General features: G+C 55.2%; 49 protein-coding genes, 3 pseudogenes and 1 riboswitch (1 of these 53 running past the window's edge). Of the genes and pseudogenes, 21 read left to right on the top strand and 31 right to left on the bottom strand.

The window, feature by feature from the left end; all coding sequences use genetic code 11:
* Positions 1-1157 (bottom strand): dihydroxy-acid dehydratase domain-containing protein (locus tag MOY_RS13065; RefSeq protein ID WP_009100517.1); only part of this gene is annotated, 1157 nt, incomplete at its 3' end.
* A gap of 134 nt (positions 1158-1291) precedes the next feature.
* On the opposite strand from MOY_RS13065, the gene recC reads away from it, so the two are divergent.
* The 5 genes from recC to recD are packed head-to-tail and all read left to right on the top strand — an operon-like array spanning position 1292 to position 11624.
* Complete coding sequence (gene recC, locus MOY_RS13060) at positions 1292-4861, top strand: exodeoxyribonuclease V subunit gamma (RefSeq protein ID WP_009100516.1); 3570 nt, start codon at positions 1292-1294, stop codon at positions 4859-4861.
* Between the two features lie 46 nt (positions 4862-4907).
* Positions 4908-5216, top strand: coding sequence for a nucleotidyltransferase domain-containing protein (locus MOY_RS13055; RefSeq protein ID WP_009100515.1), 309 nt, complete (start codon positions 4908-4910; stop codon positions 5214-5216).
* Entirely contained in the window at positions 5213-5740 is a 528-nt protein-coding gene (locus tag MOY_RS13050) for a hypothetical protein (protein ID WP_009100513.1), read from the top strand. The genes MOY_RS13055 and MOY_RS13050 overlap by 4 nt, the downstream gene beginning before the upstream one ends.
* On the top strand, positions 5737-9423 hold the full coding sequence (gene recB, locus MOY_RS13045) for an exodeoxyribonuclease V subunit beta (protein ID WP_009100510.1): 3687 nt from the start codon (positions 5737-5739) through the stop codon (positions 9421-9423). Before MOY_RS13050 ends, recB begins: the two co-directional genes overlap by 4 nt.
* A complete protein-coding gene (recD, locus tag MOY_RS13040; RefSeq protein WP_009100508.1) occupies positions 9420-11624 on the top strand; it encodes an exodeoxyribonuclease V subunit alpha in 2205 nt (734 codons plus the stop codon). Before recB ends, recD begins: the two co-directional genes overlap by 4 nt.
* 8 nt (positions 11625-11632) lie before the next feature.
* Here the strand turns inward: recD and MOY_RS13035 are convergent, their stop codons facing one another.
* From MOY_RS13035 to MOY_RS13015, 5 genes are all read right to left on the bottom strand, one after another.
* A complete protein-coding gene (locus tag MOY_RS13035) occupies positions 11633-12385 on the bottom strand; it encodes an endonuclease/exonuclease/phosphatase family protein (RefSeq protein WP_035540712.1) in 753 nt (250 codons plus the stop codon).
* A gap of 65 nt (positions 12386-12450) precedes the next feature.
* A complete protein-coding gene (locus tag MOY_RS13030) occupies positions 12451-13368 on the bottom strand; it encodes a restriction endonuclease (protein ID WP_009100501.1) in 918 nt (305 codons plus the stop codon).
* A 77-nt stretch (positions 13369-13445) separates the two neighbouring features.
* Positions 13446-13703, bottom strand: a complete 258-nt coding sequence (locus tag MOY_RS13025) for a type II toxin-antitoxin system Phd/YefM family antitoxin (RefSeq protein ID WP_009100500.1) — start codon at positions 13701-13703, stop codon at positions 13446-13448.
* 34 nt (positions 13704-13737) lie between these two features.
* Complete coding sequence (locus MOY_RS13020) at positions 13738-14073, bottom strand: zinc ribbon domain-containing protein YjdM (RefSeq protein WP_009100498.1); 336 nt, start codon at positions 14071-14073, stop codon at positions 13738-13740.
* Positions 14074-14171: 98 nt separating this feature from the next.
* Positions 14172-14738: a pyridoxamine 5'-phosphate oxidase family protein gene (locus tag MOY_RS13015; protein ID WP_009100496.1), complete on the bottom strand. Its 567-nt coding sequence runs from the start codon at positions 14736-14738 to the stop codon at positions 14172-14174.
* A 174-nt stretch (positions 14739-14912) separates the two neighbouring features.
* On the opposite strand from MOY_RS13015, the gene MOY_RS13010 reads away from it, so the two are divergent.
* Positions 14913-15881, top strand: a complete 969-nt coding sequence (locus MOY_RS13010) for a zinc-binding metallopeptidase family protein (protein WP_009100494.1) — start codon at positions 14913-14915, stop codon at positions 15879-15881.
* Between the two features lie 5 nt (positions 15882-15886).
* Here MOY_RS13010 and MOY_RS13005 read toward each other — a convergent pair.
* From MOY_RS13005 to trpB, 6 genes and pseudogenes are all read right to left on the bottom strand, one after another.
* Positions 15887-16779: pseudogene (locus MOY_RS13005) on the bottom strand (dihydrodipicolinate synthase family protein).
* Between the two features lie 21 nt (positions 16780-16800).
* Positions 16801-17121 carry a hypothetical protein gene (locus MOY_RS13000; RefSeq protein WP_009100489.1) on the bottom strand — a complete coding sequence of 107 codons (321 nt, stop codon included), beginning with the start codon at positions 17119-17121 and terminating at the stop codon, positions 16801-16803.
* Positions 17122-17163: 42 nt separating this feature from the next.
* Positions 17164-17448: a type II toxin-antitoxin system RelE family toxin gene (locus MOY_RS12995; protein ID WP_009100486.1), complete on the bottom strand. Its 285-nt coding sequence runs from the start codon at positions 17446-17448 to the stop codon at positions 17164-17166.
* The gene (locus MOY_RS12990; protein WP_009100484.1) at positions 17438-17689 is read right to left on the bottom strand and encodes a type II toxin-antitoxin system Phd/YefM family antitoxin; all 252 of its coding nucleotides are present in this window, start codon (positions 17687-17689) and stop codon (positions 17438-17440) included. The genes MOY_RS12995 and MOY_RS12990 overlap by 11 nt, the downstream gene beginning before the upstream one ends.
* Positions 17690-17801: 112 nt before the next feature.
* A complete protein-coding gene (trpA, locus tag MOY_RS12985; protein ID WP_009100483.1) occupies positions 17802-18620 on the bottom strand; it encodes a tryptophan synthase subunit alpha in 819 nt (272 codons plus the stop codon).
* A gap of 56 nt (positions 18621-18676) precedes the next feature.
* Positions 18677-19894 carry a tryptophan synthase subunit beta gene (gene trpB, locus MOY_RS12980; protein WP_009100481.1) on the bottom strand — a complete coding sequence of 406 codons (1218 nt, stop codon included), beginning with the start codon at positions 19892-19894 and terminating at the stop codon, positions 18677-18679.
* A 123-nt stretch (positions 19895-20017) separates the two neighbouring features.
* On the opposite strand from trpB, the gene MOY_RS12975 reads away from it, so the two are divergent.
* A complete protein-coding gene (locus tag MOY_RS12975; protein ID WP_009100478.1) occupies positions 20018-20911 on the top strand; it encodes a LysR family transcriptional regulator in 894 nt (297 codons plus the stop codon).
* A 26-nt stretch (positions 20912-20937) separates the two neighbouring features.
* Here MOY_RS12975 and MOY_RS12970 read toward each other — a convergent pair whose 3' ends face one another.
* A complete protein-coding gene (locus MOY_RS12970; RefSeq protein WP_009100476.1) occupies positions 20938-21540 on the bottom strand; it encodes a glutathione S-transferase N-terminal domain-containing protein in 603 nt (200 codons plus the stop codon).
* Positions 21541-21610: 70 nt separating this feature from the next.
* Positions 21611-23215 carry a PQQ-dependent sugar dehydrogenase gene (locus MOY_RS12965; protein WP_009100474.1) on the bottom strand — a complete coding sequence of 535 codons (1605 nt, stop codon included), beginning with the start codon at positions 23213-23215 and terminating at the stop codon, positions 21611-21613.
* A gap of 208 nt (positions 23216-23423) precedes the next feature.
* Between MOY_RS12965 and MOY_RS12960 the strand changes: the two genes are divergently transcribed.
* The 5 genes from MOY_RS12960 to MOY_RS12940 all read left to right on the top strand — a co-directional run bounded on the left by MOY_RS12960 (position 23424) and on the right by MOY_RS12940 (position 30055).
* Entirely contained in the window at positions 23424-24359 is a 936-nt protein-coding gene (locus MOY_RS12960) for a glycerophosphodiester phosphodiesterase (protein WP_009100472.1), read from the top strand.
* 379 nt (positions 24360-24738) lie between these two features.
* On the top strand, positions 24739-25149 hold the full coding sequence (locus tag MOY_RS12955; RefSeq protein WP_009100470.1) for a hypothetical protein: 411 nt from the start codon (positions 24739-24741) through the stop codon (positions 25147-25149).
* Positions 25118-26329, top strand: a complete 1212-nt coding sequence (locus tag MOY_RS12950; protein WP_168183931.1) for a hypothetical protein — start codon at positions 25118-25120, stop codon at positions 26327-26329. Before MOY_RS12955 ends, MOY_RS12950 begins: the two co-directional genes overlap by 32 nt.
* A gap of 26 nt (positions 26330-26355) precedes the next feature.
* Positions 26356-29229 (top strand): bifunctional diguanylate cyclase/phosphodiesterase, encoded by a 2874-nt coding sequence (locus MOY_RS12945; protein WP_009100465.1) that lies wholly within the window; start codon positions 26356-26358, stop codon positions 29227-29229.
* Positions 29230-29236: 7 nt separating this feature from the next.
* Positions 29237-30055, top strand: a complete 819-nt coding sequence (locus MOY_RS12940) for a PEP-CTERM/exosortase system-associated acyltransferase (RefSeq protein WP_009100462.1) — start codon at positions 29237-29239, stop codon at positions 30053-30055.
* A 37-nt stretch (positions 30056-30092) separates the two neighbouring features.
* On the opposite strand, the gene MOY_RS12935 is transcribed toward MOY_RS12940, so the two are convergent.
* Together MOY_RS12935 and nfsA are read right to left on the bottom strand one after the other, a co-directional pair.
* A complete protein-coding gene (locus MOY_RS12935) occupies positions 30093-30722 on the bottom strand; it encodes a hypothetical protein (RefSeq protein ID WP_009100459.1) in 630 nt (209 codons plus the stop codon).
* An 82-nt stretch (positions 30723-30804) separates the two neighbouring features.
* Entirely contained in the window at positions 30805-31536 is a 732-nt protein-coding gene (gene nfsA / locus MOY_RS12930) for an oxygen-insensitive NADPH nitroreductase (RefSeq protein ID WP_009100457.1), read from the bottom strand.
* A gap of 258 nt (positions 31537-31794) precedes the next feature.
* Here nfsA and MOY_RS12925 point away from each other — a divergent pair, with 258 nt between their 5' ends.
* Positions 31795-32562: a class I SAM-dependent methyltransferase gene (locus MOY_RS12925; RefSeq protein WP_009100455.1), complete on the top strand. Its 768-nt coding sequence runs from the start codon at positions 31795-31797 to the stop codon at positions 32560-32562.
* Between the two features lie 77 nt (positions 32563-32639).
* Here MOY_RS12925 and MOY_RS12920 read toward each other — a convergent pair whose 3' ends face one another.
* Positions 32640-33701 carry an NAD(P)-dependent alcohol dehydrogenase gene (locus tag MOY_RS12920; RefSeq protein ID WP_009100453.1) on the bottom strand — a complete coding sequence of 354 codons (1062 nt, stop codon included), beginning with the start codon at positions 33699-33701 and terminating at the stop codon, positions 32640-32642.
* A 198-nt stretch (positions 33702-33899) separates the two neighbouring features.
* Here MOY_RS12920 and MOY_RS12915 point away from each other — a divergent pair, with 198 nt between their 5' ends.
* Positions 33900-34793 (top strand): AraC family transcriptional regulator, encoded by an 894-nt coding sequence (locus tag MOY_RS12915; RefSeq protein ID WP_009100451.1) that lies wholly within the window; start codon positions 33900-33902, stop codon positions 34791-34793.
* 19 nt (positions 34794-34812) lie between these two features.
* On the opposite strand, the gene MOY_RS12910 is transcribed toward MOY_RS12915, so the two are convergent.
* Positions 34813-35238, bottom strand: a complete 426-nt coding sequence (locus tag MOY_RS12910) for a VOC family protein (protein WP_009100449.1) — start codon at positions 35236-35238, stop codon at positions 34813-34815.
* A 156-nt stretch (positions 35239-35394) separates the two neighbouring features.
* Between MOY_RS12910 and MOY_RS12905 the strand changes: the two genes are divergently transcribed.
* Both MOY_RS12905 and MOY_RS12900 read left to right on the top strand, forming a co-directional pair.
* Positions 35395-36261, top strand: a complete 867-nt coding sequence (locus MOY_RS12905) for a LysR substrate-binding domain-containing protein (RefSeq protein ID WP_009100447.1) — start codon at positions 35395-35397, stop codon at positions 36259-36261.
* Between the two features lie 46 nt (positions 36262-36307).
* Positions 36308-36520 carry a DUF3820 family protein gene (locus MOY_RS12900; protein WP_009100445.1) on the top strand — a complete coding sequence of 71 codons (213 nt, stop codon included), beginning with the start codon at positions 36308-36310 and terminating at the stop codon, positions 36518-36520.
* Positions 36521-36536: 16 nt separating this feature from the next.
* Here the strand turns inward: MOY_RS12900 and MOY_RS12895 are convergent, their stop codons facing one another.
* Positions 36537-36890, bottom strand: a complete 354-nt coding sequence (locus tag MOY_RS12895; RefSeq protein ID WP_009100443.1) for a hypothetical protein — start codon at positions 36888-36890, stop codon at positions 36537-36539.
* Between the two features lie 108 nt (positions 36891-36998).
* Here MOY_RS12895 and MOY_RS12890 point away from each other — a divergent pair, with 108 nt between their 5' ends.
* Entirely contained in the window at positions 36999-37769 is a 771-nt protein-coding gene (locus MOY_RS12890) for a DUF1499 domain-containing protein (RefSeq protein WP_009100442.1), read from the top strand.
* A 105-nt stretch (positions 37770-37874) separates the two neighbouring features.
* On the opposite strand, the pseudogene MOY_RS12885 reads toward MOY_RS12890, so the two are convergent.
* A pseudogene (locus MOY_RS12885) lies at positions 37875-38402 on the bottom strand (methyl-accepting chemotaxis protein); the annotation flags it as partial.
* Between the two features lie 163 nt (positions 38403-38565).
* Positions 38566-39678, bottom strand: coding sequence for an RNA-guided endonuclease InsQ/TnpB family protein (locus MOY_RS12880; RefSeq protein WP_009100437.1), 1113 nt, complete (start codon positions 39676-39678; stop codon positions 38566-38568).
* A gap of 463 nt (positions 39679-40141) precedes the next feature.
* Between MOY_RS12880 and arfB the strand changes: the two genes are divergently transcribed.
* Both arfB and MOY_RS17015 read left to right on the top strand, forming a co-directional pair.
* Positions 40142-40555: an alternative ribosome rescue aminoacyl-tRNA hydrolase ArfB gene (gene arfB, locus MOY_RS12875; protein ID WP_009100432.1), complete on the top strand. Its 414-nt coding sequence runs from the start codon at positions 40142-40144 to the stop codon at positions 40553-40555.
* 57 nt (positions 40556-40612) lie between these two features.
* Entirely contained in the window at positions 40613-40825 is a 213-nt protein-coding gene (locus tag MOY_RS17015; protein WP_009100430.1) for a DUF1289 domain-containing protein, read from the top strand.
* A 35-nt stretch (positions 40826-40860) separates the two neighbouring features.
* Here the strand turns inward: MOY_RS17015 and MOY_RS12870 are convergent, their stop codons facing one another.
* The 6 genes from MOY_RS12870 to MOY_RS12845 all read right to left on the bottom strand — a co-directional run bounded on the left by MOY_RS12870 (position 40861) and on the right by MOY_RS12845 (position 47165).
* A complete protein-coding gene (locus MOY_RS12870) occupies positions 40861-41913 on the bottom strand; it encodes a proline racemase family protein (RefSeq protein ID WP_009100427.1) in 1053 nt (350 codons plus the stop codon).
* Positions 41910-43091 carry an alcohol dehydrogenase catalytic domain-containing protein gene (locus MOY_RS12865; RefSeq protein ID WP_009100425.1) on the bottom strand — a complete coding sequence of 394 codons (1182 nt, stop codon included), beginning with the start codon at positions 43089-43091 and terminating at the stop codon, positions 41910-41912. The genes MOY_RS12870 and MOY_RS12865 overlap by 4 nt, the downstream gene beginning before the upstream one ends.
* A gap of 135 nt (positions 43092-43226) precedes the next feature.
* Positions 43227-43805: an NnrU family protein gene (locus MOY_RS12860; RefSeq protein WP_009100423.1), complete on the bottom strand. Its 579-nt coding sequence runs from the start codon at positions 43803-43805 to the stop codon at positions 43227-43229.
* A gap of 104 nt (positions 43806-43909) precedes the next feature.
* Complete coding sequence (locus tag MOY_RS12855) at positions 43910-44878, bottom strand: magnesium transporter CorA family protein (protein WP_035540709.1); 969 nt, start codon at positions 44876-44878, stop codon at positions 43910-43912.
* 24 nt (positions 44879-44902) lie between these two features.
* On the bottom strand, positions 44903-46330 hold the full coding sequence (locus MOY_RS12850) for a diguanylate cyclase domain-containing protein (RefSeq protein WP_009100418.1): 1428 nt from the start codon (positions 46328-46330) through the stop codon (positions 44903-44905).
* An 83-nt stretch (positions 46331-46413) separates the two neighbouring features.
* A riboswitch (TPP riboswitch) is annotated at positions 46414-46518 on the bottom strand.
* A 44-nt stretch (positions 46519-46562) separates the two neighbouring features.
* On the bottom strand, positions 46563-47165 hold the full coding sequence (locus tag MOY_RS12845; RefSeq protein WP_009100416.1) for a peroxidase-related enzyme: 603 nt from the start codon (positions 47163-47165) through the stop codon (positions 46563-46565).
* 202 nt (positions 47166-47367) lie between these two features.
* Here MOY_RS12845 and MOY_RS12840 point away from each other — a divergent pair, with 202 nt between their 5' ends.
* Complete coding sequence (locus MOY_RS12840; protein ID WP_009100413.1) at positions 47368-48060, top strand: hypothetical protein; 693 nt, start codon at positions 47368-47370, stop codon at positions 48058-48060.
* Positions 48061-48153: 93 nt separating this feature from the next.
* Here MOY_RS12840 and MOY_RS12835 read toward each other — a convergent pair whose 3' ends face one another.
* Positions 48154-49650 carry a CoA-acylating methylmalonate-semialdehyde dehydrogenase gene (locus MOY_RS12835; RefSeq protein ID WP_009100411.1) on the bottom strand — a complete coding sequence of 499 codons (1497 nt, stop codon included), beginning with the start codon at positions 49648-49650 and terminating at the stop codon, positions 48154-48156.
* A 742-nt stretch (positions 49651-50392) separates the two neighbouring features.
* Between MOY_RS12835 and MOY_RS12830 the strand changes: the two are divergent.
* Positions 50393-50836, top strand: a pseudogene (locus MOY_RS12830) (transglutaminase-like domain-containing protein); the annotation flags it as partial.
* Here MOY_RS12830 and MOY_RS12825 read toward each other — a convergent pair.
* The 3 genes in view from MOY_RS12825 to MOY_RS12815 are tightly spaced (at most 26 nt apart) and all read right to left on the bottom strand, a layout consistent with a single transcriptional unit that may run on beyond the window.
* Positions 50833-52098 carry a TRAP transporter large permease gene (locus MOY_RS12825; protein WP_009100406.1) on the bottom strand — a complete coding sequence of 422 codons (1266 nt, stop codon included), beginning with the start codon at positions 52096-52098 and terminating at the stop codon, positions 50833-50835. The pseudogene MOY_RS12830 and the gene MOY_RS12825 sit on opposite strands and share 4 nt — an antisense overlap.
* Positions 52095-52631, bottom strand: coding sequence for a TRAP transporter small permease (locus tag MOY_RS12820; RefSeq protein WP_009100404.1), 537 nt, complete (start codon positions 52629-52631; stop codon positions 52095-52097). The genes MOY_RS12825 and MOY_RS12820 overlap by 4 nt, the downstream gene beginning before the upstream one ends.
* 26 nt (positions 52632-52657) lie before the next feature.
* On the bottom strand, positions 52658-53212 hold the 3' portion of the coding sequence (locus MOY_RS12815; RefSeq protein WP_009100402.1) for a TRAP transporter substrate-binding protein. 432 nt of this gene lie beyond the right edge of the window; the window shows 555 of its 987 coding nt (coding positions 433-987); its start codon lies beyond the right edge, outside the window; it ends in the stop codon at positions 52658-52660.

The following is a 53212-nucleotide window of genomic DNA, read 5'->3' as shown; positions in this document are numbered from 1 at the left end:
AACAAAATACGCAGATGGCTTTCGCCTTTAAGCGGGTTACCCAGCGGCGCGATGATCTGCTGATCAATGGGATAAGGCTCCACATCGGCTAAGTTCTCTGCCAGCGTTTTACCCGTGACCGTTAGGCAGTCGCCGTTAAGTAGCCCGGCATCCAGCAGGATTTTCATCAGCGGCTGAATACCGCCAATCGCCACCAGCTCGCTCATCATATAGTGGCCACTGGGGCGCAGGTCGGCCAGCACCGGCACGCGCTTACCAATCTCGGTAAAGTCTGACAGGGTCAGCTCAACGTCGATAGTGCGAGCCATGCCAATCAGGTGCAGCACCGCATTGGTCGACCCCCCAAGGGCGATGACCACCGTAATCGCGTTCTCGAACGCTTCGCGGGTCATGATATCGGAGGGTTTGATATTTTGAGCCAGCAGCGCCAGCACGGCCTCACCGGCGGCTTTACAGTCGTCGCGCTTTTCCTGAGAAATGGCGTTCTGCGCTGAACTACCCGGCAGGCTCATGCCCAATGCTTCAATGGCAGACGCCATGGTGTTGGCGGTATACATACCGCCACAGGAACCCGGGCCAGGGATGGCGGTTTCTTCGATGTTTTTAAGCTCAATTAGATCAATATCACCACGAGAATGGGCGCCCATCGCCTCAAACACCGAAACAATATCAGTGTGCCCTTTGCCGGGCATGATGGTGCCGCCATAAACAAACACGCTGGGGCGATTCAGTCGCGCCAAGCCCATCACGCAGCCCGGCATATTTTTATCGCAACCACCTATAGCTACCAGCCCATCAAACCCTTCACAGCCCGCCACGGTTTCAATCGAATCGGCAATCACTTCCCGCGAGACCAGCGAGTACTTCATGCCTTCGGTGCCGTTGGCAATGCCATCAGAAATAGTGATGGTATTAAAAATCACCCCTTTGCCACCCGCCGCGTCGGCACCAGCGCAGGCGAACTCTGCCAGCTCACCAATATGGCTATTACACGGCGTCACCATGCTCCAAGTGGAAGCGATACCCACCTGAGGCTTTTGAAAATCGTCGTCGTTGAAGCCCACGGCGCGCAGCATGGCGCGGCTAGCCGCTTTACCGGGGCCATCCACCACTTGGGCAGAGTGGCGGCGGGTATTATGGTTGGTCGGCTCGGTCATAACGGACTCCTCTCAATGGCATGGCAAAGGGCACAGCTTGGCGATATATCTGACATCCCGCAAGCTGCTTAACTTATGGCACCATAGCGTCACCACCACCCGTGACGCTGATTGCCGTGAAGGAACGCCGCCGTATGCCTGCCAATGCCTTGTTCTCCCCTACTCCGCTCCCTCCTGGCTTTATGGTGGTACATGCTAACCGCTTGGAAGATTTACGCGGTTTGGCGGTGGAGTGGATGCGCCGCCAGCCGTTGGGGCCGCTGGAGAACGAAACCATTCTGGTGCAGAGCAACGGTATTGGGCAGTGGCTGAAGCTGGCGCTGGCGGAAGACCCCAAAAACGGCGGCGCGGGTATTGCGGCGGCACTCGACGTAATGCTGCCCGCGCGGTTTCTATGGCAGGCCTACCGCACGGTGCTCACGCACGTTTCCCAAAACGCCGATGCCGTGCCGGAAACCTCGCCGTTCGATAAATCGCGCTTGGTGTGGCGGCTACTGCGCCTGCTGCCTACCCTGGCCGGGCAGCCGGTGTTCGAGCCGCTGGCGCAGTTTCTAGAAATCGACCGCGACCAGCGCAAGCACTACCAATTGGCCGAACGGCTGGCGGATCTGTTTGACCAGTATCAGGTGTACCGCGCCGACTGGCTGGATGCCTGGGCCAACGGCCACGATGTACTGATTACCGCAAAAGGCGAGCACCGCCCGCTGGAAGAGCACCAGCGCTGGCAGCCCGCGCTATGGCGCATCCTGCGTGACGACGTGGCTGCCACCCAAGGCGATGCCGGGCTGAACAGCAGCCGCGCCCAGGTGCACCAGCGCTTTTTGAAGGCCACCGAGCACTTGGAAGGCCAAGACTGCCCGCCGGGGCTGCCCCGGCGGCTGATTATCTTCGGGATTTCATCGCTGCCCCAGCAAACCCTGGAAGCGCTGGCGGCGCTCTCACGCTGCTGCCAAATCGTGCTGTGCGTGCACAACCCCTGCCAGTTCTACTGGGCGGATATTATCGAACACAAAGACCTGCTGCGCGCCCAGCGCTACCGCCAGCGGCGCAAAACCGGCATGCCCGAAGCGCTGGATGTACTGGGCACCGGCGACGCCGACGATGCCCTGCACCTGCACGCCCAACCGCTGCTGGCCGCCTGGGGCAAGCAGGGCCGCGACTACCTGCGCCTGCTCGATGAGCACGACGACTCTGGCAACTACCAAACCCTATTCGAGCAGCAGGCACTGCGCATCGATATGTTTGAGCCGTTCAGCGGTGAAGATCGCCACTGCCTGCTCAGCCAGCTGCAAGACGACATCCGCGAGCTGCGCCCCGTGGCGGAAACGCAAGGCCACTGGCCTGCACTGCCCGCTTCCGATGACTCCATCGTGTTTCATATCGCCCACGGCCCCCAGCGGGAAGTGGAGATTCTCCACGACCAGCTGCTAGCCGCCTTTAGCGCCGATCCACACCTGCGCCCGCGAGACATCATCGTTATGGTGCCGGATATCGACCGCTACGCGCCGCACATCGAAGCGGTATTTGGCCAGCTGCCCACGGACGACCCACGGCACATTCCCTACACGCTCTCGGACCAAGCCAGTCGCCACCGCCTGCCGCTAATGATTGCGCTGGAAAAGCTGCTGCGGCTGCCGGAGCTGCGCCTGTCGGTGAGCGATTTGCTCGACCTGCTAGAAGTACCCGCCCTGCGCCAGCGCTTCGGCCTAGAAGAACGCGACCTGCCGGTACTAGAGCGCTGGATGGAAGGCGCGGGCATCCGCTGGGGGCTCAACGCCAAGCAGCGCCAAAAGCTGGAACTGCCCGGCGGGCTAAGCCAAAACACCTGGGCCTTCGGCCTGCGCCGCCTGCTGTTGGGCTACACTGTGGGCGACGGCCACGCGTGGCAAGGCATCGAACCGTTTGATGATATTGGCGGGTTGGAAGCGGGCTTAGCGGGGCCCCTGGCCACGCTGCTAGAGAAGCTCGAAGCCACCTGGGAGACCTTCTGCCAACCCACCGATGCCGCCACCTGGGTCGCGCGGCTACGGGAACTGCTGGAGACTTTCTTCCTGACCGACGACGCCCAAGAGAGCGTCATGCTCTCCAAGCTGGAAAGCGGCTTGCAGCAGATGCTGGAAAGCAGCCGGGAAGCCGAACTCAACGACCCGCTGCCGCTCTCTATGGTGCGGGAGCACTGGCTGGCGCAGATTGATGAGCACAACCTTTCCCAACGCTTCTTGGCCGGTGCGGTCAACTTCGCCACGCTGATGCCCATGCGCGCCATCCCCTTCAAGCGGGTGTGCCTGCTGGGCATGAACGACGGCGAGTACCCCCGCTCCCAGCCGCCGCTGGATTTCGACCTGATGGGCAGCGACTACCGCCCCGGCGACCGCTCCCGCCGGGAAGACGACCGCTACCTGTTTTTGGAAGCGCTGCTCTCCGCCCGCGACCAGCTCTACGTGAGTTGGGTCGGCCGCAGCCAGATCGACAATACGCCGCTGCCACCTTCCGTACTGGTGGGCCAACTGCGCGACCACTTAGAAGCCGGCTGGCAAACGGAAGACGGCGCCCCGCTGCTGGAAACACTCACCACCGAGCATCCGCTGCAGCCGTTCAGCCGCGCCTACTTCACTCCCTCAACAAGCCGACTGTTCACCTATGCCCACGAATGGCGGGAAGTACACGCCCCGCGTACGCCCACCGCCGCGAGCCGTACGCTGCCGCCGCCAGAAAACGCCCCCACCACGCTGTCCCTTGGGCAACTGGGCGGCTTTCTGCGCGAGCCGGTGCGCAGCTTCTTCAATACCCGCCTCGGCGTCTATTTCGAGCAGGAGGCGATTGCCGAGCTAGACGCCGAACCCTTCGCCCTGGATGGCCTGCAAAACTGGCAGCTACAAGACCAGCTGATTGCCGCCCAACGCCACGCGGTGGATAACGGCCAGCCGCGTATTGAAGCATTGCACGAAGCATTGGAGCGCTTTCAAGGCCAGGGCGTGCTGGCCATGGGCGCGTTTGGCGAACGCATGCGCGATACCCTCGCCGAACCCATGGAAGCCCTTTTCAACGACTACGAAGAAGCGCTAGCCGCGTGGCCCATCGCCCTTAACGAACCCGAAGCGATTTACCTGGAAAGCCACGAGGGCAGCGTGTTGGAAGACTGGCTAAACGAACTGCGCCAGGATGAAGCAGGCCAACGCTGCCGCCTGCTGCTGCTCAGCAGCAGCTTGATCAAGAACAGCAAATACCAGTGGCACCTGCTGCTGCGCCCCTGGGTAGCGCACTTGGCAGGCAACTTGAGCGGCCCGATGACCACACAGCTGCTCTCCAAAGCGGGGCACGTCACGCTAGAGCCTGTGGATGCCGAAACCGCTCGCCAGCACTTGGAAACCCAGCTCGCCGCCTGGAAAGCCGGGTTAGCAACCCCACTGCCGCTTTCACCCCACGCCGCGTTTGCCTGGTTAACCAAACAAGGCACGCCGGAAATAGCCCAAGAGACCGACCGAGACAGCGACGCCTTTGCTGCCGCCGAAGCCGCTTACGAAGGCGGCTACAAAGTGACCGGGGAAGTAGCGCAAAGCGCCTATCTAGGCCACCAATGGCCCCGCTTCGAGCGGCTGTTTTTTGAGCAGGCCAACGGGCACACCTTTGCCACGCTGGCTGAAGCGCTGTACGCGCCGCTGTTCAAAGCAGTGAAAAAGCCCAATATCAGCAAAACCCAGTAAAGTGCTAACCTTTAAACACAGCACATGTAAGCAAGGAGCAGCCGCCATGCGTCTCACCCAAGCACAGCGCGATACCATTCTGTCAGGCGTTCGCGAGTTCGCCGGGGCCTCAACAGACACATACGTGTTTGGCTCTCGATTAGATGATACAAGGCGAGGCGGCGATGTTGATTTACTGCTGATATCCCCAGCGGCCATACCGCTGCTTGCTTGTGCCGAACTCAAAATGGCGTTGGAAAAGCGTCTCCAGCTACCTGTCGATATCCTGACCTATGTATCGAGTACAAAACCCACCCCCTTCCAAGCAATTGCCTTAGCGCAGGCACGCTCCATTAATAGTGAGAAAGCCGCATGAGTCAGGATATTCTCGGCGATCAACAACGCCACCTTGCGCAACTACTTGAAGCCATTCAGCGCTGCGCCTGGTTTCTACAGCAGTCACGCAACAAAGTTACCTGGCCAATGGATGGCGAGTGGCTAGCGGATCACAAAAAAGATGTAGCACTATTCGAAACACTTGCCGCTATCAATGAGCGGTTTGCCAAGCTGCAAGACTCTTTAGCGTCAGCCATGCGACACAGCGCTTTACTGGCTGGCGAACCCACTGACAGCTTTCTCAAAGTGCTGGCTCTATTTGAAAAGCAAAGGGTGATTGATGACATTAGCGATTGGCAGCGCTGCCGAGCTATTCGCAATATAGCGGCGCATGACTACGCAACGCACTACGCCCAAATAGCAGAACACTTTAATCTACTGAACGAACTCGCCGACATGCTCCTTCTAACGTCACAACGTCTTGTGAACTGGAGCGCAGAGCAACTACAGATTTTGCCCGCAAGTCAGGATTTCTCTACTGAGTTTGACAGTATTTTCATATGAGTCAGCCAACCCCACTCAACCCTCTTAAGCTCCCACTCCACGGCAGCCGTTTGATTGAAGCCAGCGCGGGCACGGGGAAAACTTTCACCATCGCGCTGCTCTACGTGCGCCTGGTGCTGGGCGGGCAGCACAGCAAGGACGACACCGCCTTCGTACGCCCGCTCACCCCGCCGGAAATTCTGGTGGTCACGTTCACCAACGCCGCCACGCAAGAATTGCGTGAACGTATCCGCCACCGGCTGGTAGAAGCGGCGGCGGTGTTTCGTCATCAGGGTGAAGACTCTCTTCTGTTAGCGCTACGCAGCCAATACCCCGAGGCCACCTGGCCCGCCTGCGCCCGCCGCTTAGAGTTAGCCGCCGAGTGGATGGACGAAGCCGCGGTTTCCACCATCCACAGTTGGTGCTACCGCATGCTGCGCGAGCACGCCTTCGATAGCGGCAGCCTGTTCTCGCTCAATTTAGAAAACGACCAGCAAGAGCTAGAGCAAGAGGTAGTGCGCGACTACTGGCGCACCTTCTACTACCCGCTAGACGCCGAGGCGCTGGGCAGCATCACCAGCTACTGGAAATCGCCCGACCAGCTGCACCAAGACGTACGCAAACTGCTCCACGAAAGCGATGCACTGGGCGCCCCACGCCCCGAGCCCACGCACACCTTAAGCACCGCCGCCGCCGAGCGCAGCGCCCTGCTCAGTACCCTGAAAGCCCCCTGGCCCGCCTGGCTGGACGACCTAGTGCCCGCGCTGGAAGACGCCGCCAAACGCAAAGCCTTCAAAGGCCAAAGCTTCAACGCCAAAAGCCGTGCCAACTGGCTAGGCGCCCTGCGGGTGTGGTGCGACAGCGACGCCACCCGCCCTGCGCTCACCCCCGCCGCCTGGAAACGCCTCACCCCAGAGGGCATGGCGGAAATATGGAAAGAGGGCGCGCCCCCTTGCCCCGCCGCCTGGCAAGCGCTGGCCGAGCTGCCCGCCGCACTGAATGCCCTGCCCGAGCCGCGCAACGACCTGCTGATTCACGCCGTGCAGTGGTGCAAAGTGCGCCTGGAGCGGGAGCAAGAGCGCCGCGCCGAAATGGGCCCCAACGATCTGCTCACCCATTTAGACCGCGCCCTGCAAGGCCCCAATAAAGAGGCGCTGGCCGCGCAAATTCTGCGCCAGTTCCCCGTAGCGCTGATCGACGAATTCCAGGACACCGACCCCATCCAGTACCGCATTTTCAACGCGGTGTATGAGGTCGCCAAGCCCCGCCGAGACGCCGCCATGCTTCTGATAGGCGACCCCAAGCAGGCCATTTACGCCTTTCGCGGCGCGGATATCTTCACCTACTTAAAAGCCCGCGAAGACACCGCAGGCCGCCACGTCACCCTGGGCACCAACTACCGCTCCAGCCGCGCCATGGTAAACGCAGTGAACCACTGCTTCCGCTACGCCGATGAGCACCCGGCCGGGGCGTTTCTGTTCCGCGAAGAAGGCGGCGACAACCCGCTGCCGTTTCTGCCGGTAGAGGCCAAAGGCCGCAGTGAGCAGCTTGTACACCAGGGCCAGCCGCTGCCCGCCATGACGCTTTGGCCGCTGGAAGCCGACGAGCCGCTCTCCAAAACCGCCTACCAAACCGAGATGGCCGAACGCTGCGCCTCGTACATGGCGGAACTGCTCAGCGCGGGCCAACAAGGCGAGAGCGGCTTTCAAACCGATGAGACGCTCACCCCGCTCAAGCCATCGGATATGGCGGTACTGGTGAACGGCCTACAGGAAGCCCGCGCCATTCGCCTAGCGCTGGCCAGCCGTGGGGTGAAGAGCGTGTATCTCTCTGACCACGATAAGGTGTTTAGCTCGCCTATGGCCGCCCAGGTAGAGCGCTGGCTGCGCGCCTGCGCCGAGCCGCTGGCCAGCTCCCGCCAGGCCGAAGCACACCTGCGCGCAGCACTGGCCACGCCGGTGCTGGGGCTGAGCTTGGCGGACCTAGACCACCTGCAGCAAAACGAGCTGGCCTGGGAAGAGCGAGTAGAACAGTTCAGCCGCTACCACCGCCTGTGGCAGCGCCAAGGCATGCTGCCGCTGGTGCGCCGCATCATGGTGGATTTTGATATTCCCGCCCGCCTGCTGGCGGAGTTTGAAGAGGGTGAGCGCTTGCTCACCGACCTGCTACACCTGGGCGAACTGCTGCAGCAGGCGAGCGCCGAACTGGACGGCGAACACGCGCTGATTCGCTTTCTGTTTGACGCCATTGCCGACCCGGAAAGCCACGGCGACAGCCACAAGCTGCGCCTGGAGAGCGACGCGGATTTGGTCAAAGTGGTCACCATCCACAAATCCAAAGGGCTGGAGTATCCGCTGGTGTTTCTGCCCTTCATTGCCAACCACCGCCCGGTCAAAGCTGAGGACGTACCGCTGCGCTGGCACGACGGCGAGGGCAACCTACAGCTCAGCCTAGAAGCGGATGACGCGATACTCGCCACCGCCGACCGCGAACGGCTGGGGGAAGACCTGCGCAAACTCTACGTGGCGCTCACCCGCGCCCGCCACGCCACCTGGCTAGGGCTGGCCCCGCTGAAAGCCCTGGAAAACAGCGCACTGGGCTACCTGCTAAAAGGCGGCAGCGCCCTGTCACCGGAGGCGCTCAATAACGCGCTTGATGAACTGGTGGAAGGCAGCGAGATACAGATTCACCAACCCCCCGCGCCCACCGCAGAGCGCGTGGCCCAAGTGGAGCAAAGCAGTGCGCTGGGCCACGCCCGCACGCCCACGCGCCCCGCTAAAGAGCACTGGTGGATTGCCAGCTACTCCGCGCTGCGGCTTTCCGGCACGCTTACCGCTCCGGTGCTGCCACCGCTGGAACCCACCACCGCCCAGGAAGCCACCGCGTTTGAAGTGCTGGATGAACCCCAAGAACTATCTCAAGAACGATCCCAGCTAGAAGCGTTTCACTTACATAAGTTTCCACGCGGCCCCGGCCCCGGCACCTTTCTGCACGGGCTGCTGGAGTGGGCGGGCAAGCAAGGCTTCGATAGTGCCGCCAACGATATGGAAGCACTCAACGATATGCTGTGGCGGCGGGTGCAGCTACGCGGCTGGCAGGCATGGCAAGAACCGCTGGCGGGTTGGCTAAGCGCCCTGCTCACCACGCCGCTACCGCTGGCCGCGCCCACCCCGCAAAGCGTGGCGCTGAATGAGTTAGAAAGCTATCAGGTAGAGCTAGAGTTCTGGTTTGCCGCCAAGCGGGTGAACACACAAGCCATCGATGCGCTGGTGAGCAAGCACTTACTGCCAGGGGTAGAGCGCCCCGCGCTGGATGCCGACACCCTGAACGGCATGCTGAAAGGCTTCATTGACTTGGCCTTCGAGCACCAGGGGCGCTTTTACGTGCTGGACTGGAAATCGAACTACTTGGGCCCCAACGACAGCGCCTACGACCCCGAAGCCCTGCGCCACGCGCTGCTGGCCAAACGCTACGACCTGCAGGCCGCGCTCTACTTACTCGCTATGCACCGGCTGTTAAAAGCGCGCCTGCCAGATTACGACCCGCACCAGCATTTGGGCGGCTCGATGACGGTATTCCTGCGCGGCAGCCGCAGCCCTGGGCGCGGCGTGGTGGGCGAGCCCGCCCCGGTTGAACTCATCGAAGCCCTGGATAGCCTGTTTGCAGGCGAGCCCCACGCCACCCAGCAGGAGGCCACGGCATGAGCCGCCAGCACGACACCCACACCTTCGATATGTTTGGCGATGCGCCCACCGCCAGCGCCCACCCGGCACTCAGCAGCACTCCGGAACTGCTGGCCCTGTGCGAACGCTGGGTAGCACGAGGCTGGCTGCGGGATTTAGACCGCGCCCTGGTGCGCTTTTTAGCCAGCGAAGCCCCAGACGCCCCCACGCTGCTGCTACTGGCCGCCGCGCTGGCCAGCCACCAGCTAGGCCACGGCCACGTATGCCTGGATATTAACGCCACGCTCAACGCGCCGGATTTCGCCCTTTCGCTACCGCCCGAAGGGGACGACCTCACCGACCCGCCGCCGCTGCCCAGCGATGTGCTGGCCACGCTCACGCTCAGCGAATGGCAAGCCGCCCTGCACCACCCGCTGCTCACAAGCAAAGGTCCAGGCAACACGCCGCTAGTCGTAGTGACCACTCACTCAGCCAACGGCGACCCCAGCACACGGCTCTACCTGCGCCGCTACTGGCAGTACGAACAAAGCCTGCACCAACACATCGCCGCACGCCTGGAAGAGATGAATGACGCCAGCGCCTCGGGGTTACTCCCCCAAGCGCTCAACATCCTGTTCAAGCAAGGCAACGGCCTAGACTGGCAAAAAACCGCCTGCGCCCTGGCCGCCCGCAGCCGCTTCGGCATCATTACCGGCGGCCCCGGCACCGGCAAAACCACCACCGTGGTACGCCTGCTCGCCCTGCTGCAAACCCTACAACTGGCCCAGCACCCCAGCCAAGCGCTGCGCATTCGCCTAGCCGCCCCCACCGGCAAAGCCGCCGCCCGCTTGAACGAATCTATCGCTGGGCAGGTGAATGCGTTACCGCTTGATGAGTTGGCAACGCTGTTAAGTGAACACTCACCTTCTGCGGCAGCCAGCGAGATCGCGATTCCTACGGAAGTGACAACACTGCACCGTTTACTCGGCGCACGCCCCGACACCCGCCACTTCCGCCACAGCGCCGCCAACCCGCTAGCGCTGGATGTACTGGTGATCGACGAAGCCTCAATGGTGGATATCGAAATGATGGCCGCCACCCTCAGTGCCCTACCCGCCCACGCCCAGTGCATTCTGCTGGGGGATAAAGACCAGCTCGCCTCGGTAGAGGCAGGCTCGGTACTGGGCGACCTATGCCGCCGCGCCGACGCCGCCCACTACACCCCGGCCACCGCCGAATGGCTGGCACAAGCTACCGGCCAGCCGATGCCCGCAGATTTCATCGACCCCGAAGGCCAACCGCTCGACCAAGCCATTACCATGCTGCGGGTTAGCCACCGCTTTAATGAACACAGCGGCATCGGCCAACTGGCGAAAGCCATTAACCAGCCAAGCCATGCGCAAAGCGAACGGGAAAAACAGCAGGTGGTAAGCGCCGTGCTGCGCCACGGCTACCCGGATGTGCACCACTTGGTAATGAACGACGACGCCGCGCTAGATAAGCTGGTGATTCACGGCAGCCCCAGCGGTTTTGCAAGCAACGGCGAAGGCCGCACCGACCACCAAGGCCAGCCCATCGCCCCGCCCACCGGCTACCGCCACTACCTCAACGTGCTGCACGCACAGCGCCCACGAGGGGAGTCGTTCGAGGAGAACCAAGCCGTTTATAACACCTGGGCGAGTGAGGTACTCAGCGCCTACAGCCACTTCCAACTGCTGTGCGCGCTGCGCAAAGGCCCCTGGGGGGTTGAAGGCTTAAACCAGCGCATCGCCAGCACATTGCGCCGCGAAAAACTGCTGTTAGTCAGCGACTACACCTTGGAGAAAGGCTGGTATGAAGGCCGCCCGGTACTGGTCACCCAAAACGACTACGGCCTGAAACTAATGAACGGCGATATCGGCATCACCCTGGCCGTGCCCGACCCACGCAATCCACAGCAAACGCTATTAAGAGTCGCGTTCCCCAGCAGCGACACCGAAAAGCCCATCCGCTGGGTGCTGCCTTCCCGTCTGCACGCGGTGGAAACCGTGTTTGCGATGACAGTGCACAAATCCCAAGGCTCGGAGTTCTTGCACACCGCCCTACTGCTACCGCCCACGCTAAACCCCATTCTGACCCGCGAGCTGGTGTACACCGGCATCACCCGCGCCCGCGAATGGCTCACGGTGGTGGAAGCCAAACGCGGGGTGTTGAATGAGTCGGTGGTGAGGGAAGTGGTTAGGGTTAGTGGGGTTGGGGGTTAATATCAATGTTAGCTGTTAATATCCAAGGTTAACGGAACATGATCACTTGTTGAGATCCAATCATCATGCTGGCCGATACGCAAAGAACATGTTTCAGTTAAGTCAGAAGAAGTAAAAACATAATCAATGTGATAGGCCTTGCGGCGATTCCGCTGTAAAAAAAACGTTGGGCTGGTCTCCTTGCCTTGTTCTTCTCCGAACAGGCTATGATACTGGCTCTTGAAACCCATCTCGCCGAGTTCAGCAACTACATTTGAGTGATTCCACCATCGATCTGGCTTATCCCAGCGTGCATTGCTATTAAAATCACCGAGAATGATGGTCTTGGGCCCGCTGAGTTCGTTACGGTGAATCTGAAGGTACTTCCAGAATTGGCCCATGTAGCCAAATGCTTCTTCGTTGCGCCCCTTTGTCCAAACGGCAAGCACGATGAAATCTTTATTAATGGTGAAAGGGAGAAAAAGCCTGAGATCTTCCGTGCTCCATCTCAGTGTTGCACTTTTGCTGAACAGCCCAGAGATGGAAAAGCTGCCGCTCCAATTTAACTTTTCAACTTGATGACCGTTTCGCGAAAAAATGCCGATGCCACGATTTTTTGACTCACCCAACCACAAGTAAGAACCAGCCCATTCCCTATATTCAGGGGTCGATAATGCAGGATCTTCACATTCCTGAACCACCAAGACATCAGCTCGCAAACTATCTGCTTCTGCAAGCTTTCGTCTCAGTGCTCCATTACAATTCCAAGTTACGATTTTCATAGAGAGATAGTTGCAGTCAAGGGGGCCAACATACGCTGCGTTTGGCTTTTTTATAAGCTTCTCGGTTAGTCTTCGACAAAAAAATCAGTATCCACTTTCTTAACTTCATATACTGCGGCAGAACTAACGCCCACGCCATGATCAATCATCAGTTGCACGAGATCCGTGCCGTCTAGCAGAACAACTTTGGGATCAATTTGTCCGACGTAATCCAATGCCTCCTTTGAGAATCGACTAGTTGTAATGAAGACTCCTTTCCTAGCCCGCTGACCATGCAAAGCTCCAACAAATTTCTGAATCTCCGGTCGCCCTACCACTGACTCCCAACGTTTTGCCTGGAGATATATAGTTTCCAGTCCAAGACGATCTTCTTTAATGACGCCATCAATACCTTCATCGGCCGTTTTACGGGTAGCTCTGCCTGCTTCTTTTACAGAACCTCCATATCCCATCGAAACGATAAGGTGAACAACGAGTTTTTCGAAAAATTCAGGCGTATTACTCTTTATGAGATGAAGAAGCTCGTTTGCAACTTCGTCTCGTAACTGCTGATAGGCTTGCTCCAATGTTTCTTCAGGAGTTGTAGTCGTTGTCTCACTATCACAACTATGAGTTACTTTTTCAGTTCGATTTTTACTGCTTGCTTGCCTGAACTCCTGAAACTCTTCAAATCGCTGCAGATACTGGATGTCTATCCGCTCTGGGCTTTCTGAAAGAGCTTTTCGGCCGCGATTGGAAATATAAAACTTACCCCGCTTAGGTGATTCCAAGACCCCAGCTTGGGTTAAGTAAACCTTAGCCCAGGCTACACGGTTTGCGAAGGTAGATTGTCGGCCGCTTGGCAGCCTTTCCTCAAGATCTTCTTGGGACAGGCACATCATTTTTGCCAATCTCTCACGAGCTTCTTGCATAGTATGCTCTTCACCATCAGCAGAGATCTTGAGTAATGGCAACATCAGTGATTGAAAATCAGGTACAGCCAAGAACGTCTCCTGTTGTATTAACGGTGGATGCAAGCTCTAAGTGCAACATGTCCAGACCAACAATAGAAGCAGCTATATTAAATTTGACAATTGCGATATTGCTCTATTGAACGGCTTAGATGCGTTGCATTCCTGGGTGAACGAAGCAGATGTACTGTTTCCATGAGGCTATGATGATAAACCAATGACATCAAAACAAAATTGTCGGGCCCCTTGCGGGTGATAATCATTATATCTGCTAGCTCATGGGTACGCAGAGCCACGTTACCTTTCTTGAAGTGCTGGATCTCGTGGATACCATTGAGGATTTCTGCACCCAGGTTTCGATCAGCCATGTTTGACGGCCTCTTGGAACAGTCCTTCGTTAATTCAAGCTTTCTTCACAAATTGCGCGGTCACCATCATGTCGCCTGCGCCGTCTACTTTGCAGTCTAGCTGGTGGTCTTTGCCCTCTTTTAGCCGTTTGATGACGGCTTTGGTGCCGATCTTGAGCACTTGGGAGCTGCCTTTCACCTTGAGGTCTTTGATCAGCGTGACCTTGTCGCCTTCGGCGAGCGGCGTGCCGTTGGCATCCGCCACGTTCACGGCCTCTTCGGCGGCGGCTTCTTCAGGGTTCCATTCGTGGGCGCATTCGGGGCAGATGAACAGGCGTTGATCCTGATAGACAAATTCAGACTGGCAGCGGGGGCATGGCGGGCAAGACATAAGCAGTGGCTTCTATAGTGAATGAGCGGCTGATAATACTCAGCCAGGGCGGCCTTGGCGACTGGGGCGTGGCGGTGGCCGTTTGCGTTGCCAGTGCGTTAGGGAACCACCCACTGCCCTGCCCAGCCGTCTTCACGCGTAAACAGGGCGCGGCGGTGCTGCGGGCCGAGGTGCAGCGCATCAATGGTGTTGACCTGGAGTAACAGCACGGCGAAGGCCTGCTGATCTGGCGTTTTGGTGTACGCCAACGCATCGGTAATTGGCTCGCCAGGGGTAGGGCCACTGCTGTAGGCGCTGCGCGAGTGTTCAGGCACCCGCTGCCAGTGTTCGTGAGCAGTATCTCCCGTTAACACCGTCACGCTTGCCTCAATACGCGTTTGCAGATGGGCGGTGCCATCCCATACATGCAGCGCGGCAACGGGAGTGGTATGTAGTGCCTTTACCTTATCTGAATGAACATCTGTATATAGCGTGAGTGTGGCGGCCTGTTTGTCTGCGCTACGCAGCACCACCGTGCGTGCCTGGGGCATGCCGCTTGGGCTGACGGTTGCCAAGGTAGGGTGCCGAGCAGGTGCGTGGCGGTCGTGTACGCCGCGAATCAAGCGTGCCCACAGGTGGTCGTGAAGCTGTGGCAGCGTTTCGGCCCAAGGGTGGAGAGTTTGCATAACATGTCCCCTTAGCTGTGCATCGATGTTTAGGATAATCAATTTACCATTGCATCACGGCGCGGGTGGCAGTATATGGCTTTAACGCAATAGAGCACGCTATGCAATCGCCGTTGGACGTAACTGGGTCTCGGCTCCTAGACTGTAAGCTCATTTCTTTTGAGTTACCGACCTATGCGTGTCTTTTCTAATCCGGTCGGTGCCGGTTCACTCTGGTTTGATAATTTGGTCACGGCGGATGGTGTGCCGGTGGCTTACGACCCCCAGGCGCGGGCGTTTATTCCCATGCCGCCCTTCTGTGCCAACCGCGAGGTGATTGGCTGTAACTGGATTGCCCCGAAACAGGGCGAGTTCTGCCGCGCCTGCGCGATGACGGCGCTGGCGCCCGACCCTTCCATTGCCGGTGCGATCCCCAACTGGGCGCAAACCGAGGCAGCCAAGCGCTGGGTGATTGACAACCTGGGCCGCTGGAACTGGTTTCGCCCGGAAGACCCCGGCGCACCGCCGGTGTTTCATATGCTGGCGGAAGGCGGCATCCCGGTGCCCATGGGGCATGTGGGCGGCGTGGTAACGATTAGCGTGGCCGAGGCAGATCCGGTGCTGCGCACCACCCGCAAAGAGGCGTTGGATGAGCCTTACCGCACCATGATTGGCCATATGCGCCATGAAATTGCCCACATGCTGTGGTGGCGGCTGAGCCTGCGGGATGACTTTTTGGATGCGTTTCGTGAGATGTTTGGCGATGAGCGAGCGGACTACCCAGCGGCGTTGCAGCGCCATTACCAAGATGGCCCGCCGCCGGACTGGCGCCAGCGTTTCCTCACTACCTACGCATCGGCACACCCGCATGAAGACTTTGCTGAAACCGCATCGCACTTGCTGCACTTAACCGATATTACCGACAGCTTTGTGTCTTCAGGCATGACCTCTCCAGCCTTGCCCAATACCTATAACTGGGATGCCTACGCCGAGCCGGATGCCGAGCGGCTGATTCACATTGCCGCCTCGTTAGTGGCGGGCGTGAACCATGTGAACCGCTCGATGGGGCTGTCGGATCTTTATCCGTTTGTGCTTTCCGATGTCGCGATGAAAAAGCTGGCGTTTGTTCACGACTGGCTGCGGCGCGGCGCACAAGGGCTTTGAGCGATTTAGTGAAGTCCAAGCGCCTCAACTACCGCTGCAACCTTCTGGCGGGCTTCCCCTTGCAGGGTATTCAACGGCTGGGGTAGGCAGGGGCGCTAACGCGACCGGTGAGTTCAGCAATGGTCGCTGCCACCCGCAGGCTGCCGCCATACTCGTTGTACAGCGCCCATAGCCGCGCTAAGGTTTCTGAACGGGCTTGGGCTTGTTCGGCATCGCCCGCTTGGGCGGCGCGGGTGAGCGCCAGCGCAATCTCTGGGTACAACCCGCCAATCACCGAATACCACGCCTCACAGCCCGCCAGCAGGCCCGTGGCGGCGGCGGGGTCGCCGCTGATGCCGATGGTCACATCATTAGGAATCAGCGCCCGCAGCCGCGCCACGCGGGCTTTGGCATCTTCCAAGTCAGTAGACACTGGCGGAATTTTGATCGAGCGCACCTGGGGCAGCTCAGCAATGCGACCATGCATCTCGTCGCTGAACGTAAAGTGGGTGGTGCCCGGGTTGTCGTACACGCACAGCGGCACGCTGATGGCGCGGCTGACGCTGCTGAACAGGTTGAACACGTCGTCATCGGTCAGCTTTTGGTACGAAACAGGCGCTAACAGCAGCCCGCTCGCCCCGGCCTGTTGGGCATGTTCGGCATTGGCCAACACATCGCGGGTGCGCAGCGCACCAATGCCCACCACCACCGGCACCCCCGCCGCACTCTCCACGCTCAGCTTGGCCACCCGCGCCCGCTCTTCCACGCTTAGATAAGCGTAGCTGCCGGTAGAACCCAGCACGCCAATGGAATCCACCTGTGCTTGCGCCAAGCGGGCCACGAGCTGGATAAACTCCTGCTCGTTAATGCCCTGCTCATTCATGGGGGTTAGCGGAAACGCACTCAGGCCGGTAAACATGGCAGTGTCCTTTCAGAAGTTTTATTGACCGAAACTAATCCCCAAACGCAGTGCTTGCAGGCCGTCCAGCTGTACCGTGACCTCATCAGACAACAGCGGGTGGCCTTGCACGCGCACGTTGACCGCTGCCTGGGAGCCACGGTAGCTAAGCGTTACGGCAATATTGGCGCTCTTGCTAACGGGGGCCAGCAGGTCATATTCGACGTTATCCACGCTGACCGATGACAGTCCACGGGCTTCTAACTGCTGCTCGACTTCCTTCTCGATCACCACGCCGTAGTAGAAATGGATGCCTGCGTAGCCGAGTCCCAGCAGTACCAGTAATGAAAAGAGCTTGCCCATTATTTGCCTCTGTTTGTGGTCATTTGCACGATAGGTGATGGATTACATCCGGCGCTTTAGCGACGCGTAGACGTTGCCTTTGTCACGCTTACCCACAGCAATAACGTAGATAAACAGTTCATCATCCACTACTTCATAAACCAGACGATAGCCTACGCTTCGAAGCTTTATTTTGTAGCAGGAATCGAAACCACTGAGTTTATCGGCAGGCACACGTGGAGTTTCTAGCCTTTCAGCTAGCTTCTTTTTGAACTGTTGTTTGACGGGTGGGCTAAGCTTTTCCCACTCTTTCAAGGCCGCGGGCAAAAAGCGTAGCTTATAAGTCATCCAGTGATACCGTGACCGCCTTGTCTTTATCGGCGCGACGCTCCTCCACTAGCTTGGCCAGCTCGTAGTCTTCCAGCATCTCCATCATCGCCTCGTAAGTTTCTACAGGGACTAGGTAAGCGGCGGGCTTGTTGTGATTCAACACAGCAATGGGGGCACCGCTTGCTTGGGTCAGCAGTGCCGAAGGGTTTTTCTTTAGCTCAGAAATACTGACCGAAAAGTTAGCTAATACTTGGTGCATAGAAACCTCCTGAAGCCATAAAAAAGCTCCTTTTCTAGCCCTCATATTAGCTCTTTTTTTGCGACAACTCCAAGCGTTCGCTGTTTACATTCACCGCTCAACGATGCGATGCCTAATGCCTGCACCCTCTCACACTCTCCGCCAGCGCTTTCACCAGCCCATGCACCCGCGCCACGGCCTCTTCGCCGCTGCTGGCGTGTTCGATGCAATCTACCAGCGCAGAGCCCACTACCACGGCGTCGCTAAAGCGGCCAATGGTGGCGGCCTGTTCGGCGGTGCGGATGCCAAAGCCCACGGCGATGGGCAGCGGCGTGTGTTCGCGCAGCTGATTCACGGCGCTTTCCAACCGCTCCGTCGTGGGTGCGCTGCCGCCCGTCACACCCGCCACGGAAACGTAGTAGATAAACCCGGAGGCGTTGGCCAGCACTTTGGGCAGCCGCTTGGCATCGGTGGTGGGCGTGGCGAGACGGATAAAATCAATGCCGTGCTGGGCAGCAGGCTGGCACAGCTCTTCGTCGTGTTCGGGCGGTAGATCCACCACGATCAGCCCGTCTACTCCGGCCTTGGCGGCATCGGTTAAGAAGCGCTCGACGCCGTAGCAGTAAATCGGGTTGTAGTAGCCCATCAGCACAATGGGGGTGGTGCTGTTTTGTTCACGGAACTGGCACACCATTTCCAGGGTTTTGGCTTGGGTTTGGCCGTTTTCCAGCGCTCGCAGGGCGGCTTTTTGAATGGCGGGCCCATCGGCCATGGGGTCGCTGAACGGCATGCCGAGTTCGATGATATCCACACCCGCTTCCGGCAGCCCGTGCAGCAGGCGGCGGGAGGTCTCGGGGTCTGGGTCGCCAGCGGTGAGGTAGCTTACCAGCGCCGGGCGGTTTTGCTGTTTGAGCGCGGCAAAGCACGCTTCAAGACGCGACGTTGTGTTCATGCTGCTCTCCTCCACTAGCCTGTTCTCCTCCACTACATTGCTCTCGCGTAGGGCGCTCATACGTTTTTTACTCCGAACTTATCCCCCAGGTGATGGGCAACGCTCACCATGTCTTTATCGCCACGACCACTGAGGTTGACCACCATCAGATGCTCGCGGGGCAGTGTTGGCGCGCGCTTAGCCACTTCGGCCAGGGCGTGGGCGGTTTCCAGCGCAGGGATGATGCCCTCTTGGCGACAGCAGATTTGGAATGCTTCCAGCGCTTCGTCATCGGTGGCGGAAACGTACTCAACCCGCCCCTGCTCGTGCAACCAGGCGTGCTCGGGGCCAATGCCGGGGTAATCTAGCCCGGCGGAAATCGAGTGGGCGTCGATAATCTGGCCATCTTCGTTTTGCAGCAGGTAAGTACGGTTGCCGTGCAGCACGCCGGGGGTGCCGCCGTTCAGGCTAGCGGCGTGCAGGCCGCTGTTAACGCCTTTACCGCCCGCCTCCACGCCCACCATGTGAACGCTTTCATCATCAATAAACGGGTAGAACAGGCCCATGGCATTAGAGCCACCGCCCACGCAGGCAATCAGCGAATCCGGCAGGCGGCCCTGCTTTTCAAGCATTTGGGTGCGGGTTTCATGGCCAATCACCGCTTGGAAATCGCGCACCATGGCCGGGTACGGGTGCGGGCCTGCCACGGTGCCGATGATGTAAAAGGTGTCGTCGACGTTTGTTACCCAGTCGCGCAGCGCTTCGTTCATGGCGTCTTTGAGGGTGCCGGTGCCAGAGGTCACTGGCACGATCTCCGCGCCCAACAGCTTCATGCGGAACACGTTGGGCTGTTGGCGTTCGATGTCGGTGGCGCCCATGTAAATCACGCAGGGCAAACCAAAGCGGGCCGCGACGGTGGCTGTCGCCACGCCGTGCATGCCCGCACCGGTTTCCGCGATGATGCGCTTTTTGCCCATCTGCTTGGCCAGCAGCACCTGACCAATGCAGTTGTTAATCTTGTGCGCGCCGGTGTGGTTCAGCTCTTCGCGCTTGAGGTAAATGCTCGCACCGCCGAAGTGCTCGGTGAGGCGCTCGGCAAAGTAGAGCGGGCTGGGGCGGCCAACGTAGTCGCCCTGAAAATAGGCGAGCTGGCGCTGAAATTCCGGGTCGTTTTTGGCGGTGGTGTACTCATCCTGCAGCTCAAGAATCAGCGGCATCAGGGTTTCAGCGACAAAGCGGCCACCGAAACTGCCAAACAGCCCGTTGGCATCGGGTAGGCTTAAGGGTTTGTTCATCACGACCTCTGCGGTATCGGGGCGATTTAAGATGCTAACGACGTTAACGCAGGCAGGCGGGAAGAAAAATCGATAAGATGGCAAGCACCTGTGAGTTTTACGCAACTATTGAAAGAGGCACTCATGCAACATAGCCTGCCGCCGTTGAGCGCCCTGCGCGCCTTTGAAGCCACCGCTCGGCTAGGCAGCGTGACCGCCGCCGCCAACGAGCTAAGCGTTACCCACGGTGCGGTTAGCCGCCAGCTAAAGAGCCTGGATGAGCATTTTGGCGTGGCGCTATTCACCAAAGTGGGCCGTGGGCTAGTGCTCACTCACCACGGCGAACGGCTGCAAAGTGGCGTGGGGGAAGCCTTCGCGAAACTGAGAGATAGTTGCACTTTGCTCAAGCATGAGGTGGAAGAAGCGCCGTTTACCCTGGCCTGCCCCGGCAGCCTGCTGGCGCGCTGGCTGATCCCCCGTTTAGACCGCTTAAACCAGGCGCTGCCGGAGCTAAAACTTCAGGTAGTGGTGAGCGATTCCGAGCAGCCCGGCACGCCCTCAGATGCCAGCGCCACACTGGCGTTTACTGAACCGCCTTGGCCTGCCGACATGGTGGTTATACCACTAATGCCCGAACAGATTTGTGCAGTAGTGAGCCCATCGTTGGCCGCGCAAACCGAGCCGGCCAACCCGGTATCGCTGTTTGCTAACAAGCTTCTCTACACCGCCTCACGCCCTCAAGCGTGGCCCCAGTGGGCTGCTGCTAAAAGGTTGGAGCAAAGTAAGCTGGAGACCGCCCTTCAGCAGGGCCAAGGCTTTGCCCATCTTTATTATTTGATTGAAGCAGCAGTGGCCGGTTTGGGTATCGCCATCGCCCCCAAATTATTAGTAGAGGATGATGTGAACAGCGGACGATTAGTCGCCCCGTGGGGAAGTATCGAAACGCCTGCGCGGCTCTGCCTGTTGCTACCTAAACACGCCAACGTTCGCCGCAGCGAGCCGCTGGCAGAGTGGTTTAAGCAGGCGCTTAAAGGGTGAGCGCGGTGTCAGCGCCGCTAGTGCGGCTAGCTAAATGCTGTCTGTTGAAAACTATCCCTGGTAATCACTGCGGCGTGCCATGCCTGAAGCTGCGGATACGCTTCTTTCCAGCTCACCTCGGGCAGCCTGAAGGCTAAATAGTCCAACGCCACCGCCGTGGAGATTTCACCAAGGTTGAGTGATTCGGTTAGCTGGTTTTGGTGAAGTTCATCGCCTAACTGTTTTATTAGACGCTGGATGGCACGCTGGCGTCTTAGGCCAAGTTCGCTTTGATCAATCTCAGCCCCATAATGTTTTCGAGCGATCACCGTAGTGAAGGAGGCATCCATTAGGTTTTGCCCCAGCCCGACTAGGTGCAGTACGTCAGCCCGTTGGGAGCTGGGTACTATTGGCATGCTGGGGCTAAAATCATCAAGATAAAAGGCAATCAGCAGCGACTCGCTGAGTGTTTTGCCATCCGGAGTAACGAGCGCCGGAATGCGCCCTGCGGGATTAACCGCTAGCAGCGCTTTGTCGTCTGCCCAGGGGTCACACCAGCGCAGCGTTACACTCTCCATGAGCCCTTTTTCCAGCAGGATGATGCGCGCCATACGCGCATAGGGGGACGTTGCGTTTAGAAAGAGTTCCATGCTTGCCTCAGGTGGTTACAAAATGAAGAGCGTTCGCGACGGCGGTATTAGCTAAGGTGCACAAGGTACATTACTGACTCGGCGTCACTTTTAGCACTCTGCCTTCTGGGTTGTCAGTCAGCAGGTAAATAGCACCTTCCGGGCCTACCCGCACATCGCGAATACGCTCTTCAAGCTCGCCAAATAAGCTTTCCACATCTTCCGCATGGGTAGCATCTGCTGAGAGGCGTACCCTGCGCACTTCTTTGTCGACTAAGGCGCCCACTAGAAGATCACCCCGCCATTCGGGAAATAGCTCGCCGGTATACAGCGCCATACCAGATGGCGCGATGGAAGGCGTCCACTCAAGCAGCGGTGGAATGGTGCCAGGGTATTGGTTGAACGGCGTAATGCGCGCGCCCGTATAATCCAGCCCGCCCGTTGCGATAGGCCAGCCAAAGTTAGCGCCTGCAGTAATTATATTGAGCTCATCACCACCGCGCGGGCCGTGCTCATGGGCAATCAGCCGCTGGTTCTGCTCATCCACCACCAGCCCTTGGATATTGCGGTGGCCATAGCTGTAAATTTCCGGCCGAGTATCCGCATCCCCGATAAACGGGTTGTCATCCGGCACACTGCCATCAGGGTGTATACGCACAATGCTGCCGATATGATTGCCAAGGTTCTGCGCTTGTTCGCGGTAGTCGAACCCATCGCCTAATGTCACGATTAAGGTTCCATCCGGTAGCCAAGCTAACCGGCCACCGTAGTGGGCATCCCCCCGTTTGGCGGGGTCAACGCGGAAGATCTCTTCGACCTCTTCAAGCCCGCGCTCAGTGAGTGTTCCATAGGCAATGCAGGTGTGGTTGGCGCTATGGTTGCCGCAGGCATAGCTGAGAAAAATCTGTTGATTCTGCTCAAACTGTGGGGAAGGCAAAACATCAAATAGCCCCGCTTGCCCGGACGCGTATACCGGCGGCAAACCGCTTAATGACGCCACCTGGGTATCGCCTTGCGCCGTTAACAACCGCAGCCGCCCGGGGCGCTCGGTCACTAACATTCGCCCATCCGGCAGAAATGCCAACGACCACGGGTGTTCAAGACCCTCAGCGATAGTGTCAATGTGATACGGCACGGTACCGGCCGTTGTTGCCTGGGCTTGCAGGTTTTCAGAATAACCCGGGAGAGCTAGAGCGCTCATGCCAAGCACCACAATCAGAAATTTTGGTTGGCGCGCGCGGCCCGTTGTCTGACTGTTAAGCAATCCAAACACCAACCCCGCAATGGCTGCCGTTCCTAGCATGGCAAGTAGCCCAAAAGTGTCACGAGTGGCGGCAATCAGGGTGGGCATGGGGGCTACACGGTTCACCAAAAGAAACGTCACCCATAACCCAGTAGCCCCCGCAATAGCGCACAGCGGTGCTAGCCACGGCTTACCTAACCTACGTGCGACCAGCATTGCAAACGCTTGGGAAATGATGAACCCCACCGAAAACAGCGCCGCATAAATAGGCCCGAAGTGAATTAAATCTTCGCGCGTTGAGACAATACGTAAGCCAAGCGGGATATCCACACCTATTGATTGCAGCGCCGCCATATTAAATTGGGTTTGCACGATGCTACCCAGTATCACACCTACAAACATCGCGATAATAAAACGTAAGCATAGGGCGGCCCAACTCGGCATTTGATTCATAAGGTATCTCATTTGTCGTGTAGATAAAGCATATGCAGTGACTCTCGATTAGGGAAGTAAACGCTACTACTGCCATGTTAACTCTACTAAGAAACGCCTTATGTTGCTTGACAAACCGATCAGCTTGCCAATCAAAGGTGGCCAAATTTGGCATTTATACACCACGACCTGTAAGGTAATTGAACGACCATTCAATTAAGGAGCTTTTATGCAACGTCATCCGCTAATTGCCGCTATATCGCTAGGTCTTTTCGCTGGTGCTGCCACCACTTCTGCGCTGGCTGAAGCCACCCCGCTGGAGCAGCAGCTAAAAGACCTCGAATCCTTTCAAGTCATTGCCCACCGTGGCGCCAGCGGCCATGCCCCAGAAAGCACGATGGCCGCCTACGAACTGGCCCATGAATGGGGCGTCGATTATTTAGAGCTGGATGTTCAAATCACCGCCGATGGTGAGTTGGTGGTGTTTCATGATGACGCCATTGGTCGCACCAGCACCGGTGAAGGCGCCATCAATGACCACACTCTAGAAGAACTACAAGCGTTGGATACCGGCACTTGGTTCAACGACGCTAACCCTGAAAACGCCGATGCGGCGTTTGAAGGCGCTCAAATTGTGACGCTTGATGAGTTGTTTGAGCGTTTCGGCCATGATGAGCGGTATTACATTGAAACTAAATCACCGCAATTAAACCCTGGCTTGGAAGAAGCCCTGGTTGAGTCGTTAGAAGCCCACGATATGATTGAGACAGGACGCGTGTTGGTCCAGTCATTCGAGCAGGACAGTCTACTTAAAATACGCGAGCTAAATGAGAACGTGCCACTCATTCAACTAGTGTGGTACCACACTAATGAAGAGGATGATTCGCAGCTACAAGAGTGGACAGGCGTCACACCGGGCCCAGCCGAGATCACCGATGAAGACTTCCAAGCAATCGCTGAATACGCAGTGGGCATCGGTACTAACGTCACTTACGATGGAAACGACGTTATTGATGCAGACTTTATTCGCCAAGCACAGGCAAATGGTTTGCCCGTTCATATTTATACGATCAACGAGACCGACGAGATGCAGCGCTTACTCGACTGGGGCGTAAATGGGTTGTTTACTGACTACCCTGACCGCCTGCTTGAACTCGTTGAGTAACCATGTGCCGTTACATGAAAACGCCCGGCTTTTTGCCGGGCGTTTTAGTTATGTAGGCTTAATGTAATGCGGTAGTGATATGTTTTATGTGCCTGGAGATATCCTAAAGATGGTGTAGTGTTACTAGGTATTTCAGGTTACTTTGGCCTAGCTATTTTGTAGTTTCCGTCAATAAGAAAAGCCGATAAGCTCCTCACCCAAGGACTTTTTAAGTAGCGGCTGCAAGGGAGACACGTCATTTACTTATTCACATCAGCAGTGTGGGCGATGCCTGCAGGGTGCATGGCCTGGCGTTTAGCGGGCAATGACTAACCATTCCTCGCCGTTCTCTTTTTTGAGCAGCACACGCAGGCAGTTGGCTTGGATAACAGCCTGCCTGATGCTTGTACTGTTTTCGGGGTTAGCAAAGGCACAAACGGTTGCCGATGAAAGCGTCATTGTTTTAGTAGCTCATCCTGACGTCCCCATCAGCTGGTTAACCCGTGATACCACTCGGGCAATTTTCGCCATGCGCCAACGTACTTGGCCGAATGGCCAAGCCGTACAGGTGTTTGTGCTGCCCAACCGCGACCCTGTACATGCGCGTTTTACCAAAGAGCAGCTCGCTGTTTACCCTCACCAGCTTCAATTGGCCTGGGATCGAGTGGTGTTTTCTGGCAGGGGGCAAGCACCCAACCGTGTTCGCAACCTGACTGAAATGCACGAAAAAGTGGCCAGTACGCCCGGTGCGCTGGGATACCTTGAAAGGGAGTACCTGGATGAAAGCGTCCAAGTCATTTCAATGGAGTGATCGCAAACTCGCCAAGAGGCTGATGGCGTGCCTTGTGTTGTTAACGCCCACCGCTGCCAGCTTAGCCGATGAGCACGTACTGGATACGCTGCAGGTGCATGGTTTTTTGAGCCAGGCGCTTATCGTGACCGACGACAACAACTTCTTTGGCCCCAGCAGTAACGGTTCGGGGAGTGTAGAGTTTACTGAGCTTGGGATTAACGCCTCGCTTCGACCGCACCGAGATGTACTGGTAGCTGCCCAGTTACTAAGTCGCCGTGCAGGCGGTGAAACCAGCGATGCACAACCCACGCTGGACTACGGCGTGATTGATTATCAGATGGTCTCAAACCAGGCGCGAACCCTGGGCGTACAGGCGGGTAGGTTTAAAAATCCCTTTGGCCTTTATAACCAAACCCGGGATGTAGCGTTCACCCGGCCAAGTATCTTACTACCTCAATCGATCTACTTTGACCGTACCCGGGCACTGGGTATAGCCGCAGATGGCGTCAATGTGTATCTGGAAGAGCGCATCCCCTCAGGCACGCTTAGGGTCAGCAGCGGCATTGGCCGACCACAAACAGGCTCCTTACTCGCTAAGCAGCTATTTGGTGATACTGGCAATAGTATCTCTTCTTCTTCGTTATCGGCCATTGCACAGGTTTTATACGAAGACCAGAGCGGTAAGTTTCTTGCAGCGTTAAGTGCTGCCAACGTTAACTTAGATGCCAACTTTGCCGACAACGCCGCAGACTTCAGCTTTCAGCCCTGGATTGCCTCGCTGCAATACAATGAAGAGCTATGGAGCTTGACAGCTGAGTTCGCCCTACGAAAACAGTCCCTTGAAGGTGACAATCTATCTCGAAACTTCGACATTACCGGCCATAGCTGGTACTTACAGTATCAACGACGTATGACGCCGAGCTGGAGCTGGCTGGTGAGGTACGACAGCCTCGTCAACAATACCGCCGACCGCTCAGGCCGCGACTATGAACAAAACGGCTTTGGACCAGCCCACTCGCAGTTTGCAGATGATGTAACCCTAGGCCTTCAGTGGACGCCCAACTCTCGCCTGATGCTTGCAGGGGAATACCATCACGTGAATGGCACTGGCTGGCTGCCAACACAGGATAACCCTGACGCTTCAGCCACTCGCCAGCACTGGAATATGCTGCTCTTTCAGCTTTCGCTGCGTTTTTAACACAGCAAGACAACGGAGCGTCCGTGATGAAGGCGTTTACAAATACACGAGCACGACAACGGCTTAGCCTAACCTGGCGCGTCACGGCGCTTAGTAGCCTGCTGCTGCTGGTACTAGTGGCGCTTTCCACTTGGCTGGGGCAGCACTACCTAACGCAGCAGTTTGAAAACAACCGCTTATTACATCATGAACGCCAACAGCGTGAAGTGCGCTTGGCGATGCAGCGCTCCGCCGACAATTTGCGCCAACTAGCGGGCTTAACAGCCGCTGCGCCTGATTTGGCTGAAGCATTAGTCCGTCGTAGCGATTCCGCATTAGAGACCGCTCTGAATGCTCGCTGGCCATCCTTACAGCTTGAAGCTGGCGTCGACGAAGTGTTTGTATTCGATACCCAGGGGAGGCTGGCAGGCCACTCAGGAACCAGCCTAGCCCCTACCGATCTCCCCTTAGAAAGCTGGATTGGCGAAGTATTAGCCACCGACTCGCCAGTGACCACGCTACGCTGCGCAGCAGACTGCCAACAATTTGCGGCGGTGCCCATGCTGATGGAAGGGGAAAGTATTGGTACAGTGGTGCTCTCGCGCTCGCTGGCCGATGTGACTCGACAGGCGAAAGAGGTCTCGGGCAGCGAAATTGCGCTGCTGGTAATCGGCGATAGCGAGATCCCAGCGGTTTTAGAAGAGCGCCGTTTAAAAGCCTGGAACGGCCACTTAGTCGCGCTCACCAACCGCGAGCCTACACTTTCATTACTCCAACTTGCCGCTACTAAAACACCGATCTATCCGCTGGCCAGCACTCCTTTCAGGATTGAGTATGCCAACCGCTATTTAGAGCTCGGCGCCGTCTATATGGAGGATGATGCGGATTGGCGCAGCACCAGCTACTTCCTTCTGATCTCCGATACTACCTCTCAAATGGCTGCAATTAACTCAGCCACTAATACGCTGCTCTTTGTTGGGGTTATGGGTTGGCTGGCCGCTCAGATACTGCTGTTGATGATCTTATTAGGGCCAATGGCACGGCTGCGCCGCATAGCAGGCCTCCTCCCGGCTCTGGCAAGCGGGCAGTTTAGTCGCGTTACGGCTATCTTGCCTCGTTCAACGCCGCGACTTTCCAATGAAATTGATGTGCTGGAGTACTCTACCCGCGAACTCGCTTATCAGCTTGAGTCTCTGGAAACCGCAGTACAAGAGCGCAGCAACCAGCTTGCAGAACGCATTGAAGAACTCGCCAAAGAGCGCGATTTTGTAAGTAGCCTTTTAGATACCGCCCGGGTCTTTATCGTGGTGCAAAACAGTGCCGGCCGTATCCAACTGGTGAATGACTACACGCGGGAGCGGCTCAGCCTCAATGATAGCGAGCTGCTAGGTCGCCACTTCATTGATATTTTTGATCAGCACGACCCTTTAACACTCAGCCATCGTCCTTCCTCACTGGCTGATGGTAGTCACAAAGTCCCTCGTGACGAGCCTTTGGGCATTCCCACCCAGGAAGAAAAAACCTTTCACACCGTCGATAAACGCTTTTACACCGTCGTTTGGTACCATGCTCCTCTAGCCGACAACCACAGTGGCAGCGCTGCCCGTATCTCTATTGGGCTAGATATTACCGAGCGCAAAGCAGCCGAGGCGCGCTTAACGTGGCTGGCCGAACACGACCCATTAACCGAGCTGTTTAACCGCCGGTACTTCCAAGATGCGCTGCTTGATTCACTTTCACGCCGTAGTGAGGGTGCCATTCTGCTGCTGGACCTTAACCAGTTTAAAGAAATCAATGAGCTTAGCGGCCACCATGTGGGTGACCAGTTGCTCTGCAAAGTAGCGGAGACGCTATATGCCAACCTAGGCCAACGCAGTACTATTGCCCGCTTAGGGGGGGATGAGTTTGCGCTACTGCTAGAGAGTGTTAGTAGTCAACAAGCAATCCATATTGCCGAATATATTACCCAACTTTTAGATGCTATTTGCTTTGTCAGTGCTGGCCGAAAACATCATATAGCGGCCAGCATAGGCATTGCCCTTTTCCCAAGCCATGGGCAAACCCCGGCAGACCTTCTCGCCAGTGCAGACATGGCGATGTACAAAGCGAAAGAGCGCGGCCTCCCCCACTGGTACCTGCACTCCAAAGAGGCAAATATTAAAGACGAACTCCAAGAGCGTGTTTACTGGGTAGAGCGGCTACATAGTGCACTGGAGACCAACAGTTTCGAATTAATGGCGCAGCCCATTGTTCGACTGCAGGATCGCGATATCAAACATTATGAAGTGTTACTACGGATGCGTAACCCCGATGGCAGTTTAGTCTCCCCCGCCCACTTTATTCCTGTTGCGGAACAGAGCGGCTTAATTATTCAGGTTGACCACTGGGTAATTAAACACAGCCTACAGGCCCTTAAAACGCTACAAGAGCGCGGCATTTCGCTCTCTGTCAACTTATCTGGCCAGTCACTGCACGATTTAAGCCTAAGACAGTACTTAACTGAAGAGTTGCGAAGCAGTGGCGCAGACCCGCACCACCTGATTTTAGAAGTTACCGAAACGGCCGCCATTACCGACTTTTCTACGGCGCGTAATGTGCTGCAAAGCCTTCGCGATCTGGGCTGTCGCACTGCGCTGGATGATTTTGGTATCGGCTTTAGCAGCTTCCACTACCTAGGCCAACTGCCTGTTGATTATATAAAAATCGACGGCTCGTTTATTCGTAGCCTGCTGACCAACCCTGATAGCCACACGATTGTGAAAGCAATAGCAGACATTGCCAAGGGCTTTGGTAAGCAAGCTATTGCTGAGTATGTTGACCAGGAGGCATTAACGCCTATTCTGAAAGAGTATGGCATCACGTATGGGCAGGGCTTCCACTTGGGTAAGCCAGAGAGTTTAGAACAACTACTAAAGGGATAAAGTAGCCGTGAAGAAAATAGCCATTAATAAAACTATTCAACCGCCTACTACAACGCCTGAAGATATAAAGCAAAACACCTTTACACCCGACTTTTTTGATCGTCATTTCTCTTTAATCATTGCGCAAACTACTGATGAAAAAATACGCGCTTTTTCCCTTCGCTACGCCGTTTTTAACGAAGAGCTTAATTACAAACTTGGCGATACGACCCACCAAAACATTGAAAAAGATATTCACGATCAGCACTCAATTCTCTGTTTACTGCACCATAAAGAAACCGGAATAGATGTGGGGTGCGTACGCATAGTGTTGATCAACAAGCAGCGCTTTTCCTCTTCGCCCAGCCTTCCCCTGGAGGAGTATTACCATAAAAGCCTCTTTACCTCGCACCAGCATCCCCGCTACTTCGCATCTGAAAGCGTTTGTGAAGTGTCACGTTTAGCGGTGCACCCTGGGTTCAGACGAAAAAGCGCCGCCGACATCAACAACCATGAGAGCAGTATTCGTGAAAGCCCGGCGCTTGTTAGCTTAAGCTTGTTCCTGGCCGCAACGGCCATTGTGGGCATTGCACAGCGCCACCATGTCTTCGCTATGCTCGAGCCGAGGTTTAATCGTCTGCTTGGCGCCTCGGGACTGCACTTTCAACAAGTAGGCGAACTCATTCAGCACTGTGGTGAAAGAGCCGCCTTTTATATTGACCAACGTGTAGCTGAACACCACCTGCCCGAAAAAATAGTACCACTCTACCAGCTGATAAAATCCGGCCTCGCTACCCAGCTAGCATACGCAAACACCCCGGCTTTAAGTGAGGCTACACCGCTTTAAGTTAGATACTTACCCTAGGACAGCCCCCAGCCCAGGGTTAAGTAGCCTTTTGCTGTTTGAAATCCTGCACCGTTACGCTGGCAAACTTTTCCAGAAAAAACACCAATGTTTCAGGGTGTTTGAAGCGCCGTTCAAAGGCTTCCTGCTGCCCCTGGGTGCGGCGCGTAACGCGAGCGTTATACTCATCGCCAACCTTGCTAACATTGACGCTATTTTCCCGTTCACCCTCACGGTGTACAGCCGTTAGGGGCGTGGATGTCTCCAGTAGCGCTGCCAGTTGACGGGCTGCTGCCTGCTCATCTGACGTTGCCCACAGCGGTTGGTCACGATTACCGTAGTGGTACAGCAGAATCACTAGCAAGACCGAAAAAACAGTGCTGGTAAGCATCCAGGTTAGCTCTACATTCGCCACCGGCATGGTGAAAATCACCAACAGCTGTAATACCGCACCAATGGCCAACAAGATGGCAAAAGGCCGCCAGATGCGAGGGTTCATAAAGCCACGTTTTAAGATGTAGCCCCATAACCCCAGCACAGCCAGCGCCCCTACAGAGAGGTGCACTATAGCGAGAGGCGTTCCGCCGCCCGAAAACAGCGCAACGACCCCCATGACGGGAATCAGCGTATAAAAAACGGCTAAGAGATAGTAGGCACGCGTGAGAGTCATTGATGGCTCCTTTTATAGTTTTTGGTACCGCCGTTTGCCATGCAATCCAGATAGAAATGCTCAACCTATGTCGCTTACTGCGTTATTTCATTTCAAAGCCACGCTTTACCAAAAAATCACGCATATGGGGGCGTAGCTTGTCATCAAACAGTGGCTTCAAATTATGCGACCAGTCGGTATTTTTATTGCTACTGCTCCGCGCTTGGTAGTAAGCCTGCATCGTGGAATCAAAAGCTTGTACCAGCTCGGTGTCTTCAGTGTAGTAGTCTTCTTTTAAAATCGCTTCTACTGGTAGGCGCGGCTTTACTTCCGGATTGTGCGCTGGGTAGCCAAGGCATAAGCCAAATACCGGATAAACGTGCTCAGGAAGGCGCAACAAATCGCTAATCTGCTGGGGGTTATTGCGAATACCGCCGATATAGCAAATACCTAGCCCTTCGGACTCCGCTGCTACCACAACATTTTGGGCCACTAAGGCAGTGTCTACGGTGGCAACCAATAATTGCTCGGTCATGCCTCGCTCAACGTTGGCTCCTGTGCGTGCTGATGCTTCCGTTGGGCGTTTCATATCGGCACAAAATACTAAAAATGCCGCGCAGCTTGCGACATACCCCTGCCCACCGGCCAGCTCGGCGATCTGCTCACGGTTAGCGGCGTCTTTAACGTGAATAACGGTATAGGCTTGTACGTGGCTTGAGGTCGCCGCGCTTTGGCCCGCTTGAATCAGTTCAAGCAGCAATCCATGGGGTATTTCTTGGTCGCTAAATTTACGAATAGAACGGTGGGACTGCAGTAATTTGATAACGTCGTTCATAGTGCCTCACTTAGGAATAGGGTGATAACAACCAGTGGCTAGCATGGCACAGCCTTGCCATTTTTATGAATTTTCGATGAGCGGCTTTTTTAACGATGATGTAAGCGAACATTTTACTAGCCAGCGCACGCGGTTAATTTCAAACGGTATAGACAAATACCATCATGAATCAGTGGCTTCTTAGCGAATAAGTTATCCAGCGTACGGCTATACTGTTTATTATGAAAATAAATGGAATAACGTTGCCGGGAAGCCGCCATGTCTAATCGCTCAAACACACCGCCAGGGCAGGAATGGAACGCCAGCCACTATGCGGAAAACGCGGACTTCGTTCCTAAACTAGGAGGCGAAGTGCTAAAACTTCTTGCCCCACAAGCGGGCCAGCGCATATTGGACCTTGGCTGTGGCGATGGTGCGCTAACCGAGCGTATTGCCCAAACGGGGGCGAATGTGTTGGGTATCGACGCGTCAGAGGAGATGGTGGAGGCTGCGCGACTGCGGGGCCTCAACGCCCGCGTAATTGATGGCCACCAGCTGCCCTTTGACCATGAGTTTGACGCCGTATTCAGCAATGCAGCATTACACTGGATGCTAGACCCACAAAAGGTGCTCGCTGGCGTAAAGCGCGCGCTAGAACCGGGTGGGCGCTTTGTTGCCGAGTTTGGCGGCCATGGCAATGTGGCGGCCATTTGCACCGCCCTTATCGCCTCGCTGCAGTTTCGTGGCATTAGTTCACACGGGCGCCATCCATGGTATTTTCCCACCACGCAAGAGTATGCCCACCTACTGCAAACCGTGGGTTTTCATGTCGACTCTATTGAGTTGATCCCACGCCCTACCCCCCTGCCTACGGGCATGGCAGGCTGGCTTAGAACCTTTGCCAACCCCTTCCTGCACAACTTAGACCAAGACCTACAAGAAGCCATTATTGATAATACGATGAATCTTCTTTCCCATAGCCTAAACGATGGTCAAGGCAACTGGACGGCTGACTATGTACGGCTTAGGGTCTCCGCACACGTCTAGTATCGCCTGCGCTATACAGTGACCACATAAAAAAAAACCCACCGCTGTAGGCGGTGGGTGTGCATTGCTAGTGCTATTTACACACGGGTATCTTTTAATGTCGCCATATCAATAACGAAGCGGTAGCGTACATCACCTTTCTCCATACGCTCGAAGCCTTCGTTGATATTGTTAATATCTAACATTTCGATATCACAGGTGATGTTTTGCTCAGCACACAGTTGGAGCAGCTCTTCGGTTTCAGCTATACCGCCAATCAGTGAACCCGCCACCACGCGGCGCTTAAACACCAGGTTAAACGCTTCGATTGCAGGTTCGATAGGCTCTAGCAAGCCCACTAGAATGTGCGTGCCATCATACTTTAGTGAGGCTAAGTACGGGTTCAAGTCATGCTGCACCGGGATGGTGTCGAGCATAAAATCGAAGGAGCCTGCTACAGCCTTCATCTGCGCTTCATCGCCAGACACCACCACATGGTCGGCACCGTTGCGCTTGGCCTCTTCTACTTTAGCGTCAGAGCGGGTAAACACGGTGACTTCAGCCCCCAGCGCTTTGGCTAGTTTGACGCCCATATGACCAAGGCCGCCCATACCAATAACGCCCACTTTGTGGCCTTTGCCAACCTTAAAGTGTTTAAGAGGCGAATAGGTCGTAATACCGGCACACAGAATAGGGGCAGCAGAGGCGAGATCAATGCCATCAGGCATCTGCAGTACAAAGTGTTCGCTGACCACAATCGCATCAGAGTAGCCACCTTGGGTTAAGGTGCCGTCCTGGCGGTCAGCGCTGCCGTAGGTCATGGTGAAGCCTTCCATGCAGTACTGCTCTACGCCTTCTTTACAAGCAGAGCAGGTGCGGCAGGAGTCAACCATGCAGCCCACACCGACTAAATCACCGGCTTTAAAACGTGTTACATCGCCACCCACAGCGGTCACGCGGCCAACAATCTCGTGACCGGGCACCACCGGATACTGGCTCATTCCCCAGTCGTTACGGGCAAAGTGCAGGTCACTGTGGCAAACACCACAGTAAAGAATTTCAATAGCAACATCGTCGGCGCGTGGCTCACGACGATCAAAGGTAAACGGCGCCAGAGGTTTATCGGCGGAAAACGCCGCGTATGATTTTGCTTGGCTCATAAAAGCTCCTTTTTAAAACATCCCGCGCGTGCGGAAAAGTATTTCCATTATTCGCTGCTAACGGTTAGATAGCGATGAGCGAAGCTACGTTTTTTTTGCTCATTTCTCTCTTTATTTGCAATAAAATAACAATAAACCGCCAAAAAACATCATAATTGTCGTTTACTACTGACGTATCACCACAAAGGAGAGCTAGCCATGGCTAGCACAGCGCATACAGGCAGCGCGCTCGCTGACTTAATCAAGCCATTGGTAAACGGAAATGGGTTAAACGCGTCTCGCTTATCACGGGTGGGGATACTCTGCCTGGGGCGTCATCAGGAGCGTACTCCGCTCATGTACGATCCCAGCTTAATTATTATCGCCCAGGGCCGTAAGGTGGGTTATCTAGGCGATCGTGAGATCCATTACAACCCAGGTCACTATCTTGTGCAGACCCTCCCCATGCCTTTCGAGTGTGAAACGCATGGCTCTCCTGATACGCCGTTACTTGGCATTTCAGTCAAGCTTGACCCCGCCTTACTCAGTGAAATGGTTACCGCGATGGGGGATATTGGCCTACCCTCAACACCCCCTAAGCCCATGGCGTCAGTTGCGATGAACGAGGGCATGCAAAGGGCGATGCTGCGCTTAGCACATACGCTGCATGACGACCTGGAGTGCACGATAATGGGCGATGCCCGCATCCGAGATGTGGTATTTGAAGCGCTAAAAGGGGAGCAAGGCCCAGCCCTGCGGGCACTGGTTAAAGGGCATGGCCACTATTCACGCATAGTGCAAATACTGTCGAAGCTTCACGCACAGTTTGCTGACGACTTTAGCGTTGAACAGCTCGCCCAACAGGCGAATATGAGCGTATCAACCTTTCATCAGCACTTTAAGCAGATTACCCGCTCGTCGCCTGCCCAGTATTTAAAGCGGCTGCGCCTGATCAAAGCGCAGCAGCTTATCTTGCAAGATAGTCACAATGTGAACCAAGCAGCACTGGCAGTGGGATATCGCAGCGTGCCTCAATTCAGTCGAGACTATAAGCGCTATTTTGGCGAATCACCGTTACAGCACAAGCGACAGGAACAGGCGCTACGTGCATAGGTAGTTGACCTCAGTAGGCTCACTTGGCAAATATCTGGCTTTTATCTTTAAATGCTTTGAACTCAAGGGCGTTACCGCAGGGGTCGAGTAGAAACATGGTGGCCTGCTCACCTACCTCGCCTTTAAAGCGAATGTAGGGCTCGATGACAAAATCGGTGCCTCTCTTTTCTAACCGCTTAGCCAGGGTTTCCCACTCCTCCCACTCTAAAATCACGCCAAAGTGTGGCACCGGCACGTTATGTCCATCCACCGGGTTGGTGTGGGCGCTATCTTGGCCAGGGGTTTTGGGGTGCTCGTGAATCACTAACTGATGGCCGAAAAAATTAAAATCGACCCAGTGGTCACTAGAGCGCCCTTCTTCAAGGCCAAAGACATCATTGTAAAACGCGCGGGCAAGCGCTACATCGTAGACAGGAATCGCTAAATGGAAAGGGGAAAGGCTCATGACTGTCTCCTGTTTTAGTGCTTTTGTTAGGGATAGATTGGTGTGGGCTGGCATGCGACACAACCGCTATGCGATTATCCTAGGCGGTGCCATGCAAAAATAAAATCAATTGTTTTTTTATTGATTCACAAATATTTCTGATGATTGAAACGGCGAATGATACGAGAACTGAAAACCCTAGTCGCCGTTGCTCAACACGGCACCTTTGCAGCGGCAGGCCAGCAGGTTGGGCTTACTCAGGCAGCGGTCAGTGCACAAATGAAGCGTTTGGAAGAAGCGCTTGGACTGACCCTATTTGAACGCAGTGGCCGAGCAGCCGTGCTTACGCAGCGAGGGCAAGAAACCCTGCTGCAGGCGCAAGCGTTGCTAGGGATGTACGCCACGTTAGGCGATTCGCCATCACATCAGGGGCTTGATACTCGGCTCACCATAGGGGCAATAGCCTCTATTCAACGCACCCTGCTACCCGCTGTTTTAGCGCGCTTTCACCGCCGCTACCCCGAGTGTCATACGCGCTTAGTGCCGGGGCTTTCTATGGACTTAATGAACCAGGTAGACGCAGGTGAGCTGGATATGGCGGTGATTATTCGTCCTCCGTTTTCACTGCACAGCGATTTACGCTGGACGCCTCTGGCTCACGAGCCTTTTCGCTTACTGGTGCCCCGCCAGTTACCGGGCGAAGAGTGGCGAGAACTTCTTACTCACCATCCCTTCGTACGCTACGACCGAACCTCGTTTGGCGGCCGTCAGGTAGATCGCTTTTTAAGGGATAATCACTGCCAAGTGCGCGACATATGCGAGGTCGATGAGCTAGATGCTATTGTGCAATTGGTTGCCGATGGCGTGGGAGTCGCGCTTGTCCCTCAACCCAAGGCATTGAAACGCTGGCCCAAGGGAGTGCGGGCGATTGATTTAGGCGAACGCACCATACACCGCGATATAGGTTTGATTCATCGCACTAACGGGCATTTAAGCCAGCCCGCTCGGGCATTGTCCCAATTAATTGGTACTATTGCTTCTTAAACCACTAATGACCTTCATTGACTTAATCAGTACGCAGGCCACCCCCATGCAACCTAAAGACCTTGAGAAACTCGTCACCCGGACGATGCCGTTTGGAAAGCACCAAGGCTGTATTATTGCCGATCTACCTGGGCCCTATCTCAACTGGTTTGCGCGGGAGGGCTTTCCTGACGGTGAGATTGGTCACCTCCTCCACTTGATGCATGAGATAGACCATAACGGCCTCAGCGGTCTGCTTGAACCACTGCGCCACAAATAATCAAGTGGCTGCTAATCTAATGCCTATTGTTCAGCGCCCGATCACGTTCAACGACGTATAACGCTTGGTGTTGCTGAGCATCAGCAGGAAATCGACCTAGCGCCACGGCCTGCTCAAAAAAGCCCGCGGCGGGCAAGTGATCACCTCGGCGGCTAACCACCAACGCGGCAATCATTGGCTGCCCTGCGGCAACATCCTCTTCCATCAGCAGTTCAAGCGCTTTAGCAACACGCTGTATAGTTCTCGGTGGCGTGAGCCCTAACGCAATCGCTACTTGCTGATAAGTCATCGGCAACTCAGCGCTGGGCGTGCTGAGTAGCAGTGAGCGCACCTGGGACGCTAAAGCGGCGTTTATATCGCGTTGTGCCATGATTGTGACGCACTCTCTTAATCAGATTAATAAGCACACCATTGAAGCGCTGGTTATGCTGAAGACATACTTTGCGCATGTTACCGCGATCGACGCTAGGAAAAAGGCATGGCTAAACGATTAAAAAACTTTCAACAAACGAAAGGCGGTGTATGGCCAACCCTGTTGGCATGGGTAAGCGTTTTAACACTGTTTATTGCAGTACTGCTGATGGCGGGCGCTGGCCCGGCTTACCGCTGGCAACTCCTTGGGCTTGGTGAGGCATTCACATTACTTCGGAATGGTGTGTATGCCACCGCAGGTGCGACGCTGCTAAGCTTGCTACTGCTTGTGGTGAGTGGCATCACTCGCCGCTTTGGTGCTGCTTTAGTAGCGGTAATAGTCATTGCCGCCACCCTGGCGCTGCTATATTCACCGTGGCAGCAGTGGCAGCGCGCGCAACAAGCCCCCGTTATTCATGATATTACTACTGATTTACAAAACCCTCCCACCTTCAACGCCTTAAGAAACGAACGCGAAGCTGCACCCAATGCGGTGGACTACCCCGGCGAAACCACGGCCCGACAGCAGCGGGAGGCGTATCCTAATGTGCAGCCGCTTGTGGTTGATGCTCCTGCCACTAGCATTCTTGCGGCAGCTCAAGCTGAGGTGGAAGCATCCGGCTGGCGGATTGCAGCGATTACTGAGAACACCATTGAAGCGACCGCCACGACCTACTGGTTTGGCTTTGAAGATGATGTGGTGATACGTCTGAGCGAACAACAAGATGCTGTTCGTATTGATATGCGCTCGGCCTCTCGATTAGGCGCCAGCGATATTGGTACCAATGCCCAACGAATCGAAACATTTCTGACAGCACTGCGTGAACGCCTAGAGTAAACAGCCAGGAACAGGGCAATGACGCCCCATAAAAAAAGCCCGTCACTTTTAAAAGCGACGGGCTTACCTGTTTACCACCCACCCGGGTGGGTTTGAAAACGAAGGTTAAACGGGCGGTTGCAAGCGCGCTGCCTCTTCTGACGGAGGCAGTGAGGCGGGCCGCTGTACAGCGCCACTTACCTGGAAGCGGCTGACCAGGGAGTGCATATCCCCTGCACGCTCGTCTAAGGTGTGGCTTGCGCTAGAAGCTTCTTGAACCAAACGGGCATTCTGGTGCGTCACTTGATCCAATTGCGAGATCGCTTGGTTGATTTGGTCAATTCCGGCGGACTGTTCATGCGTGGCGTCCGCAATTTCCGTCACATAGCGGGTTACTTCCGTAAGGCTATCGATAATATCCTGCAAGTGGTTGCTGGACGCGGTGACCAGCTGCTCACCTTCGTTCACTTTTTTGACACTGTCATCCACTAAATGGCGAATTTGTGCCGCCTCTTCGGCGCTGCGCCCGGCAAGCTTGCGTACTTCTTGCGCCACAACGGCAAAACCACGCCCCTGCTCACCGGCCCTGGCCGCTTCTACTGAAGCATTAAGCGCCAGCAGGTTCGTTTGAAACGCAATGTCGTCGATCGCTTTATTGACATCCTCCGACCACTAACTTAGAGAGTGTAGTGGCGGATTCCCAGGTCGTTGCCTTCCTGGTTCCTGCTTCGTTGTCCGTTGCCTGCCATGCCTTGGCATGGCAGGTCTTACACAAACTCCACAGGCGTTGCTTCCCGAGTGCCCCTCGGTAGTTGCTTCAACGCTCGGCACCGGCTAACAGCGCGGTGCCTGCTTGTAGGATGTTGCGGGCGGCATTGAGGTCACGGTCAATGCCTTGGGTGCCACAGCCCGGGCAATCCCAGGTGCGAACATTCAGCGGTAGCAATGCCATCACATAGCCGCAACCATGGCAGCGTTTTGAGCTTGGGTACCAGCGGTCGATCTGGACGAACTGCCGTCCTGCCCAGGCCGCTTTGTAGTCAAGCTGGCGCACCAACTCTCCCCAGCCCACATCACTGATGGCCTTGGCTAGCGACCGATTCTTGACCATATTCTTAATCTGCAAACTCTCCGCCGCGACCACTTGGTTCTCGTTAACGATCTGGCAGGTGAGCTTATGCAGGTGGTCAAGCCGTGTATCGGCAATTTTAGCGTGGCAGCGAGCGACCTTTAACCGTGCCTTCGCCCGGTTGTTCGAGCCTTTTTGCTTGCGGCTGAGTTGCCGCTGCGCCCGCGCCAGCTTACGGGCATAGCGGGCGGTATGGCGGGGGTTGTTAACCCGTTTGCCATCACTGGTAACGAACAGGTCTTTCAGTCCCAGATCAATGCCGACCATGTTAGGCGTCACGTCGAGTATTTGCGCGTCGACCTGGCACAAACAGCTGATGAAGTAGCGGCCTGCTGCGTCCTTGGAGACGGTGACGGTGCTGGGCGCTGACGGTAGCTCGCGGCTCCAGCGAATGTTCAACGGCTCACGGCACTTGGCGAGCGTGATCTGGCCATCACGGTACGAAAACGCTGAACTGGCAAAGGTGGCCGACTGACGATGCTTCTTGGATTTAAAGTTGGGATAACGCGCCCGTTTAGCAAAGAAATTCTTGAAGGCCGCTTGCTGATGACGAAGGCATTGTTGCAACGGCACCGAACTGACCTCGGCTAAAAAGGCCGTATCCGGCTGCTTTTTCAACTGCGTTAGAAAGGCGCTAGCGTCGTTGTAACCGATCTTTTCCTGACGCTGATAGAACGCATCGGTGCGATGGCGGAGCACCGCATTCCAGACATACCGCACGCACCCAAACGTCCGCGCCAGCAAGGCGGCCTGCTCAGACGTGGGGTAAAAGCGGTATTTGTAGGCACGTTCGGTTTTCATAGCTTACAGCTTAGATAGGTTTATGTAAGCCTGCAAGACACAGCGTCCTAGCGGACGCTGCGCTATCCGTTCACCTCGGAAAAGTAGGCCTCTATACCCTGCTGCATACCTATCCCCAGTGGCGCCGCGCCACCACTGGTAGGTGCTACGATTCCAAAGGTTAACTCTGCCTGAGCCAGTGGAGAAAAGAGCATCCCCGCCAGTAACCATATACTTATTCGCCGCATTGGGCCGTCCCCCTACTTTTGAATTAAGAATGTAAGCATTACCGCCAGAGTGGCCGTCCACTCCGAAGCTTGAATGAAACTTTTTTTATAATGGCGGGAGAATATACGACTTAACCTTCATTAGCGTTAAACGCTACGTAGCAAAAAGTAATTTATTGTTTTTCCGGTAGGGGCTTAAAAACGCCAAAGAGTAAATATGCTAGCCTTACTGGCTACATGCGGTACAGAGGAACGCAATGCTCACTATCTCAAATAGCGTGACGCTAGCGGATTGGGAAATTGATATTAGCCAGATTCGCTCCCAAGGTGCAGGGGGTCAAAACGTCAATAAAGTCGCTTCTGCGGTTCATTTACGTTTCGATATTCAAAACTCGACCCTGCCCCCGGTGTATAAAGAACGCTTGATGGCGCTTTCTGATCAACGCATCAGCAAAGAGGGCGTGATTATTATCAAGGCGCAGAGCTATCGCACGCTTGAGCTAAATAAAGAGGATGCATTGGCCCGCTTAAAAGTGCTGATACAAAGTGCCGCCAAACAGCCGAAGGTGCGCCGACCTACCAAACCTACTAAAGGCTCCCAGCGTCGCCGGGTAGATCATAAAACGCGTAAGGGCAAAACCAAATCACTGCGTGGTAAAGTGCCGATTTAACGCGTTGTTTAAGTCCGCCACTATCTAGGCCTATCGTTACTCCATTGAGCATTGACTATGTCGCCAGCTAGCCGCCCTCTCTCTCCTTGTATTCAAGTATGTAAGATCGAACCCGTGGCATCGCGCCACCAAGGTCTATCCCAAGAACTCTGCCTAGGGTGTGGTCGCACACTTGATGAGATTGCCTGCTGGGGGGCCATGACCGAGGCTGAGAAGGCCCCAGTGTGGGAAAGGCTGGAGCGCGAGGGGTATGCCAAAACATCCCGGTAGGTTTGATTATCGCCCTGCAGCATTAAGCAACACGCTTATTGTGGCGGTTTATCGTGGCGGTCGCTCAAAATATGGTGCAGTTCGCCGCATGCCACCAGAGGGTCGTCGCAATTAATGACTATCTTTGATTCTGTCAGCACATAGCTGCGCCCCGTAATGGAGTTTTCCACCACTTGGTAAGCGCCCTCTTGGTGGGTACCGGTAAAAGTACCGATAAACCCGGTTTCTCGCAGCGACACCGTTTCGAGCTTATCACCTACCGTTAACCGTCCCTCATAGTTCATCAGCGCCAGCCGGGCTGACGTTCCGGTGCCTGTAGTGCTTCTACAAATAACCCCAGGGTGCACGTAGGTAGTAGAACGCGAGCGGATATAGCCTTCCGCCACTGGCTCTTCTGGCCCCATAAAGTGCAAAAATGGCAGCGGCCCTACATCCCCTAGGGTGTAATGGGAAAAGCCGCGCTGGGCTTTTATCGCCTCGACAATCTTATAGGCGCAAGCCGCTAGGGCCTGTTCTTCATCGCGTACTAGCTTGAATCCCAGGGCTTCGGCATCGACCAAGGCGTAAAAACCACCGCTATAGGCAATCGAGTAAGTGACAGGCCCAATACCCGGTACCTGAATGGTGTCACGGTAGGTATCGATATAGCTGGGCAGGCCTTCGCATGTCACCCACTCCACCACCCCATCTCGCACGCTGGCTTCAACTTGCACCAGCCCAGCGGGCGCTTCCAGCTTAAAACGCTGAATACCCTCTTGCTTGGGCACAATGCCCGTCTCCAGCACGGCCGTGGCGGTGCACAGGGTATTGGAGCCTGAATAAATGGGATAGCCCATTACTTCCATAATGATATAGCCCGCCACTGCATCAGGGTGGGAGGCAGGCACGAGCAGATCGACCGACATTTCAGGGATACCGTAAGGTTCTTCCAGCAACAAACGCCGCAAACCATCGGCGTCATCTCGCAGATACTCCATCTGCTCACGAACCGAGGCGCCGGGCAGCGTATCAATACCGCCGGTTACGATGCGGCTAACATCACCGCCCGCATGGGTATCTAGCAGGTCAATGGTATGAAGATGCTTCACAGGCGCGACTCCTGATCGGTGGGTAAAGCAAATCGTGCGCCGTGGGCAGCCCACTGAGCATCAGGCACGATGACAATTTTGCCAAGGTAGTTGCTACCGCGATTCACAAAGTAACGCTCGGCCATGTGAAGTTCAGAGAGTTTAAAAGCGGCGTGCAGTACGGGCTTTAAATCACCGCGGCGGATCCACTCGATCAGTTGCTCCGCCTCTTCACGAGTGCCATGGGAAACGCCAAATATCTGCACTTGGTAGAGGTAAATCCGCGTCCACATAATTTCGCTGATATTGCCGCCACTGGCCCCGGCGATAGAGAGCCGAGGATAAGTGCTCCGGCGCTGCATATCGACAATCATGGTATCGATAAACAGATCCGTCATGTCACCGCCTACTAAGTCCATCACGGCGTCAATAGGCTGCCCGTGGGTTGCGGCCAACACCCGCTCAACAAAGGTGGGTAAATCTCCACGGTCAATCACGGCTTCAGCACCTAGTGCTAAGAGCGCATCGGCTTTGTCTGGCTGGCTAACGGCGTAAGGTATTGCCCCAACAATCCGGCACAGCTGGATTAACGCCGTGCCGACCCCACCGCTGGCGCCACTGACCAACACACGCTCACCAGCACTGACGTTGGCAGAGGTCATCATGTGGTAGGCCGTTTGATAAGAGCACATGCCCATCGCAGCTAGCTCAGCATCGTGCAGCGCTGGATTAGTTACTTGATGGAACTGATCCGCCGGTACCGCAATGTACTCGGCATAGCCACCGTCGGCTCCGTGGCCATAGTAGTCAGGCGTCAGGTTAATCGTGCGGCGCTCATCGGCGTAGATATTAAAATCCAGCAGGCCTCGTTCCCCCCTGCGTGCGCTATCCACGCCTTCACCCACCGCGACGATTCGCCCAACAACGTCTGCACCTTGGATACGTGGAAAGGTAAGCGTCGGTGAGCCACCCATGGCAAAAGAGGTCACTTCCTCTTTTCCTTTGGTGGGGTAAAGCCCCTCGCGGGCCTTACGGTCGGTGTTATTTTTTGCCGTGGCCGTTACCCGCACCAGCACTTGGTTTGGCCCTGGCTGAGGCGTGGGCACATCTTGACGGTAGTGCAGTTTATCAACGTCGCCGTGACCCGTTAATAACATGGCGGACATCGTTTTAGGCACAGCGTAGTCGGCTTCATCCATGGGCTGGTTCCTTGTGAAAAACAGAGTTCATCTGCCTGACAACGTAGCAAATCTGTGAGGAGTCACAAGCCATTAAACACAACGGCGGCAGCGCTGAATGCGCTGCCGCCGTTAGCAAAACGCTGATTATTGCTATTAGCCAAACACTGGCACACCAATAAGCAGGGTATGCAAATAGAACGCAAACAGCACGTAAGCCACAACACCAATAACCACCGTGGCGATCGTTGCGGGCGTCGAAGTAACTACAACCGCTGGCGGGTTCATACGGTCGCGCTGCTTGGCCGCTTTAAACGCCAAAATAGCCCATACCAAGAAAGCGGCAAAAAAGATGATATCGCCCAGCCGACCGTTGACCAGCAAGTGGGCAAGCGCCCAAATCTTAACCGACAGCATCATCGGGTGGCCAAGTTTCGCTTTAATAGCATTGCGCGGCACATAAGCCGCTACCAGCATAATAAAGGCAGGCAGCATGAGTAGGGCTACTGCATGGCGTAACCCCACCGGTGGAAACCAGATATAGATGGGATCAAAACGCATTTGGCCAAAGCCATAAATAGCAATGGCAAGCCCCACCAGTGATACAGCCGAGTAGGCGAGCTTCCAGTTGGTTAGCCCTAGCTTGGCTACCTGCTGCTGGCGCCAGTTTTCCGCAAAAATACGCACAGAGTGGCTGCCCAGAAATATCAGCAGGCCTATTATCATAATGGTCATGGTGTTTGCTCCCAGGTGTATGCACGTCATTAGTCGACGCAGAGAATGCCACAGTCAGGCCTAAACCACATGGGAGGGGTTCAACTTTTCGCTCGCCAAACGGCCTAAAACCAATTTTTACGTTTGAAAAGCCAAAACAAACTTCCCCCAATCCCCGCCATGGCGCCCAACACAAAGAAGTACCCATACTGAAAGCCCAGCTCGGGCATGTACTCAAAGTTCATGCCGTAGATACCGGCAATAAACGTCAACGGTACAAAAATGGCTGTAATCACCGTCAATACCCGCATCGTAATATTAAGCTGATGCGACGAAATCGAAATATAGCCATTCACTAAATCGCCACAGATGTCGTAATACATCTGCGTGAGGGTATAAAGGCGCTCAAAACGCTCGGCTACATCATTGATCGCGTAGAGGGTATCATTATCATCTCGTGGCAGATGCGCGTAGTCGTAGGCGGTTAACTCCTGAGTAATACCTTTGTGATAGCTAAAAATACGACGCAGCTTCACTAACCGTGAACGGTAGGTGGTCAGTTTGCGCATTAAAACGTCGTTACCGTTCGCCAGCAGCTCATCCTCTAAGTCGCTTAGTTCACTCTCAAATTTAAGCAAGCTATCAATGTAAAAACCTGCCGAGGTATACATCACTCTTAATGCAACACGCTCGGGAGATTGCGCTAGCAACGTGCTGCCCTGTTCGTTAAAAAACCGATCAACACTAAGCGCTTTGCCTGGGTGCAGCGTCACCAAGAAGCGTGCACCAATAAAAAAACAGACCTGCTGAGGCACAAAGTTAAGCTGTGCATCAAAGGAGGAAATACCACGGTAGATAATCAGCGTATGGTGCTCAAACTCTTCAATTTTAGGTGGGTGCCGCTCTTTTTGTGCATCTTGGATAGCCATAGGGTGGCACTCTAAACGCTCAAGTAGACTCCGCTCTCGCTGACCTGACTCTCCTTGCATATCTATCCAGATATGGCTTCCCGGGGTTGCCTGCCACTGCTCAATTGAGTCTTCATCACCTTCATGCACAAGCCCGTCATGCGTGGTGAGCATACTGCGGATCATAATCGTCCCTGAGGTGGGTGCTGACTAAATATCGTTTGATATATCAACGGATTGGGCTAAGTGTAGCCGCCCTTTACCTGCATGTTTGGCTTCATACATAGCAACATCTGCACGCTTGAGCAGCTCTTTTGCCGTTTCGACGGCTTCCGGCATAAATAGCGCCACACCAACGCTGGTGCTAACGTTAAGCGTGACGCCAGCCACTATCAGCGGCTGCTCGATAGTACGTATCAATTTGTTCGTAAAGGTCACCAGGGCCCCGCTGTCGACCCCTTCTAGTAACAACACAAACTCGTCACCAGCCCAGCGCGCCACAAAGTCTGTTTCGCGCACCGATTGTTGCAACCTAAGGGCAATATCCCGCAGCAGCTCATCTCCCATGGCGTGCCCGTAGCGATCGTTTACCCCTTTAAAACCATCTAAATCCATAAACAGCACGGCCAGCGGTTTACGCGTGCGGCGCACCCTTGCCATGGCTTCTGGAAGCCGCTCATCTAGCGCGCGCCGATTGGGTAACGTGGTTAACGCATCTTCCCGGGCTTCCTGGTTGCGCAAACGCTCTAACTGCTGGCGCTCGGTGATATCATGAATGAACAAGCTGCGTCGCTCACGGCCATTCACTGCATAACTTTTTAGGCGAATTTCCACAGGAAGCCATCCGCCATCCCGCCGTTTGGCTTTTCCCATAATGGGGGATGTGGACGCGTGGGGCAGCCCTTCAGGAAACATTAGCGTGGTAATAGTGCGTGCCAGCGCCTCTTTACGCTGCCAGCCAAACATCACTTCAGCCGCATGATTCCAATCTAGAACACGGCCGATTTCATCAATACTTAGGTAGGCGTCGTAGGCTGTTTCAATCACCAGACTAAGCTCTCGAGTGCGTTGCTCAATCTGCTGCTCAAGGCTTAAATGCAGCGCCTTTAACGCACGCTGTGAGACTTCTTTGCTTTTTTGCTCAGCAATCAGTCGTTCACGTAGCTGGATCTCTCCTGCAACAATATCGGCAAGGTCTTGCATCGCTGCTTGCTCTGTCGCACTTAAGGAGCGCGGTTTGGTGTCCATAGCGCAGAGCGAACCTAAAACGTAGCCCTGGGAGCTTTTTAGGGGCAAGCCTGCATAAAAACGCACGCCGTCTGGCATTGTCACATAAGGGTTACTGGCAAACCGCTCGTCTATAAGAGCGTCCTTCACAATCAACGGAGCTGCTTGAATCACGGTGTAAGCGCAAAAAGCGACATCCCGTGGTGTTTCCGAAATATCTAAACCGATTTTAGACTTGAACCACTGTCGATCGGCGTCCACTAGGGTAACCGTTGCGATTGGCACGTTTAATAGATGGGTCACTAACCGAGTAATCCGGTCAAATACCGGCTCATTAGCCGTATCTAGCAGTGCCAACTCATTCAGCGCTGCTAGACGGGCATCTTCATTGAACGGTAGTGGATAGCTCATCGCTATAGAACCCATTTGGGGAAAGGCAATACGACACCATAAAGCGAAACAACGTTCACTGCTTGGCTCTCTGGCTACTCGTTAGGTAAGCCATGTCTCACTTCCTACGCCGGTACAATCCGGTTCAGGTTCCAGGGTCTGCCTATGACGCTCTCAGTCCTTCAATGAGGACGCCCCTGGCGACATATGTATGATGGCACTATCCTCGGCTAAATCAGCGGCTTAGTAAACCCTAAGAAGCATCAGAAACATTGTTCCGGGGAATACGGCCTATGGCATAAAATTCGGGGTTAGGCGGTGTGCCTGCCAAAGTGACCAGCCGATTGGACATGCTAAAGAAGGCGGCAATAGCGCCGATGTCCCAGCAGTCGTCAAGGGTGAAACCGACATTTGCTAAACGCTCTTGCCAGGCGCGCGAGAACTCGCCTAACTCAATGGAACTATACAGGGCAAAATCGAGCATCAAACGGTGACGCTCACTCAGGTCGGCCACATGATGATTAATCGCTACGTTATCTGCAAGTAGTGGATCTTTACTATAAATACGCACTAAGGCACCGTGGGCCACCACACAATAAAGGCAGCGGTTACGAGCGCTAGTGGCCACCACAATCATCTCTTTTTCAGCTTTTGTGAGCGTATCCGATGCTCGTTCCATTAACGCATCGTGATAGGCGAAGAAAGCGCGAAACTCATCCGGCCGATGGGCAAGCATTAAGAATACATTCGGCACAAACCCTGCTTTTTCCTGCACGTTTAAAATTGCACTGCGAATATCCTCGGGCAGCTCATCGAGGGATGCTGGTACGGCAAAGCGACTTATTGAAGCAGGCATAGTCTCACCTTTGTTGTTATGGTTAAAAATAGGGATGGGTTGTACAGTTAACGGAATGTAATAGGCCTAGTAATTCAGTAACAAAATACTATGCAAAGTGACTATTAATCTCAGGTTTCGCTCGCCATACTTTACGCTTACGAACACATCATAAAAAACCGTGCACAGCGCGCATAAAACGGCTCGCTAAAAGGGAAACGCCATGCAATACGCCGAAGCCAAAGAGCATACTCAGGGACGACTGCACGAGCTATTTGCTGAGCCATACCGTGCTTTTGAGAATGACGCCAATGAGCGGCAAATGCACATCCGTACGATGCTGTATGTGCTCCTAGCTCGTCCCATGAGCCGGGGTCAGGTAACACTACGCGTTATCCATGGTTGGGAGAACGGCGGTTTTGAACCCGCTGACTTACAGCACGTGGATTACGCGCTTCACTCTTTGGACGATTTTCGCGCTGCAGTTAGCGACTTTGACCAAGCAACCCGTCAAAATGCTCCGCTACCTGCCGACGACACGGCGATTCTTGCAACACCGCTGGCTGATGCCATTGCCGGCGCTGAAGCCGACGGCAAAACCCTAGCCGCGAACATCCGCGAAACCCCAGCACGCTGGCCCGCTTTTGTTGGCGGCTTAGCCCTTTATACCCTGTTTAAAATGTATCATCGCCTCGTTTACAGCGAAGACGACAACTACCGCTGTTCCCAGCTTGAAACCCCTAACGGGCTGCGTGAAATCCACGAGTTTCACCTTGAAGAGGGAGAGTTTGCGCTACTCGTCCCTTTACGCGAAGACTTTAAAGACGCCTCCACCCTTCTAGTGCTACATGAGAGCCAGCTAGGCCCCATCGAACAGCTCTTTGAAAAAAGCCTGCCGCTGTTTGATAATTTTTAAGCCAAGCGAGAACTAACCTCACGTGCCAACAAGCCCCGTTCAGACGGGGCTTGTTGCGTTTATTGCCTCTCGCGTCACTGGGTTGAGTCAGCGTTACAGCGAGATCGTACTATTGATACCGCTTGAGACATTTTCAGGCTCAAACCAGCGAGCGGTGACCGTTTTTGTCTGTGTCCAGAAGGCAATGGCCTGTTTACCGTTCGGCCCTAAATCTCCCAGCTTAGACCCCCGCGAGCCGGTAAAGCTGAAATAAGCTACCGGCACAGGAATGGGTACGTTAATCCCGATTTGGCCCACATCAATATCGGTCTCAAAACGCCGCGCTACCCAACCGGAGTTAGTGAAAATCGAGGTACCGTTGCCGTTGGGGTTAGCGTTAATAAACTCAATGGCTTCATCCAGCGTTTCCACACTCACCACACAGAGTACTGGCCCAAAGATCTCTTCCCGGTAGATGGTCATATCCGCCGTCACGTCGGCAAACAGTGTTGGCCCAACGAAGTTACCTTCAGCATACCCTTCCACTGTGAAGCCACGGCCATCCACTAACAGTTTGGCTCCCTCTTTTTCACCAGCGGCAATCAGGCGCTCTACGCGCTCTTTTGCCTGGGGCGAAACCAACGGGCCTAAATCCGCATCGCGCTGAGTGCCTGGCCCTACTTTCATATTGCGGGCACCCTCTTCAATATCCTTCACCCATTCGCGAGCTTCACCCACCAGCACAACCACGGAGTTAGCCATACAGCGCTGGCCTGCAGCACCAAAAGCTGAGCCTAACAGGCTATCAATAGCTTGGCTGCGGTTGGCATCCGGCATAACGACACAGTGGTTTTTGGCTCCCATCATGGCCTGCATGCGCTTACCTGCAGCAGCAGCACGGTTGTAGAGCAGTGAGCCTACGTGGGACGAACCGATAAATGAGAGCGCTTTGATATCCTGGTGATCGGCGATCTGGTTAGCCACATCAGGGCCGCCATGCACAACGTTCAGTACACCGGGGGGAACACCCGCCTCATGGGCAAGTTCTACCAAACGCATGGTGGAACTTGGGTCTTGTTCGGAAGGCTTTAGAACAAAGGTATTGCCGGTGGCGATTGCCAGCGGGAACATAAAACAGGGCAACATAATCGGGAAGTTGAATGCCGTAATACCGGCGCCAACACCAAGCGGCTGGTGCATAGTGTAAACGTCAACTTCATTGGCGGCATTTTCAGCAAGCTCGCCCAGCTGTAGCGAGGTAATCGAGCAGGCGTGCTCAACCACTTCAAGACCACGCCCTACTTCACCTTCAGCATCGGGCAATGTTTTGCCGTGCTCTTCGGTAATCAGCGCCGCCAGTTCAGCGGTGTTCTCACGAATCAGCGCCTGAAGCTTCAACATAATGCGCATACGTTTACCCAGCGGCACTTTACGCCACTCTTTAAACGCTGTTTTTGCGCTGGCAATGGCGCGCTCTACTTCTTCGGCGGTACAGAAAGGTACCCGGGCAACCACTTCTTGGGTGGCAGGGTTTACCACATCGCGCCAGTCCTGGCTTTCGGATACGACTTGCTGACCATCGATGTACATGGGTATTTCGCGTACGGACATAGCACTATTCCTCACGTTTATGTTTGTTATGGGTTCTAATTAGGAGCCTCTAGGGTATATCAGCAAGTTGACGTAAACGTCAACATCACCCTTAGTGCAGTAGCTATCTTTTTGGTCACGATAATTAGTCTTTCCCTAGCGGACATCCCCTCACTATGCTGACGTTACAGCCAAGTGCGGCTTTGTACGAAAATCCTTATCTGCTGTTTTTACCTATGCAAAAACAGCATAGGGGGAAATAATGGTCGGACGTTATGAGAATCTGATGACGACTGGGCACAGATTAAAGATATCGTGGCGCCCCCTCAAACCATGGGCAGCCCTATGCGGGATGACCGAAAATTGCTCAATGGTATCTTCTAGGCGCTGTGCTCGGGTGTCAGATGGCGTGGTTTACCCGAGCGATATGGTTCTTGGTCGAGGGGTTATGACTGGTTCCGCAAGCGGCGTGATGACGGCAGCTGTGAAACGGTATTTTCTCGCTTGCAGCTCAACGTGAAGATAGGCTTATGGTCCTAGACACGTGGATGATCGATGCCGCTTCCGTGCGAGCCACACGCTCTGCCGCTGGAGGCGGTAAAAACGGGAATCGAAAGAACCGCCAGACCACGCACTCGGCTGTAGCCACGGCAGTTTAACAACCAAAATTCTTTTGTTTTGTGATCGTCATGGCTGCCACTGGTGTTCACGCTACCTCCTGGTAAAGAGGCCGTATCTCGGCACTTCGTTGCGACATTAGAAAGCACTTAACCAACTGATCTACTCTACCTTTGAGTACGACCCTAGCATCACAACGCTCGCCACCCCATTAAGCGACGTGCTGGCTAACCGCCGCGGTGTCTGTCAGGACTTTGCCCATTTAGCCATTGGCGCCCTACGCTCCGTAGGCCTGACAGCGCGCTACGTTAGTGGCTATCTGGAAACCCAGCCACCGCCTGGCCAGCCACGTTTGATTGGCGCGGACGCCTCCCATGCGTGGCTTGCTGCCTGGATTCCTGACTGGGGCTGGCTAGCGCTAGACCCCACCAACGGTACTGAACCCGGTGAGCAGCACCCGGTGCTGGCCTGGGGGCGGGATTACGCCGACGTTGCGCCACTAAAAGGCGTCATGAACGGCGGCGGTGACCATCAGTTAGAGTTAGAGGTCGAGGTCGACGTGATGCCGCTTAATGACAGCGCGGCTTAACGCTGAATAAGCCCGGTCGTTAGCCAAGGCTGCCAGGCTAATAGCACTAGCGTGACGAGCGTTGCCAGCAGAAACGGCAGTAACGCTCGGAAGATTTTCAGCGGCGGCGCACCGGTCATGGAAGAGGCAATAAACAACCCCGCGCCAACGGGTGGGGTCAACAGCCCCATGACCAAGGTTAAACACACCACCACCCCAAACTGATACGGGCTAATGGCAAACTGGCTTTGGGCAATGGGCATTAAAATGGGCACGACTAGAATGAGCGCGGCGATGCCGTCGATGATCATTCCTACCAGCAGCAGCGCCCCAATCACCAGTAACAAGAATACAAAGGGGTCGCTGGTGAACGCGGCGATCCACGCCGCTGCCATTTGCGGCAGCCGTTCATAAACCACTACCCAACCAAACACCCCTGCGGCAGCAATCAGCATAATCACCAGCCCCGCATTAATCGCGGTTCGGATCAGCACCTCGGGTAGTTGTTTAAAGCGCAAATCCCCATACACAAAACGCCCCATCAATAACGCCGCAAGCGACGCCAGCGCAGCGGACTCCGTGGGGGTAGCAATACCCAGTAAGATCCCACCAATTATAATCACCGGAATAAGCAGCGCAGGCAGCCCCCATAGCGCATCGTGCAGCGCCTGACGGCGGCTAGGCCACTCACCTTTTGGGTACTGCTGAACAACCCCCACTAAAGCGATTACCACAAAAAAACTTGCGCCTAGAAGCAATCCTGGCAATAGCCCGGCAATAAACATTTCTGCAATGGGCACCTGGGCCATCACCCCGAAGAGCACAAACAGCATGGAAGGCGGAATAATCGGCGAGAGCAGCCCCCCAGCAGCAGTAATCGCCGCGCTGTAGGGCTTGTCATAGCCTTCTTGCTCCATGGCAGGCACCATCGCACGGGACATAATGGCAATTTGCGAAGCGGCCGAGCCAATAATCGCCGCCATCATCATATTGGCTACCAGGTTAATGTAGGCAAGCCCGCCACGAAAACCACCCACCAAAATACGCGCCAGCGCAATCAGGCGCTTGGTCAGCCCGCCTTCATTCATCAGTTCTCCCGCCAGCATAAACAGCGGAATCGCTAGCAGGCCGTAGCTTTCAACGGCACTAAATAGCTGTTGCGGGTAGGAATCAAACAGCACCGTATTGTTGGAGGCCTGGATATACCACATAGCCGTCAGAGCCAGCACCAAGGCAATAGGCACGGCCCCCAGCAACAGCAGCAAAAAAACGATAATGGTCATACGCGGGCCTTAAGGGGCAAAAGTGACTGCCCTAGATTGGCGAGACTATGCAGGCTAAGCGAGAGAGCAAACCATGGCACAATCAGCCATACCCAGAATTTTTTAATGCCAATCGTCGAAGTATTCTCAGCGTAAATAAAGTTGAAGGTTTGACCCTGAAATGCGCGGGTATCAAACCCAGCCTGAGCAAGCGCAAGCGGCTGAAACCAGCGCCAGCATAGCCACACCAGCAACACAGCAAACAGCAGCACCATCACATCAACCCAAAGCACTATTAGCTTCCGGCCTACGGGGGGCAGCAAGTCACTCAACAGTGTTACCGCGATACCTTGGCGGCGCTTAAGCACTGCCCCGGCAATCAGAAAGGTCATCCAGATCATGGCATAAATCGCCAGCTCGCTTACCCAATAAATCGGGTTTCCCAGGGCGCGAAACGCAATATTGATGAGTATCAAACACGTTACCGCCGCTGCTAACGCAGCGGCGGTAATCTCTTCACATCGGGCAAGCCCTAAAGAAAAGCGTTGCAGCATGGTGGTTAAAGGCCCTTGATAGAGTGCTACTCGTCACGCAGCCGGTCAGCTTCCTCACGCAAAGTTTCTAACATCGGCGCTTTGGGGCCCCACACCTCTTCCCACTCGGCAATCGCCTCAGAGAAGAATTCGGCATCGGCATCGACAATATTAATATCCAGCGCGCGGATCTCTTCTTCCTGGGCCGCGTCCATCTCTTCAAAACCGACCAGCACGTTCTCTAGATGCTCGGCCATGGCGGTTTCAATCAACTCGCGGTCCTCTTCGGACAACTCACGCCATACACGACCCGACACCACGCCCACCATGGGGAACATCATGTGGTTTGAGATCAGCAGGTTTTCCGCCTGCTCGTAAAACTTCAGGATTAAGATCGAATCGAAGTCCATATCAATCGCGTCTACCTGACCATTCGCCAAGGCATCGTAGACCTCTAACAGTGGCATGGGTGCAGGCGCCGCGCCTACGGCGTTATAAAAGTCGCGAATCGGATCAAAAGGGGTAATCCGCAGACGCTGACCACGCAGGTCTTCAGCACGCTCGATGGGGCTGCGGCTAAGCACTTGGCGCATACCGACCAT

It is taken from the genome of Halomonas sp. GFAJ-1 (genome assembly GCF_000236625.2).
GTDB lineage: Bacteria > Pseudomonadota > Gammaproteobacteria > Pseudomonadales > Halomonadaceae > Vreelandella.
This window is presented reverse-complemented; position numbering and strand designations above follow the sequence as displayed.

Coding starts and splice junctions, on each gene's coding strand:
- MOY_RS12990 (WP_009100484.1), bottom strand. CDS start 17,689: ATGCACCAAGTATTAGCTAACTTTTCGGTCAGTATTTCTGAGCTAAAG.
- MOY_RS13050 (WP_009100513.1), top strand. CDS start 5,213: ATGAGTCAGGATATTCTCGGCGATCAACAACGCCACCTTGCGCAACTA.
- MOY_RS17015 (WP_009100430.1), top strand. CDS start 40,613: ATGTCGCCAGCTAGCCGCCCTCTCTCTCCTTGTATTCAAGTATGTAAG.
- MOY_RS12905 (WP_009100447.1), top strand. CDS start 35,395: ATGATACGAGAACTGAAAACCCTAGTCGCCGTTGCTCAACACGGCACC.
- MOY_RS12895 (WP_009100443.1), bottom strand. CDS start 36,890: ATGGCACAACGCGATATAAACGCCGCTTTAGCGTCCCAGGTGCGCTCA.
- MOY_RS12995 (WP_009100486.1), bottom strand. CDS start 17,448: ATGACTTATAAGCTACGCTTTTTGCCCGCGGCCTTGAAAGAGTGGGAA.
- nfsA (WP_009100457.1), bottom strand. CDS start 31,536: ATGAACGACGTTATCAAATTACTGCAGTCCCACCGTTCTATTCGTAAA.
- MOY_RS12825 (WP_009100406.1), bottom strand. CDS start 52,098: ATGACCATTATCGTTTTTTTGCTGCTGTTGCTGGGGGCCGTGCCTATT.
- trpA (WP_009100483.1), bottom strand. CDS start 18,620: ATGAACACAACGTCGCGTCTTGAAGCGTGCTTTGCCGCGCTCAAACAG.
- recB (WP_009100510.1), top strand. CDS start 5,737: ATGAGTCAGCCAACCCCACTCAACCCTCTTAAGCTCCCACTCCACGGC.
- MOY_RS12945 (WP_009100465.1), top strand. CDS start 26,356: ATGAAGGCGTTTACAAATACACGAGCACGACAACGGCTTAGCCTAACC.
- MOY_RS13000 (WP_009100489.1), bottom strand. CDS start 17,121: ATGGGCAAGCTCTTTTCATTACTGGTACTGCTGGGACTCGGCTACGCA.
- MOY_RS12855 (WP_035540709.1), bottom strand. CDS start 44,878: ATGATCCGCAGTATGCTCACCACGCATGACGGGCTTGTGCATGAAGGT.
- MOY_RS12880 (WP_009100437.1), bottom strand. CDS start 39,678: ATGAAAACCGAACGTGCCTACAAATACCGCTTTTACCCCACGTCTGAG.
- MOY_RS13020 (WP_009100498.1), bottom strand. CDS start 14,073: ATGTCTTGCCCGCCATGCCCCCGCTGCCAGTCTGAATTTGTCTATCAG.
- MOY_RS13055 (WP_009100515.1), top strand. CDS start 4,908: ATGCGTCTCACCCAAGCACAGCGCGATACCATTCTGTCAGGCGTTCGC.
- MOY_RS12845 (WP_009100416.1), bottom strand. CDS start 47,165: ATGCCTGCTTCAATAAGTCGCTTTGCCGTACCAGCATCCCTCGATGAG.
- MOY_RS12835 (WP_009100411.1), bottom strand. CDS start 49,650: ATGTCCGTACGCGAAATACCCATGTACATCGATGGTCAGCAAGTCGTA.
- MOY_RS12865 (WP_009100425.1), bottom strand. CDS start 43,091: ATGGATGAAGCCGACTACGCTGTGCCTAAAACGATGTCCGCCATGTTA.
- MOY_RS12975 (WP_009100478.1), top strand. CDS start 20,018: ATGCAACATAGCCTGCCGCCGTTGAGCGCCCTGCGCGCCTTTGAAGCC.
- MOY_RS12935 (WP_009100459.1), bottom strand. CDS start 30,722: ATGACTCTCACGCGTGCCTACTATCTCTTAGCCGTTTTTTATACGCTG.
- MOY_RS12965 (WP_009100474.1), bottom strand. CDS start 23,215: ATGAATCAAATGCCGAGTTGGGCCGCCCTATGCTTACGTTTTATTATC.
- MOY_RS12900 (WP_009100445.1), top strand. CDS start 36,308: ATGCAACCTAAAGACCTTGAGAAACTCGTCACCCGGACGATGCCGTTT.
- MOY_RS13010 (WP_009100494.1), top strand. CDS start 14,913: ATGCGTGTCTTTTCTAATCCGGTCGGTGCCGGTTCACTCTGGTTTGAT.
- MOY_RS12910 (WP_009100449.1), bottom strand. CDS start 35,238: ATGAGCCTTTCCCCTTTCCATTTAGCGATTCCTGTCTACGATGTAGCG.
- MOY_RS13025 (WP_009100500.1), bottom strand. CDS start 13,703: ATGGCTGATCGAAACCTGGGTGCAGAAATCCTCAATGGTATCCACGAG.
- MOY_RS12890 (WP_009100442.1), top strand. CDS start 36,999: ATGGCTAAACGATTAAAAAACTTTCAACAAACGAAAGGCGGTGTATGG.
- MOY_RS13015 (WP_009100496.1), bottom strand. CDS start 14,738: ATGCAAACTCTCCACCCTTGGGCCGAAACGCTGCCACAGCTTCACGAC.
- MOY_RS12960 (WP_009100472.1), top strand. CDS start 23,424: ATGCAACGTCATCCGCTAATTGCCGCTATATCGCTAGGTCTTTTCGCT.
- MOY_RS12860 (WP_009100423.1), bottom strand. CDS start 43,805: ATGACCATTATGATAATAGGCCTGCTGATATTTCTGGGCAGCCACTCT.
- MOY_RS12915 (WP_009100451.1), top strand. CDS start 33,900: ATGGCTAGCACAGCGCATACAGGCAGCGCGCTCGCTGACTTAATCAAG.
- arfB (WP_009100432.1), top strand. CDS start 40,142: ATGCTCACTATCTCAAATAGCGTGACGCTAGCGGATTGGGAAATTGAT.
- MOY_RS12950 (WP_168183931.1), top strand. CDS start 25,118: ATGAAAGCGTCCAAGTCATTTCAATGGAGTGATCGCAAACTCGCCAAG.
- MOY_RS12925 (WP_009100455.1), top strand. CDS start 31,795: ATGTCTAATCGCTCAAACACACCGCCAGGGCAGGAATGGAACGCCAGC.
- MOY_RS12920 (WP_009100453.1), bottom strand. CDS start 33,701: ATGAGCCAAGCAAAATCATACGCGGCGTTTTCCGCCGATAAACCTCTG.
- recC (WP_009100516.1), top strand. CDS start 1,292: ATGCCTGCCAATGCCTTGTTCTCCCCTACTCCGCTCCCTCCTGGCTTT.
- MOY_RS12850 (WP_009100418.1), bottom strand. CDS start 46,330: ATGAGCTATCCACTACCGTTCAATGAAGATGCCCGTCTAGCAGCGCTG.
- MOY_RS12840 (WP_009100413.1), top strand. CDS start 47,368: ATGCAATACGCCGAAGCCAAAGAGCATACTCAGGGACGACTGCACGAG.
- MOY_RS12955 (WP_009100470.1), top strand. CDS start 24,739: ATGCTTGTACTGTTTTCGGGGTTAGCAAAGGCACAAACGGTTGCCGAT.
- trpB (WP_009100481.1), bottom strand. CDS start 19,894: ATGAACAAACCCTTAAGCCTACCCGATGCCAACGGGCTGTTTGGCAGT.
- MOY_RS13035 (WP_035540712.1), bottom strand. CDS start 12,385: ATGAAAATCGTAACTTGGAATTGTAATGGAGCACTGAGACGAAAGCTT.
- MOY_RS12970 (WP_009100476.1), bottom strand. CDS start 21,540: ATGGAACTCTTTCTAAACGCAACGTCCCCCTATGCGCGTATGGCGCGC.
- MOY_RS12820 (WP_009100404.1), bottom strand. CDS start 52,631: ATGCTGCAACGCTTTTCTTTAGGGCTTGCCCGATGTGAAGAGATTACC.
- recD (WP_009100508.1), top strand. CDS start 9,420: ATGAGCCGCCAGCACGACACCCACACCTTCGATATGTTTGGCGATGCG.